Raw genomic sequence first — 56102 nt, forward strand, 5'->3', positions numbered from 1 at the left:
ACAGAGTGCGGGCGATTTTAATTATACGGGGGTTTGGGGGGGGCCGGGGGGGTTGTGGTTTTTTTTTGGGGGGCGCGGGCGTAACGGTAATAATGGTTGTATACCGCGGCGGGGGCGGCCAGGCCCCCCCCCCCGAAGCCGGTTTCAGACCTTAGTCGGCAACGCGATAGAGGTCTTTCGCGTACCAGTTCTGCAGCACGTTTTCGACCGGAAGACCCTTCAGATCAGCGGGGACCATGACCGGCGTCGAATAGAAGTAGATCGGCACAAGCGGCATCTCTTCAGCAAGAATCTGTTCCGCCTTGTCGTAATCGGTCGCCGGGTCCTCCGCCGTCAGCGATGCCTTCATCGCGGCATCGTAGTCAGGGTCCGAGAACCCGCCATAATTCATGCCGCCGGTGCGGAAATAATCGAGATAGGTGGAGGCTTCGTCATAGTCGCCGCACCAGGCGTAGCGGCCGATATCGAAATTGTAGTTCTTGAGATTATCGAGATAGACCTTCCACTCGGTGTTGTTGAGCGTGACGTTGACGCCGATGGCCTTCCAGAACTGCTGGGCGGCAATGGCGATCTTCTTGTGGTCGTCAGAGGTATTGTAGGAAAGGGTCAGCTCCAACGGGTTGCTCTTGTCGTAGCCGGCTTCCTTGAGCAGCTCGACCGCTTTCGCATTGCGCTCTTCCTGCGACCATTGCGAATAGTCGGTCACCGGCGGCGTGAAATCGGCGGTGGCGTAATAGGTCCAGCTATAGGCAGGCTTCTGGCCGCCGCGGGTGATATTGTTGACGATGATGTCGCGATTCATCGCATAGGACAGCGCCTTGCGCACGCGAACATCCTTCAAGGCCTCCGGCCCCTTGTCGGAAACATTGAACAGATAGGCATAGGTGCACGAACGCGGGACGGCATGGGTCTGGTCCGGATATTCTTCCTTCAGGCGCGGGAACTGGCCGGACGGCAGTTCGATATAGTCCAGTTCACCGGCCAGATAGCGCGTCAGAGCCGCGTTCTTGTCGTTGATCGCCTGGAAGTGGATGCTGTCGATGACGGTATTGTCATTGTCCCAGTAGTTTTCGTTGCGTTCCAGCGTCAGGTCCTGGCCGAGCTTGTCTTCAACGAGCTTGTAGGCGCCGTTGCTGACCATATTGCCCGGCAGGGTCCACTCGTCGCCATATTCCTCGACCACCGCCTTGTTGACCGGGAAGGTCGAGGTGTGGGTCAGCATCTTGGTGAAATAGGGGATGGGGCTTTCAAGCGTGACTTCCAGGGTGTGGTCGTCGACGGCCTTGACGCCGAGTTCGGAAGGCTCCACCTCGCCTGCAATGATCTTCGAAGCGTTCTTCACATTCATCAGCTCTTCGTACCAGGCATAGGTCGAACCGGTCGCCGGATCGGCAAGGCGCTGCCAGGCGTATACGAAGTCTTCTGCTGTCACCGGATCGCCGTTCGACCATTTTGCCTCGGGGCGAAGATGAAAGGTGTAGACGGTCTGATCCTCGGAAACCTCGTAATCGGTCGCAACGCCCGGCACCAGATTGCCGGCATTGTCCTGATTGTAGAGACCTTCAAAGAGCTGACGGGCCACATGCGAGCCTTCGACCGCGCTGTTGAGCTGCGGATCCTTGGTCTTGATCGCGTCGAGCAGCCAATAATTGAGGTTCTGGTTATCAGCCAGTTTTTCGTCCGGCTGCGGGTTTGCCGCCAGGGCAGGCGCGGCCATGACAAGCGCGAGGCAGGCGGAAAGCAGAAGTTTCTTTTTCATGCGGGTTGTCTCCCTGTTTGTGAACAGTGCGACGCACTGAGGGGGTCAGAGATCGTATCACGTTCAGACATAGCTGACCGTTTGTGGAGACAATAGGCCGCCTGTACCGCTCCACGCAAGCGAAAGTGCGTTGCACAAGCTATTATGATTTCTCAGCAATTGTCAGAAATTCGTGAAAATGTGAGTATGCTGTCACGCTGACAGCGCTCGCATAAGTGCACACCTCCCGATCAACCGTTCTTGCAAAAAATCAGACAGGAGCGCCGTCTATGGGCACAACTATTAAGAGATGCGGCCAATCCTCGATAATCCAGCCGTGACGCTCCAGATCGTTTTCAAGCGGGTCAAGGCCGGTGCGCACCTTCAGGCTCCGACCTCGTTCGCACCATATCCTATTCGCGCTTTGCGATTTCGGCGTCGGCGAGCCCCGACATCTGCTCCCCCATCACTTTCAGGAACACGAGCGCCCGCTCGCGGTAGAGCGCATGTTTTTCAGGCGTCCTGTCCCAGGATTGCTGGAGGGTGGTGCCGGGGGTGGCGATCTTCATTCCATCACTGGCAAACAGAGCCAAAGCGACCTGGTCGATGATATTTGACGTCATTCCTGAATCTCCTCTTTTTGTTGGATCGGTCAGCTAGCAACCGACATTGGCAATTCCGGGACCCCGCCAGTCGCGTCATCCATGATCCGATGGCTTTCTCCCGGACTAGGTTCCGGTTTCAAGGTGGCGGGGAGCATGGCCTGCGCGCAAGTATTCGGCGGGCGTCACCGGCTTGCGGCCAAGGAGTTTTTCCAGGTCGCCGCTCTCACCGTCCCATTCTCCGGCATTGACGCCCTGCACCCATTTCAACATGAAACCGGCAGCCGGCTCTGGCAGCCCCAATGACATTAACTGGGCGATGTAATCTCGGTCCGAAAGGACTTTGAACGGCACGGGCTTGCCGCTGATCTCGGAGAGAATCTGCGCAATGTCGGCGAACGACACGGCCGGACCGCCGTAGAGCGCGTAGTCCTTGAATTCATGCCCGTCTTCGCTCAGCACGACGGCATGCGCTTCTGCCAGATCCTCACGGCTGGCGTAAGCCGCTTTGCCCGTTCCGGCCGGCACAAGGACGCCATTCTCCAGCAGGTGTCCGCCCGCATAGTTCTCAATATTCTCGAGAAATGGCGGATGACGCACCAGCGTGTAGGTCAGGCCGGACGCCTTCAGGCGCTCTTCGACGAAGCGATCCTCTTCGGTGACCTGCGGCATGTGGAAGTCGGAACCCGCCTTGTGGATGATCGGCATGAAGACGATATGCCCGACGCCGGCCTGCTTGGCCGCTTTGATGACGTTATTGTGCTGGGTATTGCGATCGGTAAAGGCTGTGGCGGACACGAGCATGACCTTGCCAATGCCCGCGAAGGCGCCCACCAGCCCCTCGTGATCGAAATAGTCGCCCTGGCGAATCTCGATCCCCTTGGCGGTAAGATCCGCCGCCTTGGCCGGATCACGGGCAAGGCCGACCAGATCGCTGGCGGGCACGCGTTTCAGAAGATGTTGCAGGGTCATGCGGCCGATATTGCCGGTCGCGCCGGTGACAAGGATTCTGGTCATGGATTTTCCTTTCGGTTATGCGGTTGGCGCTGGGCGGAGCGTCGACATCGTCGTCCAACCCAGTTAAGACGAGGCAGACTTTCGTTCCAGTACCCACTATTTTGTAAGTATCGAATTTGGGAGATCACAATGAGCGAGACGCATTTCCAGTGTGGCCTGGAGGCGGTGCTGGCCATCCTTGGCGGAAAGTGGAAGCCGCTGATCGTCTATCATCTCGCTTTCGGCCCTAAGCGCACCGGGCAACTGCGCCGGCTGGTCACCAATGTGAGCGAAAAGATGCTGATCCAGCATCTGAAGGAACTGACGGATGACGGCGTCGTTCGCCGCATCGATTTCCAAAAAATGCCGCCGCACGTCGAGTATGAATTGACCGACTTTGGCCGAAGCCTGGCCCAGCTTCTCGCGCCGCTATGCGAATGGGGCACGCACCACAACGCGGAAATCGCAAGGATCGTAGAAAACCGCGATCAAGGAGCGAAGGTGGCATAGCTGCCTCGCCGACAAGGGACCGCTGTTCAAAAGTGGTCGTATCAGCTTGTCAGAACGGCCACCCCATCATGACACTCCTCCTCGGGGCCTGCGTCAATTGACAGTCTGACGCCGCCGATGGGGTGTCAAACGCACATTCGCCCGGATCAGGAAGTGCCGCCGCATCCGCGCAACTGGCCTGTTTTCTTCCGGTCCTACAAATAATTCATCGGCACGGCGGTGGTGTATTTCAGCTCTTCCATGCCGATAAACGAAGAGATGTCGGTGAAATCGAGCCGGGCGATCAGCTGTTTGTAGACCGCGTCGTAGACCTCGACATCCGGCACCACCAGCCTGAGCAGGTAGTCCATGTCTCCGGTCAGGCGATAGGCCTCGACGATTTCGGGTATGTCGCTGATCGCGCGCCGAAAGCTCTCCAGCCAGTCCATCGAGTGGCGCGAGGTGCGCACGGCGACGAACACCGTCATGCCGACATTGGCCTTCCGGCGGTCGACGATCGCCACCTTGCGCGCGATCAGGCCGGTTTCCTCGAGATTCTTGATCCGGCGCCAGCATGCCGATGCCGATAGCCCGACGGTGTCGGCGATATCGGTGACGGGCATATCGGCATTTTGTTGAAGAAGGTCGACGATCTTGCGGTCGCGGTGATCAAGCATGGGACGCCAATCGCGTAGAATTATCTCTGAATGAAAAATAATCGCACAAGATGAGGTTAATGCAAGAAATTATTGCAGTTCCCGGCCGTTTTCCTGCGATCTTCGATCTCATTTTGCACCGCAACTAAGCTATCTTGCCTCAAAAGCATGAGGAGCAAGACCTTGAGAAAGACAATAGGCCTGATCGGCGGCATGAGCTGGGAGTCGACCGCAGTTTACTATAAGGAGATCAATGAACTTGTGCGAAAGCGATTTGGCGGCCTGGTCTCGGCCGGCATTCTTTTGCACTCGGTGGATTTTTCGGAAATCGTGGCCTGGCAGAAGGCTGGTCAGTGGGACAAGGCGAGCGCCTATCTCGGCCAGGTCGGTCGCAATCTTCAAAGCGGCGGCGCGGATTGCGTGCTGATCTGCACAAATACGATGCACATGATTGCAAATGAGGTTTCTGCGCATTTTGATATTCCGCTCATCCACATCGTTGATGTGACCGGGCGCGCCCTGAACGCGGCCGGCATGAAGCGCCCGCTGCTGCTCGCCACCCGCTACACGATGGAAGAGGGGTTTTACCGCGACCGGCTTGAGGCCGCGTTCGGCATTTCGGCCATGGTGCCGGACGCAGCGGACCGGCAGGCCGTGCACGATATCATTTTCGACGAGCTTTGCTGCGGCATCGTGCGGGATGCATCGCGAGAGGTCTATCGCGGTGCGATCGAAAAGGCCAAGGCTGCCGGCTGTGACAGCGTTATTCTGGGCTGTACCGAGATCGGACTGCTGATCGGGCCTGCCGATACCGATCTTCCGGTGTTCGACTCGACGAAGCTTCACGCGGCCGCGGCGGTTGATTTTGCCTGCGCGGAGGACCAGGACCGATTGCGGGAACCGGCCTGACGGCTGAACGCCAATGGCATGTAACTTGCTTCATCAATCTGTCAGGCAGGGCGCTGAACACGGCCTGCGATTTGGCAAAAGTTTCTAAAGAACGGAGGCGTCGCGCAAACCGCTTTCTCATTTCAGGGGGCAAAGACTGCTAGCTGCTATCGACATCGCATCACAGCAAGGCAGGTGTCACTTGACCAACGATCTTTCACGAAAAAACAAAAGAAAGACCACAGAGGAGAACGACATGAATGGACTTCGAAAATCGGTACTGGCGCTTTCCGCCGGCATAGCGGCATCGGCGCTTGCGACGGGATTTTCGTTTGCTGCAGACGGTGATCCGATCAAGGTCGGCTATCAACTGCCGCTGACGGGCTCTACCGCGCAATACGGCAAGGATTTCCAGACGGCTGCCGAAATCGCACTGGAAAAATTCAATGCGTCCGGCGCACTGCCGGTCCCGGTGGAAATCATCTATGAAGACTCGCGTTCGGATGCCAAGGAAGGCGTCACGATCGCGCGCAAATTCGCCGACAATGACGAAATCGTCGCGGTGCTGGGGGATTTCACCTCGGGCGTCTCGATGGCATCGGCCCAGGTTTACCAGCGCGAAGGCGTGCCGCAGCTTTCCCAGACGGCGTCGCATCCCGACTATACGAAGATCTCGCCCTACCAGTTCCGCAACATCACCACCCAGGCCCAGGAAGGTCCCTTCAACGCCGACTGGATGAATGAGGAAGGCTACAAGAAGATCGCCGTCATTTCCGAGCAGACGGACTGGGGCCAGACCGTGGTCGACAATTTCGCCGAAGAGGTCAAGGCGAATGGCGGCGAGATTGTCTTCTCGGAATATTTTAATCGCGGCCTGCCGGATTTCCGCTCGATCATCACCAAGATCGAGCGCGCCGAGCCGGATGCGATCTATACCGGCTTCTTCTACGAAGACGGCGCCAACTTCCTGAAGCAGGCCACGCAGCTCGGCCTCGACATTCCGATCTTTTCCACCTCGGCGGCCTATAGCCCGCAGCTTATCGAGCTTGCCGGCACGGATGCCGACGGCCTGCACCTGACGGCGACCTTCATGCCGAACGACGATCGCCCGGAAGTGCAGGAGTTCGTGGCCGCCTGGGAAGAAGAGCGCGGCGACCTGCCGGGCCAGTTCCCCGCCCAGGCCTATGACGCCGTCAACATCATGCTCGACGCGATCGTCAGGGCCTATCCCGACGTCACCCGCGACAGCGTGCGCGATGCGCTTGCCGGAACCGCCGATTTTCCGGGCGTGACGGGCGTGACGACCTTCGGCCCGGATCGCGAGCCGCAGAAGGAACTCACCAAGGCCGTTGTCGAAGGCGGTGAATTCACCCCGGTCTCCAACTGATATCGATGGCGCCCGGCGGTCGCTTGATCCGCCGGGCGCTCCCGCTTTTCCGGAAACGCGCTATACCTGCGTTCTCCGGTCAGCGCCTCTGTGTCCGGACCGGCCCCTCATGCGGAGTTACGCATCTTGCTTGATCCATATTATCTGCAACAACTGCTCATCGGCCTCTCGCTCGGCGTCACCTACGCCTTGATGGCGATCGGGTTCACGCTGATCTTCGGCGTTCTCAACGTCGTCAACTTTGCCCATGGCGAGGTCTATACGATTGGCGCCTTCGCCGGGCTGCTGGCGATCACGGCGTTCGCGCCGCCGCTGCTGATCGTGCTGTTCATCGCGCTTGCGATCGGCGCGCTCGCCGGTTTCGGTCTTGAGCGGATCGCGTTTCGTCCGTTCCGGCGGTTTTCCGATGAGGCGTCGCTGAAATCCCGCGCCATGCGGGAAGCGACGCTGATGTCGTCGCTTGCGGTGTCGATCGTCGTGCGCGAAGCGCTCGAGCTGATCTTCGGATCGCAGATGCAGGCCGTGCCGTTCGACTACATGATCAACAAGCCGATCCAGCTCGGACCGGTGACGATTTCCAATGGCGATATCATCATTCTGGTTGTCGCGATCATCATGCTTGGCGGGCTGCAATATGTCCTGAAGCGCACAAGGATCGGCCTTGCCATTCGCGCCGTGTCCAACAACGCGCTCGGCGCGAAATATGTCGGCATCAACACCGATATGACGATCGTCTCGACCTTCGTGGTCGGCTCGATGATGGGAGCGGCCGCCGGCCTTCTGGTTGGCCTCTATTATGGCGCGATCTTCCCGGCCATGGGGTTCGTGCCGGGTATCAAGGCCTTTGTCGCGATGATCATGGGCGGTCTGACATCGATCCCCGGGGCGGTGATCTGCGCCCTGCTGCTCGGTCTTTCGGAGGGACTTGCCACGACATTCATCTCGTCCAACTGGTCGGACATGGTGGCCTACGGCTTCCTGATCGTCACCCTCATCTTCTTCCCGCGCGGCCTGTTCGGCGCAAGGAGGGAGCGTGTTTAAGCTGCCGTCCTCACGCCTGTTCTCCGTCGGTCTGCCGCTCTTGTTGCTGTTCGTCATCGTGCCGGCGGCTCTCTACGGCTTCGATCGCGGCTATTTCTATCAGATCGCAAGCCTTGTGCTGATCTTCGTTCTGCTGTCGGCGTCGCTCAACATGGTCTCCGGCACCTCCGGCCTGCTGCATCTCGGCCATGCCGCCTTCTACGGCGTCGGCGCCTATACCGCCGCCCTGCTCGGGGCAGATTACGGCGTCGGTTTCACCCTTGGGCTTCCGCTCGCCGGCGTCGTGGCAGCGCTGATCGCCTTTTTGGTGGCGCTGCCGACCATGCGGCTGGTGTCGATCTATTTCGCCGTGGCAACGCTTGCGATCGGGCAGATGCTCTATCTCATCATGCTGAACTGGGTCGGCTTCACCAAGGGGCCGAACGGCGTGATGCTGTTTGATGGCATGAGCGTGTTCGGCTTCTCCATCACCTCCGACACCGGCATCTATTTCGTCGTCGCCGCCGTCGTGACGGTGTCGATCTTCCTCATCCACCGCATCAGCCACTCCTATTACGGCAATGGGCTCAGGGCGCTGCGCGAGGATGACCAGTGCACCGATGCGATGGGCGTGAACACCGTCCGGCTGAAGATCGAGGTCTTTACGCTTTCGGCCTTCTTCGCGGGCCTTGCGGGCGCGCTGTGGGCCTATACGACGGGCTACATCTCGCCGAAGGATTTCGATTTCTCGGTCTCGATCCAGATCCTGGCGATGGTGGTCGTCGGCGGGCTCGGCTCGCTGCCGGGCGCGATCATCGGCGCGGCGCTGCTGATCCTGCTGCCGGAAGTGCTGCGCGATGTCGGCGACTTCCGCAACATCGCGGTCGGCCTTGTCATGTTCCTTGCCATCCTGTTCCTGCCCAAGGGGCTGTTCGGCGAAGTGCCCGCGCTCTCCCTGATCCGCCGCCAGTTTGGCGACCGCTGGGCTGCGGCGCCGGGCGACAAGAAGGTGGGCTGGCGATGAACGTGCTCGATATTCAAAACCTCTCGCGCCATTTCGGCGGGCTGAAGGCGGTGGACGACATTACCACTCATGTCGGCGAAGGCGAACTCGTCGGTCTGATCGGGCCGAACGGCGCGGGCAAGACCACGCTGTTCAACCTGATCTCCGGTTTTACGCCGATCTCGGGCGGAAAGGTCCGGTTCAAGGGCGAGGACATTACCGGCCAGAAGCCCTTCGCCATTGCCAAGCGCGGCATGTCGCGCACCTTCCAGAATTTGCGCATCTTCCCCAACATGACCGTGTTCGACAACGTCTCCGTCGGCGCTCTGGGCGCCACTGGCATGAACTTCTTCCAGTCGATTGCCGGCGGCAGGAAACGCGCCGAGACCATTTCGGAGGCAAGCTGGAAGGCGCTGGAGATGACCGGCCTGACCGAGGTTGCCGACGATCTTGCCGCCAACCTTTCCTATGGTCGCCGCAAATATCTGGAAATCGCCCGAGCGCTGGCGATGGATCCGCAATTCCTGATCCTCGACGAGCCGGCGGCGGGCCTGAACGACACGGAAACGGCGGAGCTCGCGACCTTCGTCAAGCAGCTCAACGCCGACGGCCTGCCGATCATGCTTGTCGAGCATGATATGAACCTAGTGATGAGCATCTGCGAGCGGGTGGTAGTCATCGCGTCGGGCCGCAAGATCGCCGATGATGTGCCTTCCGTTGTTCGCAATGATCCCGTTGTTCTGGAAGCTTACCTTGGAGGCGACGAATGAGCGCGGTACTCGAAGTCGAAAACCTCACCGTTTCCATGGGCGTGCAGCAGATCCTCCATGGCGTTTCGCTGAGCGTTGAGGAGAAGGGCATTTATGGCGTGCTGGGCTCCAATGGCGTTGGCAAGACCACGCTGATGCGCGCCATTTCCGGCATCTACAAGCCGGATGGCGGCACGATCCGCTTCAAGGGCGAGGTGGTCAGCGGACTGCCGAGCCACGCGATCGTCAGGGCGGGGATTTCCCAGGCCCCGGAGGGCCGCCAGATTTTCTCCAACATGACGGTGCGCGAAAACCTTTTGATCGGCGGGGGCCGGCACGGCCTTTCCGAACTCGACCATGTCGCCAGCCTGTTTCCGATCCTGAAGGAGCGCCTCAACCAGGAGGCCGGATCGCTTTCCGGCGGCGAGCAGCAGATGCTCTGCATTGGCCGGGCCCTGATGGGAAAACCTGAAATCCTGCTTCTGGACGAGCCCTCGCTCGGCCTTGCGCCGAAAATCGTTAAAGCGATCTTCGACCTCATCGAGAAAATCCGGAGCGAAGGCCTGTCGATCCTGATCGTTGAGCAGAACGCCAAGTCGGTTCTGCGGATCGCGGATCAGGCCGCCGTGATGGAAGGCGGCAAGATCGTCCTGCAGGGCGACGCAAAGGAACTCGCCGCAGATCCGCGTGTGGCGGAAGCCTATCTCGGGGGGCACGCGCATGTCTGAGCAGCGCCGTATCCCGATCATCGAGCAGCGCCGGATCGAGGCCAATATTCTGGCAAGTGTCTACGAGGAGTTGAAGACGCGCCGGGGCGAGGCCGAGGCGCGTTCCGTGATTGGCGATGCGGTGACGCGGGCGGCGATCCGGCAGGGCGAAAGCTTCGCTGATGAACTCGACCACCCTGCGGATTTCACCGATTTTTCCGCGATCCTTCCCAACTGGACGGCTGGCGGCGCGCTGGAAATGACGGTGCTGGAGGAGGGGCCGGAAACGCTCTCCTTCAATGTCACCCGCTGCCGGTATGCTGAAATGTATCGGGCAATGGGGCTCGGCGATATCGGCGATCTCCTGTCATGCAATCGCGACGGCGCGTTTTGCGAGGGCTTCAATCCGAAAATGAAGCTCAGCCGCACCCAGACGATCATGTCCGGCGCAAGCCACTGCGATTTTCGCTACTCCATGGAAGACAAGGCGGCGCAATGACGCCGGCCAACAGGGAAGCTGAACAGAGATGCCTACATCCTTGAAGATATCCGACGCGCCACAGGACGGGCGCGCGGGGCTTGCAGCACTTGAAGCGCGCGTGAAAGACGATCTTGCCGTGCTCAAGCTCCCGCCGGAGGACTGGACGGCCAGGAAGACTGCCGAAGGTGGCGCGCCGCTTTATGACGTCATCATCGTCGGCGCCGGCATGTTCGGGCTTTCGGCCGCCGGAAGCCTGATGTTCAAGGGTATTCGCAATATCAAACTGCTGGATCGCGCTCCCGCGGGCAAGGAAGGGCCGTGGGTAACCTATGCGCGGATGCTGACCTTGCGATCGAAGAAGGATCTGCCCGGCTCGCCCTTCGGCATCCCCTCGCTCACCTTCCGCTCGTGGTATGTCGCTGCCTTCGGCAAGGACGCCTGGGAGGCGCTCTATAAAATCCCGAATGCTGTTTGGCAGGATTATCTGATCTGGCTCAGAAACGTGCTGGAACTGCCGGTCGACAATAACTGCGATGTCGTTGGCCTTACACCCTATCCGGATCATGTGGCGCTCACGGCAGCGGATGGCCGGGTATTCAGGGCCAAGCGCGTTGTGATCGCCACCGGCCGTCCGGGGGCTGGCGGCTTCACCCGCCCTCCGGGCGTGGCGGCCGATCTCTGGCCGGATCTGGCGGCGCACACCTGCGAGACGATCGATTTCGGCCGCCTCCAGGGCAAGTCCGTCGCCGTAATTGGCGCCGGCTCATCGGCCTGGGACAATGCAGCAACGGCGCTGGAGACCGGGGCAGGGCGGGTCGACATGTTCTGCCGCCGAAAGGCGCTGCCGCAGCTGAACAAGGGGCGCGCCAACGCCAATCCTGGTTTCTTTGCCGGCTGGCGCGGTCTCTCCGACGCGAAACGCTGGGAAATGGCGGTCTATCTTGAACGCATCCAGACCCCGCCGCCACATGAAACCGTGCTGAGAACCATTGCCCACGACAATTTCGAGGTGCATTTCGGCAAGCCGTTCAAAGCGATAACGCGCGCCGGCGAGCGGGTCGAGATCGCCTTTTCGGACGGCGAGATCAGGCAATTCGACTTCCTGATCCTTGGCACCGGTTTTTCCGTCGATCTTGCCCGGGAGCCGATGTTCTCCGCGCTGAAGGATCGCATCCTCACCTGGGGTGATTGCTATCAGCCGCCGCAGGGCATGGCCAATGCCGGTCTCGCCCGGATGCCTTATCTCGGCGAGGGTTTCGAGCTCAGGGAGCGCGGCGTTGAAAAAAGTGCGCTTGAACGCATCCACATTTTCAACACCGGCTCATACTTAAGCTTCGGCACGCTCTCGCTCGATGTGCCAAGCGTCAATCCGGCCGGCGAGCATCTGGCCTCGCATATCGCCAGCCATCTCTTCGTCGACGACTTCGACGTTCTTTTCGAGCGCCTGAAAGACTGGGAAGAAGAACACGAACTGGCCCCGACGCCCTTCTATGCGCCGGACTATGTCAACCGCGCATAGAAGCCGAGCGCGCGCCCCTCGGCGCTCGCGTCAGGCTCGATTGAGCGGCCCGCCCGGTCCTCGACACTGCTGATCATATGGGTTCCAATCACTGATCCTTGTTATAGGTCGCTGCGCTTGCGGGACGCACCGATTTGCGTTCGATCAGGCGTACGGGGATGAAGTGGTGGGAGGAGGGGGCGTTTGCCGGGCCGGTGATGGCTTTCAGCGTGGCCTTTGTCAACGAGGACAGCGACTGGCTGATGGTGGTGAGCTGGTGCGAGGACCAGTCGGAGATCGGCGCGTCGTCGAAGCCGACCACCGAGACATCTTCTGGAACGGACAGGCCAAGCTCGTGGCGGGCCGTGTTCATCACGCCGAGCGCGATTTCGTCGGTTACCCCGAAAATTCCGTCGATGCCCGGCTTTGCGAGAAGCCCGCGGGCGGCCTCGACGCCGGTCTCGTAAGTGTTGCGCCCCCGGCTCCACTGGGTGACCGGCACGAGATGTTTCTCCATCACGGCGATGAAGGCTTCCGCGCGCGCCAGTTTGGCCGAGGTGCGGGAGCCCGACAGCACAACGGCCGCGCTCCTGCAGCCGGCCGCGATCAGTCTCTGTGCCGCCAGCGCGCCGCCGGCGGCCGAATCCGCCTCGATCTGGTCGACAAGACCGATCTTCTCCGGCAGTGGCCGGTTGATGAGAACGAGGCGCGTGCCATTGGCCGACGTCAGCCGCATCAGCCTATCCGGCACGGCTCCGGAAAGAAGGACGACCGTGCGGACCCTGTATTCAAGCAGCTTTGCAACGGCATTTTCCATGTCGTTCTGCTGCCCCGCCAGATTGAGCAGCATGCATTGCAGACCGTTTTCGTAAAGCGCCGCCGTCAGCGCGTCGACCTGGGCGGAAATATAGGGATTGGAGAGGTTCGCGCCGACAAGGCCGACGAGATCCGAGCGTTCCTTGTGCAACGTGCGGGCAAGGAGATTGACCCGGTAGCCGAGCTCCTCGGCAGCCTTCATCACCCGGGCGCGGGTCTTGGGCGCGACGCTCGCGCCCTCCGTAAACGTGCGCGAAACGGCGGAGCGGGAGACGCCGGCGAGGCGGGCGACATCGCCCGCAGAGATGAATTTCTCGGCCATGCGCCACCTATATCGCGTGTTTTGCGCCAAGCAGGTTACGCCGCCTGACCTCTTCGGCAAGGGCGAGCATCGGCGGCAGCGGGTAGCCGTCGCTCAGACCGCGCAAGGTTCGAAGATGCGCAAGCGCGCTCTCGAAGCTTGCGAACCGGTCACGGGCGAATGTGGAAAGCCACAGCGCGATCAGCGCAACCGAGCGTGAGCGGCCGCCCCGGCAATGAGCCAGGATATGCCCCTTGCGATGGCTTGGATAATGCGGTTTCGAAGGAACATAGCCGCGCATCAGGCCTTCGATCGTGTACACGCCTGCCGCCAGAAGATGCGGATCGTTGCCGTCGCCGTCGATCACCCCGATCTGGTAGCGGCGGATATGGGTGCCGTCCGCAAGCAACAGCGGACCGGGAAACATGTTGATCGAGACGTTGAGGGTTTCCGTGATCCCTGCCTTGAGAAGGCAGTCGGGGTCTTCGGCGGCCGCAAGATTGCCGAGAAAGAGCGTCTTTTGGTGCGGACCGACGCCTTCGATGACGGAGAAGAGAAGCGGAAGCCCGTCCTCGCGCTCTTCTCCCTCGGGCACGCGTTCTGGAACGCCAAGGCGCTTTTCTGTCATGATCTAGATCTCCGTCTCGCGCGCCAGTCTTAGTCTTTCACCGAGACCACAGGCAAGTTCAGGGGCGGTTGTCATGTCGACAAAGGCGGGCAGAACCTGCCGCGCGCCGCAACGGTCGGCAAGGTCTATGACATCGTCCTTGCGCGGATGGACGTTCCAGGGGAGCCAGACTGCCGCGTCGCGCTCAATGAGAGCACGCGCCGGCGTGCCGTTTGGAACATGGCTCGAAAATATCAGGCGAAAATCCTCCCTTTGCAGAAGTGCGGCCGCAAGACCGGCCTCCGCGTTGGATTCCGTTGCGACGATCACCTGGTCAGGCTCCGCGCTTTCGCCGTCCACGACGGGGAACGTCCTGCCTGTCGCGGCCTCGACTTCCCTGCCGATGGCCGCGCTGACATGGACGTCATGTCCGCGCGAGGCCATTGCGAGTACCATATCGGTGCCCCGTCCGGCGCCAGGACAGCAGAGCACCGCGCCCCCTTCGGCGTAGTCGGAAATGGCCGCGATCTGGTCGTCGAGATTTTCCGCGCGGTCGCCATAGGAGGCGTCGACCAGAAGCGTTGAAGCTGGCGGGGGATGGTCGAACGCCATGCCGCGCGATTCAAGGCTGATGTCACCAGTGTAAACGAAACCGCCCGCTGCCGTATCCATATGGAACCAGACGCCGCCGGGCGCATGGCCGCAGCGTCCGGTGGTCAGCCTGAGCCCGCAGACCTCGAAAGAGCCTTGTTCCGGAATGACCCGCGCAAGCTCCGCAGGCAGACGGCCCTGCAGGAAATCGAATGTCCGGCCGGTTGCGAAGACGCGAGGATTGCCGACCGCATCGAGGCGTTCGATGGATCCTGCATGATCCTGATGCGCATGGCTGAGGAAGATCGCATCAACGGCGCCGATGGTCTCGATGTCGGGATGCTCGTCCTTATCGAGGCCATCGCCGAAATCGAACAGGACGCGTTTGCCGCCGGCCTCGATGAGAAAGATGGCCGCGCTCTTGCGGTTCAACCCGCTGATCACTGTCAGTCGTGCCACGGCAGCACTCCCTGCGGAAGCCTTCTTGCGAAGGTGAGGCTGAAGAGCATCAGCGCGAGGATGACGATGACCATCAGGCAACCGACAGCGGCGGCGAGCGTCGACGACCCGGCTTCCTCGAGGAAGATGATCATCGGGCCGATGGTTTGCGCGCGCGACGAGACCAGCAGCACGGAGGTCTGGATCTCGTTTATGGCGGTCATGAACACCAGGATGGCAGAGGCCGCGGCGGCAGGCGCCAGCACCGGCAGGATGATATCCTTCAGCCTGCGGAAGATGCCCGCGCCAACCACCTGCGCGGCTTCATCCAGCGACCGTTCGATCTGCGCGAACCCGCCGAGGATCGGCTGCAGCGCCAGCGCGAGGAAGTTCGAGAGATAGGCCGCGAGAATGACCCAGATCGTTCCATAGAGACTTGTGCCCAGGACGGGCATGGGTTTCAGGAAGAACAGGATCATCGCCACCCCGATGATGATGCCGGGAAGCGCATAGGCGAGCTGGGAGGAAAGGTAGAGCAGGCGCGGGGTGACGCCCTTCCGCCAGCTCAGGAAATAGCCGAGCGCGACCGAGGCCGGTATCAGGATGGCGACCGCAAGCCCGGTCAGCCAGAGACTTGTGAAGAAGGCCTCGCGAATGCCCTCGTGATGGAGGATCGCGTTGGAGAAATTCTCGAAGGTCAGCGTTTCCAGCGTGAGCGGCTGACCATAACCGCGCACCAGTGCCGAAGCAGCCAGCGCCGAAAGCGGCAGCACCAGCGCAATGAGAAGATAGCCCCACGCCAGAACGGTGACGGGAAGGCGGAAGCGGGAAAGCGGAAATTTGAACGGTCTCGACGCGCCATCGACGCGCTGGTCGCCCATGCGGCTCAGAAAGCCGGCAATGGCCATGCCGAGGATTGTCAGAACCGCGAGCAGCAGCGCCAGAAGCGCCATGTCGTTCAATGCCGACGGGCCATAGGAATTGAGCTGCCGGTAGATCAGCGTGATCAGCGTGGGTACGCGGGCCGGAATGCCAAGCATGGCCTGAATGCCGAAATTGCCGATCGACGACACGAAGGCCAGGGCCGCGCCTGCGAAAATGCCGCTACGGATCAAGGGCAGGATGACGCCAAGTGTCGCTTTCAAGGGCGTCGCGCCCACAGCGCGGGCCGCTTCCACCAGATCGGCGGGCACGCGGCGCAGATTGGCCCGGACGGCCAGAAACACCAGAGGTGCGTTGTAGAGGCCGAGCAGAAGAACGATCCCGCCCGCCGAATAGAGCGGATGACGCATGCCAGGCTGAAGGGTAATTCCCAGAAGGTTCATGACCGGGCTTGCCGGCGAGAAGGCTTGGATCCAGGCGAGCGCGATCACCTGCGGCGGGATCATCAGCGGCAGAACGAAGCCGAACACCCATGCGGTTCGCCCGCGCATGTCGCTCGCGCCGACGAGAAGCGCCGCGATCGTTCCGGCAAGTGTGGCAAGCGCGGTGGCGGAAAGCGAAATCCAGATCGTGTTGACAGTCGCTTCGAACACGCGACGGCCGCCAAGAACGTCGGCGATACGGCCAAATTCGAATCCGGCGCTGGTCACAAACGCGGCGTAGACGAGCCGTCCGAGCGGTAGGATCGACAGAACGCCGACAAACACCGCCAGCGCCAGCATCAGTGCCCGCTCGTTCTTCAAAAGCCCGGAAAGGGTGGAGAGCGTCCATGAAGGACGCCCTCCGGCGGCTGTGGTCGATAGCGACATTGCGATTACAGACCGAAGATCTCGGCGAACTGCTCGCGCACCGCGTCGTTGTTCGTCACGGCCTCGTCGACGTCGTAGCCGATCAGCTTCATCGAGGAGAGGTCGGGATAGCCCTCAGGTGCTGCGACGCCCGGCAGAAGCGGGATGTTGCCCTGGGCGGAGACCAGTTCCTGGCCTTCCTTCGAAAGCAGGAAATCGACGAATTTCTTGGCGGCTTCCTCATGATCGGTCGTGCTCATGATGGCAACCGGCTCGCCGATGAAGGACACGCCTTCCTTGGGCGCGATATAGTCGACGGGCGAACCATCGGCCTTGGCGCGCAGCGTGTTGGCGTCGACGATGATGGCGTATTTGGCCATGCCGGAGGCAACAGTCTTGGTTGCCGGGCCGTTGCCGCCTTCGGGCACGATGTCGAGGCCGTTCAGGCCCTCATAGAAGTCCCAGCCGATTTCCGGCGTGTTGATCAGGGCATGCAAGTGGTTGAGGGCGGCACCCGAATAAAGCGGGCTCGGAACCGCGATCATACCGCGATTGTCTTCGACCAGAAGGTCGTTCCAGCTTTCGACCGGTTCGGCGATCTCGGTATTGTAGGCAATGCCCGTGGTGATCGCCTTGGTGCCGAAGAAGGTCATGTCCTTGTCGTAGGCAGCCTTGTCGTAGCCGTCGACGGGCGCTTCCGGATAGGCCATCAGGTGGCCTTCGGCCTTCAGCGTGCCGAGATTGATCGGGTCGGCGACGAGAAGGACGTCGGGCTGGATGTTGCCGGCTTCGATTTCGGCGCGCATCACGTTCATCAGCGCCGAGGTGCCGTTGCGGGTCCAGTTGACCTTGATGTCCGGATTGGCGGCCTCAAACGCGTCGACGGTTTCCTGGGCCTGTTCCGGTGGCTGGCTGGTGTAAAGCGTGATGGTTTCCTCGGCATGGGCGGCCGTGAAGGCAAGCGTGCTGACGGTGGCAAGGGCAAGCATGGAGAGTTTCATCGGGGATTTCCTCGATTGTTGGTGCTCAGTGGGAGGCTTCTTCTGCTTTCGGGTCCGGCAGGACCCAGCCGTCTGCAAGCGTGACGGCCACGCGCTGCCCGGCTTCGATGTGTGCCGGGGCAGGGACGTTCATGAAAAAGGTTTTCTCATCCGGGCCGAGTGAAAGCTCGACCCGCAAAATGTCGCCGCGATAGGTGATGCGGCGGATGGTAGCGGCAAGGCCGCCGGTCTCGACGAGCTTCAGGTCGCCCGGATGAAAGGCTATGCGTGCCTCGTTGCGGGGCAGCGCCGACGGGTGGCTGCGCACCCGCACCTGCTCGCCGAAGAAACGGGCGAAACCATAGCCGCTGCGATCGGGCTGGAAATCCGTAATCGGCGCGATCTGGCCCTCGCCGATAAAGGTCGCGACCATGTCATTTGCCGGCTGGCTGTAGAGTTGGGAGGGGCTGGCGAACTGGCTGATCCTGCCCATGTCCATCACAGCCACGCGGTCGGCGAGCGCGAGCGCTTCCGACTGATCATGCGTGATGTAGAACATCGTCGCGCCCGAGGCGTTGTGGAAGCGGGCAAATTCTTGCTCCATCTCGCCGCGCAGATGAACATCGAGATTGGCGAGCGGCTCATCGAGAAGGACGAGGCCGGCATCCATCGCCAGGCAGCGGGCGAGCGCCGTGCGCTGCCGCTGGCCGCCCGAAAGTTCGGCGGGCCGTCGATCCGCAAATGCGGTCAACCCAACTGTCTCGAGAACGCGGGCCGTGCGCGCCTCACGTTCGCCGCGCCCGAGCCCCTTCACCTTGAGACCATAGGCGACATTGCCGGAGACCGTCATATGCGGCCACAACGCATAGCTTTGAAACACGACGCCGATGCCGCGCTCTTCCGGCGCGACATGCCGGCCATGGCCTGAAAGAAGCGCGTCTCCAACCCGGATTGCGCCGCGGTCGATCTGCTCGAAGCCGGCAAGGGCGCGCAGCAGCGTGGTCTTGCCGCAGCCGGAGGGGCCGAGGACGGCGACGAACTCCCCCGAACGGATCGAAAGCGATATGCCGCGCAACACGCCGGTCTTGCCGAAAGACTTGTCGACGTTCTCGATTTCGATCGCGCTCATAGGATCTGTCCCGCGCTGTCGGTCGCAGTCGGGAAAACCCTTCTGAGGCCGGTGGAATGACGTTTTGCAATGCTTTGCAATCTTCGCCGCCATCAATGCACCGGCCGTGTGACAGTTCTGTTTCAGTGGGTTTTCGTTTTTGTGAAAATTGGCGTTTGAGAGAGCGGCGGGCGTCAAATCAAACCGCGCCATAACTGCCTCCAAATCGATGGAGACAGCGAATCATAACTCATTCAAAATAAAAACCACTTTATGGGTATGTGGCCTAAAGCGCGCTGCCACTGCTGTCGCGGATCGCCAGTTCCGGCTCTATCATCGTAACGCGCGGTGGAGGCAGTTTGCCGGATGCCGCGATCAGCTTCAGAAGCCGTTCGATCGCAAGCCGTGTCAGGATATCGATTTCATAGCTCACGCTCGACAGCGGCGCGCTCAGGAATTCGCTCATTTCCAGATTGTCGAAGCCGATCAGCGCGACATCGTCGGGGATGCGGAGCCCGTGCTTCTGGCACCAGCGGACCGCGCCGACAGCGATATAGTCATTGGCCACGAAAACGGCGGTGGGTCGGTTTGCTGCGGCCATCAGCGTATCCATCGCCCAGTAGCCGGCGGCCGGACCATAGCCGGCGGGCGAAACCTGCAATTCGGCATCGACAGCGATTCCGGCGCTTGCAAGCGCCTGGACGTAACCATCGAACTTTTCATGGTTGCCTTCGGAGGCATTGCTGTCGAGCGTGCCGATGCGCCGGTGCCCGAGGTCGATAAAATGCCGCACGGCCTTGTAGACCCCGACCTTTTCGTCGACGCCGACCATATCGACGCCGATATCCTCGCCGCAGGTCAGCAGCACCACCGGAAAATTGGCCCGGCGCAGCTTGATCAGATGCTCGAAATCGCGATCGCCGCGCGCGGGGTAGATCAGCATGCCGTCGACCTGGCGCGAACGGAACATTTCGATGGCCGCGACTTCCTCGCGCCGCGTATTGTTGGAGGTCGCAAACAGCGTGCCGTAGCCGAGTTTCGCCAGTTCCTTCTCGATCATCCGCGACGTCTCGGTGAGGATCGGATTGGTGATGTCGGCAAGCACGAGGCCGATGGTCTTGGTTTCGCGGCTGGTCAGCGATTTGGCCGCATGGTTCGGAAGATAGTTGAGTTCGCGCGCGGCGGTGCGGATGAGCTCACGCGTCGCCTCGGGAATGCGCGGGCTGTCGCGCAGAGCAAGAGAAACAGTGTTTTTCGAATAGCCGGTCCGGGCCGCGATATCGGCGAGCCGGGTCCCTGAATTGCCCATGCCTGACAGTCATCCTTCCTGCGGTTGGCTGCCGGCCCGAAGGCCGGCAGGCGACTATTCGTCTCAGCGGCCTTCGCGGTGAAGGCGCTCGATCGCCTCGAACTGCAGGCAGCCGGGCTTCATTTCCATCAGTTCGATGCGGTTGCCGTCCGGGTCCTCAAGCCAGGCCTGACGGTTGCCGTCGAGCCCTTCCTTGATCGGCGACAGCAGCGTTATACCCGCTTCCTCGATGCGGGCAACCGTGCCGTCCAGGTCCTCGATCGTGAAGCACATGTGGTTGACGCCATTGGCGTTCCAGCCCGGAGCCCGGTCGTTTTCGGCGCCGGGGAAAATCTCCAGATACTGGTCGTCGGTGATCCTCAGATAGACCAGCCACGGCGTGCCGTCGTCATTGTGCAGACGCAGCATCTCCGGAAAGCCCAGGCGTTTTTCGTAATAGTCCAGTGACTTTTCGAGATCCGTCACCTTGATGGCGACATGTCCGATGTGAACGATACCCTTCATGAAACTCCTCCCGCGCACGTTTTTGAAGATAGGGACGATCCCGGGCAAGGTGCGGTGCCCGGGATCGCCTCCGGCTTGTAGTACCGGTAATACGAACAGGTTTAGCCAAGCCGCATGACTTGTCAATGCCGTCTTCAGTCCCAGTCTGGCGCCCAATCGAAATCGATATAGCGCCGGCCACGATCGACCGTCGCGATCGTCGCCATATCCGCATCGCTCAGCGTCACCGATTGCGCTGCGAAATTGCTCTTCAGTCGTTCCGGCTTTCCCGATGCCGGGATAACCGCATGACCCTTGGCCATGGACCAGGCGAGCGCGAGCTGTTCGACGGTGCAGTTTTTCTCCGCGGCCAGCGGCTCCAGTACGGGGTCGCCCGCGAGCTTACCCCTGGCAATCGGCAGGTAGCAGGTGACGGAAATGCCGTTTTCGCGGCAATAATCGGCCAGAATCCGGTTCTGGAGGTAAGGATGGCACTCGAACTGGTTGTTGACGATCCTGAGGTCTCCAAGCATCGTCTGGGCGTCGGCAAGGAGCCGCCGGGTAAAATTCGAGACCCCGATCATCCGCGTCAGACCGGCCGCTTGCGCCTCCGCGATCTGCTCGACATAGGTCGAAAGCGCAACCCTGTTCTTCGGCGAGGGCCAGTGCAGCAGGGTGAGGTCGACCTGATCGAGGCCGAGCCGGTCAAGGCTCTGCCGGAGCGACGGCGCCAGCATGCCGGGACCGAAATTCTCCGTGGAAATCTTGGTCGTGATGAACACGTCTTCCCGTTTCAGCCCGGATCGGCGAAGCGCCTTCCCGCATTCGCGCTCCGTGTCATAGGTCTGTGCGGTGTCGATGTGGCGGTAGCCGATTTCCAGCGCCGTCAGGATCGCATCGATACCGGCGGGTCCCGTCCGGTCGAAGGTGCCGAGCCCCATCAATGGAATACCATATTGATTTTTCGTCATATTTTTCCTCCGTCTTGTTCCCGCAACCGTTCCTCCGCCGCCGGCCGGCAATGCAGGCGACAACCGGCGCTTTTGGCGCGAAAAGCGTACTCGCCGATTTTCCCTGTTGACCGGAATACGAACATAGCCGTATGTTACCGGTAATACAACATTGATGGGAGCGATGTTGCAGGAAGCCGCAAAGCCCGACGCAAGGGGCAGGCGGAAAGGGAGGAACATGCGTATTCGGTGGAGCCGATGGTCGCCCCAGCTTGCGCTGGCGCCGGCGGTCATCATCACATTCGTCGCCTTTTTCGGGTCGATGCTCTGGACCATTTATCTGAGCTTCACCCGCAGCCGGCGGTTTCCGGATTATGCCATCGACTGGGGTGACTGGTCGCGCCAGTATGAGCGTCTGTTCAAGGACGACGCCTGGCTCATCTCGCTGCAAAACCTGTTGATTCTCGGTGTCGGCAGCACGCTGGCGATCGGCTTCGGTTTCATTCTCGCCTGCCTGATCAATGCCGAAAAGCGCGGGGAGGGCGTTTTCCGCACGGTCTTTCTCTATCCGCTCGCCGTGTCGCTGATCGTCACCGGCGTCGCCTGGCGCTGGCTGTTCGATCCGAGCCTCGGCCTGCAAAACTTCTTCCATTCGATCGGCATGGAATGGGTCCGGTTCGACTGGCTGTCCTCCGGCGATACCGCGATCTACGGCATCATTCTCGCCTCGATCTGGCAGGGCTCCGGCTTCTACATGGCGCTGATGCTGGCCGGCCTGAAGGGCATCAATTCGGAAATCTGGAGCGCGGCCAAGCTCGATGGCGTCGGCACGTTCCGCTTCTATATCGAGATCATCGTGCCGATGATGCGCTTCACCTTTCTCACCTGCGCCATCCTGCTCTCGCTCGGCGTGGTCAAGGCCTATGACATCGTGGTCGCCATGACCAATGGCGGGCCGGGGCAATCGACCTATGTGCCGGCCTATTTCACCGTCAACGCATACTGGCAGAAATCCAATCTCGGCTATGCCTCCGCCGCCGCCGTCATCATGCTGCTGATCACGCTTGCCGTGTTCCTGCCGCTGGTGATGCTGACGGCCTGGCAGCAGCGCCGCAAGGGGAGGCCCGCATGACGCTTCCGACAGACGCCGGACCGACGGCGCCGTTTCCCGCGGCAAGGCCGCGCGCCGTCACCGACCGGCCGGTCTATTTTCCGCGGCCGAAGAAGCGGATCAGCCCGCGTTCGATTGCCATTCTGGTTTTCCTGGTGATGTGCGCGGCGTTCTTCTGCCTGCCGCTCTACGTCATCGTCGTCACCTCGCTGAAGACCATGGACCAGATCCGGCTCGGCGACATTTTCGCCCTGCCGACGACCTGGACGCTTCAGCCCTGGCTGACGGCGTGGAACGACGCCTGCTCGGGGATAAACTGCAATGGGCTGAAGGTCGGCTTCGTCAATTCGCTGATGATCCTGTTTCCCTCGCTGATCCTGTCGCTCGCCGTCTCCTCGGTAACCGGCTACGCGCTGGCCTTGTGGAATGTGCGCTGGGCTGGGCCGTTCATGTTCCTCCTGTTCATGTGCGCCTTCGTGCCCTTCCAGATCATCATGATCCCGCTGATCGTGCTCTCCGGCCTCGTCAAGGTCTATGGCACGATCTGGGGCATCGCCATCGTCCACGCGATCCTGTCGCTCCCTTTGCTGACGCTGATCTTCCGCAATTACTACAAGGACATACCGGACGAGATCATGCGCGCGGCGATGATGGATTGCGGCTCGTTCTGGCGGGTGTTCGTCGAGATCATCATTCCGATGTCCGGCAATATCCTGATCGTGGTGCTGATCATGCAGATCACCCACATCTGGAACGACTTCCTCGTCGGGCTGACATTCGGCGGCCTCGGCACCCAACCGATGACCGTCATCCTCGCCAATGTGGTGATCACCACCACCGGCGAGGTCCGTTACAACGAGAACATGGCGGCAGCGCTTCTGACCGCGATCCCGCCGCTCGTCATCTATTTCTTTCTCGGCAAGTTTTTCGTGCAGGGCATCACTGCCGGCGCAATCAAGGGATGATCCATGCCTGAAATCCGGTTCGAACACATCGTCAAGGATTACGGCGCGCTGACCGTGCTGGACGATCTCAATCTCTCGGTCGAAGACGGCGCCTTCCTGGTGCTGCTCGGCCCCTCCGGCTGCGGCAAGACCACGCTTTTGAACCTGCTCGCCGGCCTGATCGAGGTTTCCGACGGCCGCATCACCATTGGCGGCCGCGATGTCACCGACCTCGACCCCAAGGATCGCGGCCTTGCCATGGTATTCCAGTCCTACGCGCTCTACCCAACCAAGACGGTGCGCGGAAACCTGAAATTCGGCCTGGCGGCGGCGAAGCTTCCGAAGGAGGAGGTCGCGCGGCGGATCGAATGGGCAGCGAAACTGCTGCAGATCGAGCCGCTGCTGGAGCGCAAGCCGGCCCAGCTTTCCGGCGGCCAGCGCCAGCGCGTCGCCATAGGCCGCGCGCTCGTCAAGAATGTCGGCGTGTTCCTGTTCGACGAGCCGCTGTCAAACCTCGACGCCAAGCTGCGCACCGAAATGCGCCTCGAAATCAAGAAGCTCCATGACGAGCTGAAATCAACCATCGTCTACGTCACCCACGACCAGATCGAGGCGATGACGATGGCAACTGAGATTGCAGTGATGAATGGCGGCGTGATCCAGCAATTCGGCACTCCGGACGAGATTTACGAGCGCCCGGCCAATCTATTCGTGGCCGGCTTCATCGGGGCGCCGTCGATGAACATGCTGGAGGCGACACTGACGGTTGAGAACGGCCGCGTTGGCGCGCGGCTTGCCGATGCGGACGGCTTCTTCGATCTCGGTGACCACGCTTTCGCGGAGCCGCCTGCCGATGGCCGAAAGGTAGTGCTCGGCCTCAGGCCGGAGCATTTCGGGCCGCCCGGGACGGCATCGGCGGACCAGGCCTTCACCTTCTCGCTGCCGCTGCAATATGGCGAGCGCACGGGATCGGACTCGACCGCCTATTTCAGCATCGGCGGCCGGCTGCTTGCGGTGCGCTGCGATCCGTCCGAACTGGCTGTCGTGCGGACCGGCGAGATTTCAGAAATCGGCTTCCTCAAGGGGAAAGTCCATGTCTTCGACGCCCATACCGGGCGGCGATTGTAAGCCACATCTTTGGGAGGAATGAGATGTACAGGAAATCGCTTTTGGGGATCGCCGGCGCCCTCATGATGGGGACTGCCCTCAGCGCCTCGGCCGAGGAGCTCATCGTCTATCACGGCTGGTCGACGCCGGGCGAAGTCGGCGCGCTGAACGTGTTGCGCGATGCGCTGGCCGAACAGGGCATCAGCTGGAAGGACCTGGCGATCCCGCACAATTCGGGCGTCAATGTCAGCCTCGTCAACATGGTGACCGGCGGCAACCCGCCGAACGCCTTCGTCGAATCCAACCCCGGCGTCTATCGCGATCTCGCCGATCGCGACCTGTCGCTGGACCTGACCGATCTTTACAATTCCACCGATATTGCCGCCAATCTCGCGCCGATCGTGCGCGAGCTTTCGACGGTCGATGGCAAGTTCGTCAAGGTGCCAGTGGCGCTTCATCTCGACGGCATGGTCTACTGGAACATGGACGTTGCCCAGAAGGCGGGCGTCGATCCGGCATCCTGGACCTCGGTCGATGAGATGCTCGGCGATTTCGACAAGGTCCGCGCGGCGGGCTTCGCGCCGGCGGCGGTCGGCAGCCAGGCCTTCCAGGTCGGCTACCTGACGCATGCGATGATCGCGGCGATCGCCGGTCCCGACATCTATAACCGCATCTATGGCCCCGAGCCGGATATCACCGCCATCGACACGCCGGAATTCGCCCAGGCAGTCGAGGTGGTCCGCGCCTTTTCGAAAGAAGCCGGACCGGAAGCCCAGAACCGCCCCTGGAACGAAACCACGAACCAGGTGATCGCCGGCAAGGCGCTGATGCACATCATGGGCGACTGGATGAAGGGCGAATGGAAGGCGGCCGGCAAGGAGCCGGGCGTCGATTTCGGCTGCATCGTCATCCCCGGCGCCAAGGCGGTTCCTGTGACGTCCGATGCCTTCGGCCTGCTTGGCGGGCAGTCGGCGGAAATCACCGAGGCCGAATACACCTTCGCCAAGACGGCGCTTTCGCCGGAAGTCTCCGGTGAATTCGCCCAGAAGAAAGGTTCGTCGCCGGCCCGCCTCGATGCGCCGGCAGACCTGCTCGATGCCTGTAACGAGGTGGTCCTCGACCAGCTCAAGGTGCCGGACGGGACGGTTCAGAACCCGTTCAATACGGCCGACAGCGACTGGCACCACGCCATATGGGATGTGATGTTCGCCTTCTGGAGCGATCAGGACATGACGGTGGATGACGTTCGCGCCGACCTCGCCGACGAATACGACGCAATCTTCGGCTGAGGCCGGAAGTCTTTTTGCCAGATCAGGACCGGTGCGGTGGCCGCACCGGTCCAACACAAGAGAGACATTCATGGACAATCGCCTTCTCGACGAAGACAAGGTCATGCAGCTTTGCTTCGTCACCGACAATCTTGAAAAATCGACCGCCTGGTTCGCCGATCTCACCGGCAAGGAACCGGCGCATATCGGCAAGTCGGCCAAGGCCGATATTGCCCAGGCGACCTATAGGGGAAAACCCGCCGAGATCACCTTCCGCCTCGCCCTGTTCCGCTTCGACAATATCGACTTCGAATTCCTGGAACCGGGGCCGGAGCCGAGCACGTGGCGCGAGCATCTCGACAGGTTCGGCCCCTCCTTCCACCACTTCGCCTTCCGCACCATCGACATGGAAGGTCGCCGCGTTTATCTCGCCGAAAAGGGTCTGCCGATGATCCAGCACGGCGAATTCGAGGGCAATGACGGGCGCTATGAATATTTCGACGCCATGAGCCAGCTCGGCGCGATCGTTGAATTGCTGGAATGGGACAGAGACAAGACAAGCGGCCTTTCATAAATGCGCTTCCGCTTGATGGGAGATGCCGCGAAAGGGGCAGAGAGGGGTGACACCTCCCCGAGAGCACGGCGTTCGTCGCTTTCGTCGTTACCCCCTCTGTCGCTTTCGCGGCATCTCTTCCTGAAGCGTTAGGCCGCAAGGGATGTGGGTGAAACGGGAACGCGCGGCAGGCTTTTTCAGGAAAGCGCCCGGCTCCAAAAGCAGGAAAAAACATCATGATCAGACTAGGCGGCCATGGACTTCCCGTCGGCCCGGATGACCCGGAAGAATTTGCCCGCGCGCATGTCGATTTCGGCTACCGCGCGGCCTATTGCCCACCCTGCGAGATCGGCGATACCGACCGCCAGCGGGCGATCGAGACCGCCTTTGCCGCCCATGACGTAATGATCGCGGAGATCGGAATCTGGCGCAATCTTCTCACCCCGGACGAGACGATCCGGGGTCAAAACATCGATTATGCCTGCGAGAAGCTGGCGCTTGCCGATGCCGTCGGCGCGCGCTGTGCTGTCAGCTATATCGGCTCCTTCGAGGCCGGAACGGAATACGCCCCGCACCCGAAGAACCTCTCGCGCGAGGCCTTCGAGGCGACAGTCGAGACCGCCCGGACGATCATCGATACCGTGAAGCCGAAGCGCGCCCGGTTCGCGCTGGAAATGATGCAATATGCGCTGCCCGACAGCGTCGATTGCTATCTCGAGCTGATCCGCGCCATCGGCCGCGATGCCTTCGCCGCCCATCTCGATCCGGTCAACCTGATCATGACGCCGCGGGTCTATTTCGATAGCGGCCGGCTGATCCGCGAATGTTTCGAGAAGCTCGGACCCCATATCGCGAGCTGCCACGCCAAGGACATCATCCTTCATGACCGGGCCGCGCTCCACTTCGACGAGATCATCATCGGCGAGGGCATGCTCGATTACGCCACCTATCTGACCGAACTGGAAAAGCTTGATCGCGATGTGCCGCTGATGCTCGAACATCTCGAAGGAAACGACTATGCGATTGCCCGAGACGCGCTGAAAAGCGTGGCGGAACCGCTCGGAATTTCCTTCGCCTGAGAGCCGGGTTGTGATGGACGTCGGAAAGCGACGCACCACTCCGCGGACGTTCAGGAGCGCCCTCATCGATAAAATCTCTGGCAATGACCTCTATCAGGGGCCGAATGTTGAAAAGGCGAGCCCAGGGTGGGTAGAGACCGTCAGGCGCAATCGATCGATCAAACTGGAGATCGACACCTCCAGATCGCGTTCGGCATCACGCCGCCGAAATTGCCGGAACTGGCGCCGCTATTTCTCCTGCGCATCGCGCCAGGCGATATACTCGTCGTAAACCGCGTCACTCAAGGGATAGTAGCGTCGCAGGTCGGCCCCCTGGGAGAGGCGCAATCTGGAGAACTCCTCCCATTCGGCATGTCCCCCTCCGGCTTCGATCAGCTTTTCGGCAAGCGCGATCGGCACAACGACGGCGCCATCATCATCGGCAATAATGATGTCGCCGGGCATGACGAATGTGCCGCCGCAGGCGACCGGCACGTTGACCGCATAGGGCACGATGTCGGTCTGGGCGTGATAGTTGGGCGTCACACCGTTGACCCATATGCCGAGGTCGAGTTTCTTCGCCGGCCCTGAATCGCGGATGCAGCCGTCGATCACAACGCCTTGACCGCCACGGCCCTTGAAGTAGGTCAGCATCATCTCGCCGAAAATGCCGCTCGACATATTGCCGCGCGCGTCGACGACGATCATGTCGCCGGCCTGGGCCGGATACATCACCTCGCGATGGAGCTGAAGTTCGGGATTGTCGTATTCGCCGCCGGCAAACAGGTCCTCGCGCTTGGGCATGAACTGCAGGGTCAGAGCCGGCCCGGCAACCCGCTTGCCCGCGACCAGCGCCTTTGGCCCCGCGATGTGACAATTGCGCAGACCCATGAGGTTGAGCTCGCTGCTGGCGGTGGCTGTGCCGATCGCGGCCAGCGCATCGCAAAGCTCTCGGCTCGGGCGCTTGATATCGTCGTATTTCATGGGCTGATCCTGTTTGCGGGTTGGGAGGGCATGCGTTGGTGCGGTTCTATTTCAGGCGGTCGCCGGTTTCGGCGCTGAACAGTTTGATCTGGTCGGGATCCGGCACGATGTGAAGCATCGTTCCGCTGCGCTCCGAGATGCGTTCGCGGAAGACGGCGACCACCTGATGACCCGCGAATTTGAGGGAAACCTGGGTTTCCGAACCGGTCGGCTCGACGGTCACGATCTCGCCGGCAAGCCCATTCCGGTCCAGGCGGAAATGCTCCGGGCGTATGCCGAGCGTGACCGGGCGGTTGGCGGCGCTTTCCGGCACGTTGGGACCGAGCGCGATCATGGTGCCGTCATCGGCGATGAAATCACCGCCTTTCACCGTGCCGGACAGCATGTTCATGCTCGGCGAACCGATGAACCGGGCGACGAAGCTATTGGCCGGTTCATCGTAAAGTTCAAGCGGCGTGCCGATCTGCTCGATGTTGCCGCCATTCATCACCACGATCCGGTCGGCCATTGTCATGGCCTCGATCTGATCATGGGTCACGTAGATAATGGTCGTCGTCAGGCGCTGGTGCAGCGCCTTGATCTCGGTGCGCATAGCCACGCGCAACTGCGCGTCCAGGTTGGAAAGCGGCTCGTCGAACAGGAACACCTGCGGGTCGCGGACGATGGCGCGGCCCATGGCGACGCGTTGACGCTGGCCGCCGGAAAGCGCGCGCGGATAACGATCGAGCAGGTTTTCCAACCCGAGAATCTGGGCGGCGGCGCGCACACGCTTGTCGATCTCGGCCGGGCTGGTGCGGGCAAGCTTGAGCGAAAATCCCATATTCCTGGCGACGGTCATATGCGGATAAAGCGCATAGGACTGGAACACCATGGCAATGTCGCGCTCCTTGGGATGGAGATTGTTCACCACCTTGCCGCCGATCCGGATCTGACCGCTGGAGATTTCCTCCAACCCAGCGATCATGCGCAGCAGCGTCGACTTTCCGCATCCGGAGGGGCCGACGAGAATGACGAACTCGCCGTCCGCGATATCGATGTCGATGCCGTGCAGCACCTCCAGAGCGCCGTATGATTTGCGGACATCGTCGATTTTCACCGTGCCCATGAGCGTCGTCTCCCTTGAACGTCTGGTTGTCGCGTCATCGCGTCAATCGTCCCACGCGGGGGCCTTGTCGGGATCGATCATCCGTTCGCCCCGGTCGAGCGCGCGGATGGCGGCCGTCTCATCCGCTTCGAGCGTGACAGAAAGGGCGGCGTAGTTGTCCCGCAACCGTCCGGCATTGGCCGAGGCGGGGATGACGATATGGCCCTCGCCCATCAGGAAGGCGAGCGAGATTGCCGCGGCCGTGACATTATGGCGGGCGGCGATCTCCCGCAGCACGGCGTCGTCGCTCACCCGGCCCTTGGCGAGCGGCATATAGGCTGTCAGCGGCAGGCCGCGCGATCGCGCGTAACCGCAGAACTTCGGGCTTTGCAGGAAGGGGTGCAGTTCGACCTGGTCGGTTGCAAGAGCGCCGCTGCCGATCACCGTTTCGGCACGCTTCAGGTCGGCGATGGGAAAGTTGGACACGCCGATCCTTACCGCCCAGCCGCGCGCCCTGGTTTCGGCCAGCGCCTCCATATAGTCAGCGAAGGGTACGGCGTCTCTGGCTGACGGCCAGTGGATCAGCAGCAGGTCGATGCGGTCGAGCGCCAGGGTTTCGAGGCTTTTCTCGACGCTTGGCAGAAAGTCTCCCCTGGCGAGATTGGTGTCGGCGACCTTCGTTGTGATGAAAAACGCATCGCGCGGCAGGCCTGAGCGTTCAACCGCCTTGCCGACATTTTCCTCCGTGCCGTAGCTTTGCGCGGTGTCGATATGGCGATAGCCGATCTCGATCGCGTCGAGCAGGGCGCGCAGTCCATCGTCGCCCGTGCGCCCGAACGTGCCGAGGCCAAGCTGGGGTATGCCGCCTACGGTTTTGTCGTGCATGGGTTTCCTCCTCAGCCCTTGGTGGCGCCAGCCATGATGCCGCCGACGAACAATCGTTGCATGGACAGGAACAGCACCGCGATCGGCACGGTCATGATCATCGAGGCGGCCATGACGGCGCCCCAGTCGGTGTTGAATTCCGTGGTGAATTCGGCAAGCCCGATCGGCAGCGTTTTCACCGAGGAATCGGTGGCGAAACACAGGGCGAAGATGAACTCGTTCCAGGTGGTGACGAAGGCATAGACCATGACCGCGACAAGACCGGGGATCGAAAGCGGCAGGGTGATGCGGAACAGCACGCCGAGACGTGAGGCACCGTCGATGATCGCCGCCTCCTCAAGCTCGACCGGGATCGCCTTGAAATAGCTGGTCAGCATCCACACCGACAATGGCAGGGTGATGATCATGTAGACCAGGATCAGCCCCAGATAGGTATTCACCAGCCCGAGATAGCGCAGCGTGACGAACAGCGGCACGATGATCGCGGCCGTCGGAAGCAATTGTCCGACCAGCACGAAGGACTGGTAGTATGGCTTGCCCTTGAAGTTGAACCGGGCAAAGCCGTAGGAGGCAAAAACCGCGAGGATCAGCGCCAAAAGGGTGGAGCCGACCGAGATGACGACGCTGTTCAGAAAGTAGCGCGGGATATTGCTGTCGAACAGAACGGTCTTGTAGTTGCCAAGCGTCGGGGTGTGCGGGATCCATGTCGGGGGAACCGTATAGAGTTCGCGCAGCACCTTGATCGATGAAACCCCCATCCACAGAAACGGAAACAGGCAGACGCTGACGACGAGCAGGGACGAAATCAGAATGATGAAGCGGGCGAGCGGCGATGTTCTCATCGGGCCACCTCGTCATTGGAGGACAGGAACCGGATGTAGACGGCGACGATCGCCATGGCGACCACGAAGAAGATCAGCGACAGAGCGGCTGCCTGGTTGAACTGGAAGGACTCGAAGGCCAGGCGGAAAATCTGGATCGGCGTGATCAGGGTGAGGTTCGCCGGTCCGCCGCGCGTGATCGCATAGATCGTGGTGATGTGGTTCAGCCCCCAGATCACCAGCAGCAGCGTCACCGCGATGATGACCGGGCGCACCTGCGGCAGGGTGATATGGATGACCTCGTCCCAGAATGTCGCGCCATCGACGCGGGCGGCCTCGTAGAGGTCCTTGGGAATGGATTGCAGGCCAGCCAGCACCATGATGGCGACAAAGGGGAACAGCTTCCAGACATTGATGGCGATCATCGCCGGCATGACGGTATTGGGATTGGTGAGCCATCCGATCGGCTGGTCGAGCACGCCGGCGGAGGTCATCATGTAGTTGATGATGCCGAATTCGGTATGGAACATCCATGCCCAGGTGGTGGCGGCGACGATGCCGGGAACGACCCATGGGATGACGGCGATGGCGCGCACCGCGCCGCGGCCGCGAAATTCCTGGTTGAGCAGGATGGCCGTCGCGGTGCCGAGCACGACCTGGAACACGATCGATCCGCCGACCCACCACAGCGTATTGACAAAGGCCTGCGGCGTGGCGCGCGAACGCAGCACGTTGACGAAATTGGAGGAGCCGACATAGTTGCCGCGAATATCGGTCACGCTGAGGATTCCGGTATAGATCACCGGATATGCGATAAGCAGCAAGAGAACGATGAGCGCCGGCAAGGCGAACAGCAAACCTGTCGGGGGCCGTTTCATGGATCATCTCCGAAAAGACGCATTCATTGTTCCCCGGGGCGAGACGCCCCGGAGGTCGGTTCACAAGAAAAGATCGATTACTGATCGAGAAGCGCCTGGATGTCCTGGGCCGCAAGGCCCATCGATTCCTGCGCGGTCTGCTGCCCAAGCAGAATCCGCTGGATGCCGTCGAAATAGGCCTGGGTGATCTGCACCCAGTTCTTGTGGATCGGCAGCGGCCGGGCGTAAGGCAGCATATCCTTGTAGACCTGGAGAAGCGGCGTGTTGAAGCGCTCCATGTCCATGGCGGATTTGCGGGCCGGGAAGGTATCCGTGTAGTTGCCCATGTTCTCGGTTTCGGTCAGGAACCGGATCAGCGTCTTGGCGTCTTCGGGATTGCCGGCGTCTTTCGGAATGACAAAGCTCCAGCCGGCGAGAATGCCTGACGTATCCTTGCCTTCGGGATGCGGCGTCATCATCACGCCGATATCGATATCCGGATTTTCCTGTTGGATCGAAGCGAGGTCGAACTGGCCGGACTGATACATCGACACCGTGTCCGCGATGAACAGGCGACGATTGGCGGTGCCGTCGTTTTCCAACGTCGAGGAGGGCGAGGAGCCGTCCTTGTAGAAATTGGTCCAGTATTCGACGGCCTCGACCGCCGCCGGCTCGTTGACGGTCGCCTTGGTCAGGTCGTCGGAGACGATCGTGCCGCCATTCATCCAGATGAAGGGCAGCGAGCGATAGAGCGTATTGCCCACCTCGCCGCCGCCGGTAATGGCGAAGCCGAACTTGCCGTCGCCGGTCAGCGTCCTGGCGGTTTGCGTCAGCTCGTCCCAGGTTTTCGGCGGGCTGTCGGGATCGAGGCCGGCGGCGGTGAAATTGCCGCGGTTGTAGATCACGGCCATGGTCTCGATGCGGTAGGGAATCGCGTAAAGTTCGCCGTCATAGGTCACGTAGTCGAGCGCCGCCTTGACGAAGTCGCCCTCGTCCTCGATGACGTCGCCGAGCGGCTGCACCAGATCGGCTTCGGCGTAACCGTTCACCCACGGGCTCTGCACGTCGATGATATCGGGCGCGGCGCCGGACATCAGCGTCGTCAGGAGACGCTGTGGCAAGCCGTTGGTCGTGGTGATTTCAAGATTGAGCGTGATATCGGGATGCGCCGCCTCGAACGCGGTCTTGAGCTTCTGGGCCCGTGCCTCGTTGAAGTTGGGCGTCCACCAGGTGACTTCACCGGCAGCAGCCATTCCCGATGCAAGCGTCAGCGCCGACACCGAAGTGGCGATCAGCGCCGTCAGTTTAAACGCGGTCTTGGTCATGTTTCCTCCCTTGCCACGGCCTCCGCCGCAGCTCCTCGCGGCGTTGGCCGCTCATCTCCCTCGCGGTCGCGCGCCACGCATGGCCTTTCGCAGCCGCTGTCCTCCTGCCGTCTTTCGACGACGATTTGCCTGAAGGAGCTTGCCGCTCTCGACCCATTTGCCTGAAGGCGAATGGTCCTCCGTCGTGCGGCCTGTCGCGAACAACCGGGGCGCAGCCCCGTCTCCTCCCAGGTTCAGATCGGTATATCAATTCATATTTGAACTGAACCAGTTCGCAATTTAACTATGCCGCTGAACTGACGATGAGTCAAGTCGGCCGTCGCGACCCGCGTTCGTCGCGCTAAATAATTGAAAATAATGATTTATTTGTTTCCGCCGAGCGTCACGCTGGAGGGTCGGAGCGGAATCGTCAGTAGGCGTGCGCGCCCTCGCGGCCGCCATCGATGGATGATGTCGGACTTCCGGCCAGGATCGTCATGACGTCCCGGCCGGTTCCATTTGCGACGGTCGCCTAATCCTTGGAGGAAAGGGTTTGTGCGCCGGTGGCGATGCCCTTGATATTCATCGACCCGTCGAAGAGCGGCACGTCATAGGGCTCGTAGGGGAAATTGGCGCAAGCCTCCTCGATGAGTTCGACGCCGAGGCCGGGGGCGGTCGGCGCCAGCAGGTCGCCATTGTCGAATTGCAGGGTTTCCCGGACCAGCGTCTTGCGCCATGGCACGTCGATGGAAACCGTTTCGAAGATCGCGAAATTGGGAATCGCGACGGAGGTGTGCAGGGTCATCGCATTCATCACCGGGCCGACCGGATTGTGCGGCGCCAGTGGGATGAGATGCGCATGCGCCAGATGGGCGATGCGCTTGGTCTCCGAAAGCCCGCCGAAATGGGATACGTCGGTCTGCAGCACGTCGACAGCGTGTTTCTGCAACGCCTCGAGAACCTTTCCCGGTTCGAACCAGCGCTCGCCGGCGGCGATCTCGACCGGGGAGTTGGCGCGCACCTCGGCCAGCGCATCGATATTTTCCGGCGGCGTCGGCTCCTCGATCCATCTGAGGTCGAAGCGCGCGAGCTCCCGGCACATGGCGATCGCGGTCGGCACGTTGAGCCGGCCGTGAACGTCGAGCATCAGGTCGATATCCGGGCCGACGGCATCCCGCACCGCGGCGACGATCTCGATGGTTTCGCGACGCTGTTTGCGGCTCATTTCAAGATCGGCGACGTCGAAAGGATCCCATTTGAGCGCGCGATAGCCCATCTTTACCGCCTCGCGGGCGCGCTCGGCATAGTCCTCCGGCTTCGTCGCGCCGAAAAACCAGTGATTGGCGTAGCACGGTACGCGATCCCGGTACTTTCCGCCCAAGAGCTCGAACACCGGCACGCCGAGCGCCTTGCCCTTGATGTCCAGAAGCGCGGCATCGATCGCGCCCAGCGCCGTGCGGAACACCGCGCCGGTGCGCCAGTAACTGTCGCGGTGCAACTGTTCGATGATCGCGTCGCTTTGAAACGGATCGCGGCCGACGAGCGCGCGTTCCAGTTCCCTGAGCGCGGAAACGATGGTTTCGGTTTTCCATTCCAGCGTCGCCTCGCCAACGCCGTCTATGCCGTCATCGGTGTAGAGCTTGGCGAAGACGAAATTGGTGCGCGACACATTGGCGACGAAGACCTTCAGCCCGGTGATTTTCATGTCCTGATGCCTTGCTTGAAATGCTTGCCGCGGCAGCTACCGGCGTGCCGGCCGGCAAGGCTCTACGCCGTCTGGCTTCGCAACGTCTTTCAGTTTACGTTGGCGCGGCTTCGGATGGTCGGAGTTCCTGCCATAATCGCGCGGCGAGCCCGGCTGCTGCATGGTGATCTGCGGCGCGATAACTGGTTGTTTGGTCGTCCTCCGCCCATGGTCCTGTCCGTGCCGGCGATCCCATGCTTGCCGGCCTCCCAGCCAGCTCAATTCATATATGAACTTTTGCAGTTCAATATGTAATGCTATAGGCTGTTTCTATCAAAAGTCAATCGAGCTGAGGGCACATGGAAGAACTGGCTGAACCCGCCGAACAGAAGAATACCGTTCCCGTGATCGACCGGATGATGGAGGTTCTGGGACAGCTTGAACGCCGCCCGGACGGGAGCAACATTCGCGAGCTCACGCAAGATCTCGGCCAGCCGCGCACCACGGTCTATCGCATCCTTAATACGCTGCAGCATCACAATATGGTGCGTCGCGATGAGGACGGCTTCTACTATCTTGGCGATCGGTTGTTGCGGCTTGCCTCGCATGTCACCGGCGGCGGCGGGCAGGTGGATATCGCAGCTCTTGGCCAGCCGGTGCTCGACAAGCTGGCCGACGAGATCGGCGAGAGCTGCAAGCTCTCCGTGCTGGATGATCAGGGCCTTCTGGTCATCGCCGTTTCCCAGGGTCGGCGGGAATATGCGCTGGCGGTGACGCCGGGCCAGCGTATGCCGGTTCACGTCGGCGCCGCCGGCAAGCTTCTGCTTGCGCATCTGAACGAGGATGAATTGCAGAAGCGGTTCGCCAAACCGCTCGTCGCGCTCACGCCGAAGTCGATCACCGATCCGCGCCGTCTGCGGCGCGAGCTCTCGCGGATCCGCAAGCAGGGCTGGGCGCAGGACGCCGGCGAGCATATGTTGAGCATCCAGGCTGTGTCTGCACCGGTATTCGATCGGTCCGGCAAGATGATTGCCGCCATAAGCGTGCCGTTCCTGAAAGGCACGGAGCAGCAGCGGATCGACGAGATCCGCGAGGCGGTGATGACGGCGGCCGAAGGACTGAGCGTTGCCCTGAAAGGCCAGGCCGCCCAATGAAGATCACCGACGTCAAATGCGCTGTGATCGGCCAGCATCCGGTCGTGCGTATCGTCACCGACGAGGGTATTTCGGGCTATGCGCAGGCGGAGTTCTGGAAGCCCTATCTGAAGCGCCATATTCTCGACTTCCGCGATATTCTGATCGGCGAAGACCCCACCTTGGTCGAGCGCACCATGCTGAAAATCCGCCAGCGCGGCGGCTTCAAGCCCGCCGGCGCTGCCGTCAGCACCATCGAGATGGCGCTTTGGGATATCGCCGGTAAGGCTGCCGGTCTGCCGGTTCATCGTCTGCTGGGCGGTAAGGTGCGCGACCGGGTGCGGGTCTATAATGGCGGCGTGCGGTTTCCGATGACCGGCCACGAACCGCAGGACTACGCCGAGGATACGCGCAGAATGCTGGCTTCGCCTGAAGGTTTTACCATTATCAAACAGCCGATTGCGTTCCACTCGGAGATGAAACGGAAAGTGCCCGGTTTTTACTACGGCGAGCCGCGTGCGAGCGAACTCCATGGCGCGCTCGATCGCGGGCCGATAACCGAGCGCGGCCTGGCGCACGCCATCGATTGCGTGGCGGCGATGAAGGAGGTGACCGGCGACCGGGTCGGGTTGGCGCTTGATTGCGGACCGGGCTGGATGCTTGCGGATGCGCAACGTTTCGCCCGGCGGGTCGAGGGTTTCAACCTGATGTGGCTGGAAGATCTGCTCACGGGAGACTACACGCCCTATGTCAATGCCGGGGTCTACCGCGAACTCACGCGATCCTCGCCGACGCCGATCCATACCGGCGAGCAGATTTATCTGCGGCAGAATTTCAAGGAATTGATCGAAACCCAGGCCGTCCATGTCATCGGTCCCGATCCGGCGGATGTCGGCGGGCTTGCGGAACTGAAATGGATTGCCGAATTTGCCGATCTCCACGGCATCACCATCGCCCCTCACGGAACCGCGAACGGGCTTCTGGGACTTGCCGCCCTGGTACAGGTCTGCGCCACGCTGCCATCCAATTTCATCGCCTTCGAATATCCGGTCGCAACGCCGGACTGGTGGGCGGATATCGTCGAAGGGCTGCCCGATCCGATCGTGAAGGACGGCACGATCACGGTTTCCGACCGCCCCGGCATGGGCGTGGACCTGATTCCCGAACGCGCGCTGAAACACATGGGCGGGGACGACCAAGCCTTCTTCAACTGAGGCAATGTCCCCGCGCTCCTGCTGATGCGGATTTTCGGATGAGCGATGCTATATCCTCAGGTCGCGGCGAACCGGCCCGCGGCCCAAGCCGGCCGCTAGACAGGCCAGCTCAGGACAGATCGACAACCAGCTTATAGCCGGAAATGCCGGCCCGCTGGGCGTCGACGGCCGGCTGGAAGGCCTCGAGGCCTCGGCCGACCACCCTGGGGGCGGGGGCCGCGACATATTTTCCCTCAGCCAGCGCGGCGGGCAGGAAATCCTCATAGATCATCGGTCCGACCGCGTCCTCGCGCAGGCTGGTGCCGGCGATGGCGGCGGCTTCGATCGTTTCGGGCGGCGCGGACTGAAGCGGAAGGGTCACGGTCACAAACCGGCGGCCTTCGCTGCGGCGCAGAACGGCATAGGTGTCCGCAAGCTTGCCGGTGGCATGGAGCGCGCCGACAAGCTTCTTGCCCTTCAGCGCGGCGACGAGGTTTTCAACCACGTTGTCATCGCCGTGATCGAACACCTCCGCGGCGCCGAGCTTTCGCACCAGATCATGGTTGCGGGGCGAAGCCGTGGCAATTACCGCGTAGCCCGACGCGGTCGCAAGCTGCACCGCATTGCAGCCGACGCTCGACGATGCGCCCCACACAAGCAGCGTCTCGCCGCTAGGTGTCGGGTTGAGAGAAGGGGGACGCAGCCCGAGGTTCTGCGGCTGATAGAGCCCGCAGGCAGCCGTGCCGATGCCGAGCGGCAGGACTGCGGCGGTCGTCGCCGCCATGGTGTCCGGAATGGGCGCGGCCATGTGGGCGAGCACCACGGTGTGCTCCTGGAAAGCGCCTTGCGACGGCAGGTTGACGGTTGTGCCGACGGCCTGACCGAGCACGCGATCGCCGATGGAAAAGCGCTCGCCCCCTTTGTCCACGGCAACCACTGTGCCGGCGACATCGCTTCCGGCGATCACCGGATAGTCGAGCCGGGGCAGCACCGCCGCGTCCTGGAGAAGATAGTCGAGCGGGTTGATCGCGACCGCCTCGTTTCTCACGAGTATCTCGCCCGGCGCGAGCGCTGGCACCTCTGCCGGCTCAATGCAAAGCGGTTCGCCCGGTTGACGCTGCCAAGCTGCCAGATTGTCCATGATTATCTGCCTTTCCTAAGCCTGTATCCAGTTCGGCTCGTTCGCCGAAGTGTCGCCTGAAGATACGGAGCGATCGGTTGTTCACAAGATGGATCAATGGCAATGTGGTGTTGCAGCAGGAGCAATAATGTGAACGGCAGGGAATATCAGGAACTGACGGTTTTCATGGCGATTGCGCGCGAACTGAGCTTTCGCGGCGCGGCCCGCCGCCTTGGCATGACGCCCTCTGCGGTGAGCCGGGCGACGGCGCAGCTTGAGGCCCGGCTTGGCGTACGCCTTCTCAACCGCACAACCCGAAGCGTCGCGCTGACGACGGCGGGAGAGGCGCTGTCTGCCCGCCTGCCGGCGCTCGTCACCGCGATGGACGCCGCCGTGGAGGACGTGGTGGCGCTCAGCGAAACGCCGAGCGGCGTGGTGCGGCTCAACCTGCCGCGGGTGGCGGCGGAACTGCTGCTCGCGCCCCTGCTCGCTCCGTTTGCCGAGGCTTTTCCCGCCATCAAGCTGGATCTCTCGATCGATGACGGGCTGAGCGATATCGTCGCCAAGGGGAATGACGCCGGAATCCGGAACGGCGGGCGCCTCGCGCTGGATATGGCAGCCGTCCGCCTCACCCCTGACCTTTCCGCCTCAGTGGTCGGTTCGCCCGACTATTTCAGCACCCGTGCGCGTCCCGAGCATCCGCGCGACCTGTTGCAGCATGCATGCCTGAACTATCGCTGGCAGCAGACGCAAGACGTCTATCGATGGCGTTTCGAGGAGGATGGGCGCGCCATCGATGTCGCGGTCGAGGCCGGACTGACGGTCGACGACACCGGCATTTTGCGCGAAGCGGTGCTGAACGGCATGGGCCTCGCCTGCCTGCCCGACAGGCTTGTCGCTCCACTGGTGGAGGCGGGCCGCCTCGTGCGGGTGCTTACGGAATTCTGCCCCGCCCAACCCGGCTTTTTTCTCTACTACCCTTTGAACGGGCATCCATCGGCCGCGCTGAAGGCCTTTATCGGCTTCGTCAGGGCCGCCGGCGTGCACCAATGACGCGGGCCGTGGCCGAACCCGGTTCCAGCTGTCTGTAGCAACGGGTGGCTATCGCTATCCCTTCTCGACATAGCGGGCGCGCTCTTCGGGCAGTCCTCCGGAAAGGCCGCCCGCAGATGGACGAGGAAGGCGGAGACACGGGCGCTGAAAAGCCCGCGATGGGATAGAGCGCGACCGCCCAAATTCTCGCCAATAGCCGAAGGGGGCGGATCGATCATTGCCAACGTCTCTTTAGGCGTGCGGCAAACCTTTGTCCGATCAGCAGGTGAGCCTTTGTCTCTGGATGCAGTTGATCCGGCAGGGGCAACATGGAATGATCGTGCTCCCCGTAAAGCGCGAGGCCATCCAGATAGTGGATATTCCGGTCGCTCGTGCGACGCTGTTCCACAATGGCTTTCAGATGCTCCCGAATGACGGACAAGGTCAGTTTTCCGGCATTTACTTCGTCGGGTCGACCTGTTGCCTCAAATCTGATCTCCCCCTTTGCCAGCGCTTTCAGATCGAAAGTGCCAGGACCAGGCGTGTTTTCGTGTATGGGGCAGAATATCGGAGAGATGACAAGAAGCGGCGTCTCCGGATGACCGTCGCGTATCGTGTCCAGAAAGCCATGAACCGCAGGCACGAAAGCTCTCAGACGCATCAGATCCGCATTGACGAGATTGATGCCGATCTTGACGCTGACAAGATCGGCGGATGTATCTCTCATTGTGCGCGCGACGAAGGGGTCGAGCAGGGCATTGCCGCCGAAGCCCAGATTGACGAGATCGAAATTTTCCATGCGCGAAGCAACCACCGGCCAGATCCCGGTCGGAGAAGCCGCGTTCGAACCCTGGCTGATCGAGCTGCCATGGTGGAGCCAGACCGGCTGACCGGCGTCGGTATCCGGCTTGATGGAAGCATCCGATCGCATGGTCGCGAGTTCTACGATCTCATTATGGGGAAGCCAGATCTCGACCAGCTTTTCGCCCTCGGGCAGGTTCGCAAAGCGCAATGTTTCCGCAATTCCCGGCACGCGACGCGTTGTGCCGGTGGACAGGTCTGTGCGCAAAAGCGTGGCGCTCTCCGCCGTTTGCTGTGATTGCAATTGCCCGTCGATGCAAAGGTCAAACACGCCTTTCGGACGGGAGGGCACCCCGACAAGCTCCCTTCGGGTCGGAAGAACATCGAGCTCGATCGCGGTCGCGCTGCTGCGAAACTTCAGGCGGACACCGGAGGTTTCGGCTTCGACGAATCCAAGTTGAGGGACTGGATATTGGGCGCGCGCCCATGCCGGCAGGCGGTGCGGGAGCAGGCCGCACTCCGTCTCCTCCAGGTCCAGGAAGCCCTTGAGCAGAGATCCGGTTATGGGTGTGGTGACTGCGAGATTGTTCATTTGTTTTGCCGGGTATTGCTAGAAATTCGATTGTTCAGTCTTTGCTCCAGCTTCGAATGAGAGCGTCGAGAGCATCTATGCCGCGCTCCCAAGAAAGCTCAGTCGGAGGTGGTCTGTGTGCAAAGCTTCCTGCCGTTTCGAGCAGGGAGAAGCCCAGCACGAACGAACCGAAAAGGCGGATGGCGTGGACACTCTCATCCTCCGGCAGGCCGTAGCCGCGAAGCATTGCGAGGCTCACCCTGGCCAAGCGCGTGCCGCCGTTTCCGGGAGCGCTTTTGGGATCCAGCGGATAGCGGGTAGCGTGAAACAAGCCCGGATGCTGGCATGCAAATTCACGATGCGCATTTGCCAGTGCGTGCAATGCATCTTTCCCGGATCGTCCCGCGACGGCATCTTCCGCCCGCTCCGCCAGCTGTTCCAGCGCCAGCAATGCCACGCCCTTTTTCAAATCTTCGGAATTGGCAACGTGACCGTAAAGGCTCGGCAAGCGAACCTGAAAATGCTGGGCCACGGCTGTGAGTGTCAGCTTTTCAAAGCCTGACTCGTCGGCCAGGCTACCGGCAACGTCTATGATCTTCGCGCGCGTCAAACCTGCTTTCGCCACTGCGGCTTCAGCCTCCTAGCTAGATAAGCAACTATCCTAATAACATTAGGATTTGTCGAAGCAAGGGAATTTTTTGGAGCGGCAGAAGAATGTGCCCAGACCAATCAGTTAAAGTTCCAGTCAACGGAAAGCGGCTCGAAAAGGACGGCCATTGATGTCGCGGTCGATGCCGGATTGATGGTCGATGACACCGGCATTTTGCGCGAGGCGGTGCTTTGCGGCATGGGTCTCGCCTGCCTGCCCGACAGGCTCGTCGCGTCGCTGGTGGAGGCGGGCCGCCTCGTGCGGATGCTTACGGAATTCTGCCCCGCCCAATCCGGTTTCTTTCTGTACTACCCCCTGGACGGGCATCCATCGGCCGCGCTGAAGGCCCTCATCGGCTTCGTCAGGGCCGCTGGCGTGCAACAATGACGCGGGCCGTGGCCGAACACGGTTCCAACTTTCTGTAACAACGGGTGGCTATCGCTAGACGTTTTCGACATAGCGCGCGAGCTCCTCTGGCGCGCCTTCCGGAAAAGCCGCTCGCAGATGGTCGAGAAAGGCGGAGACGCGGGCGCTCAGAAGCCGGCGGCTGGGATAGAGCGCCCAGAGTGCGATCTCCGATCCCTCCACGTCGCCCCAAGGGGCAAGCCGCCCGGCGGCAAGATCGTGGCTGACAAGGGAAATCGGCAGGCGCGCAACGCCGGCCCCCATGCGCACAGCATCCCGGACCATGGGAAGCGAAGACAGGCTGAGGACGGGCCGGACCGTGATCGCAGATGGTCCCGCCGCCGCCGTCACGCGCCAGGTTTCGCGTCCTTCCACCCGGCCGCGCACCACCGCCGGAGCGGGGGTGTCATCGGTTGACGGCTTCACCTCCGGGCTGGCGACGACCACGAGCCGATCACGCAGGAAGGCCCGCCCGACGAGGCTCTCGTCGGTATCGGGATTGACCCGGATCACCAGATCATAGGCTTCCTCCACCATGTCGACCGGCCGGTCTTCGGTCGTGATTTCGAGCTGCACCTCAGGGTGTTTCAGCGCGAAATCCGCGGCAAGCTTTCCCATGGCGGTTTGCGAGAACAAAAGCGGCGCGCTGATCCTGAGGCGTCCGCGCGGCGTCTGGCCGCGCGATGCGATGGCGGAGGCGGTCTCTTCGAGATCGGTGAGGAGGGCGGAGGTGCGTTCGAACAGCGCGCGTCCCTCTTCGGTGAGCTTCAGCGTACGACCGCCACGCTCGAACAGGCGCAGATCCAGACTGGCCTCCAGTTCCGAGACCCGTCGCGACAGCGTCGCCTTCGGACGGCCGGCCGCCCGTGCGGCCCGGCCAAACCCTTCATGGCGGGCGACAAGATTGAAATCGGCAAGGGCGAGAAGATCCATCTGTTCCACCTGTGAGACAGCGCGTCCAAAATTGACGTCTATCAGAATGAATTCGGATCACCGATCTTGCAAGTGTCTTCAACACCAAACCGGAGTTTCTCTCATGACCATTCTTGTAACCGGCGCGACCGGCACCGTCGGACGCAATGTCGTCGATCAACTCGTGAAGCGGGGCGCCAACGTGCGCGCTCTGGTGCGCGACCCCTCAAAGGCTGACTTTCCGGCGGGCGTGGATATCGTCAAGGGCGATCTGCTCGATGTTGGCTCGCTGCGCGCGGCGTTTTCCGGCGTCTCCTCGCTGTTCCTGCTCAACGCCGTGGTGGCCGACGAATTCACCCAGGCGCTGATCGCTCTCAATCTTGCCCGCGAAGCCGGGATCGAGCGCATCGTCTATCTCTCGGTGATCCACAGCGACCGCTATGTGAACGTGCCGCACTTTGCCGGCAAGTTCGGCGTCGAACGGATGATCGAGACGATGGGCATGCACGGCACCATCCTGCGACCGGCCTATTTCATCGACAATGAAGTGATGATCAAGGACGTGGTAACCGGCTACGGCATCTACCCGATGCCGATCGGCACAAGGGGGCTCGCGATGGTCGATGCCCGCGATATCGGCGAAGTCGCCGCAATCGAGCTTGTCCGCCGCGAAAGCGCACCCGACCCGCTGCCGATCAACCGTATCAACCTGGTCGGGCCGCAAACGCTGACCGGACCCGACGTCGCTCGGATATGGACCGAGGTGCTCGGCCGCGAAATAGCCTATCCGGGCGAGGATTTCGCCGGTTTCGAGCAGAACATGCAGCAGGCCATGCCAAGCTGGACGGCCCTCGACATGCGCGTCATGGCCGAGCGCTTCGTCACCGACGGCATGGTGCCGGAAGCAGGCGACGTCGAGCGGCTGACGGAGATGCTCGGCCGTCCGCTTCACACCTATCACGACTTCGCCGTGCAGATCGCTGGCTGACCCCTCACACTCAGGAGATTTATCATGATCTATTCGACCGCCACAGTTCCGGTGAACCCGGAGGGCGAAACCGAGCTTACCCGTGAACAGGCCTGGAAGGGCCTCGAACTGAAGGCCCGCGACGCGCGCCTGTTCCTGCCGGAGGGCCTTTGCACCCGCTGCGACGTCAGCGAGGAAAGCGCAACGCACTTCGTGCGCGATGCCACGATCGCGGGAGCGGACCTGCGCGAGATCATCGTGCTCGAACCGCAGACGAAGGTCACCTTCTTCCAGGTGACCGGCCCCCGCGAAGGCGCGATCATCAACGAGCTATTCGAGGATGAGGCGGGCGCGCTGTGGCTCAGGTTCTATTGCTATCTCGGCCTGCGCGGCATGGCGCCGAACGGCCCCGAGGAACAGGCCGAGCAGGCGCAGTTCGACAGCGACAAGGGCTACAAGGCCGCGCTGCAGTCGACGCTCAAACGCACCCGCGAATTCCTCGCTGAAGGCCGGCTCTGACCCTGGCAACAACCATCAACCGCGGGACCGCCGCAAGCAAGGCGTCCCGCTTCCCAAAGGAAAGCGTCATGGAAAACGCAACATCGACCCAAAGAACCGTATCGCATCCGAAACTGCTCGTCCTCGGCGCCACCGGAGGCACCGGCCGGCTGATCGTCGCCCAGGCCATTTCGCGTGGTTACGAGGTCACCGTGCTCGCCCGCAACGCCGAGAAGGCGAAGGGACTGAAGGGCGCGAAGATCGTCATCGGCAACGCGCTCGATCCGGCGACGCTGCGCTCAGCGCTCGAAGGGCAGGATGCCGTCGTCAGCGCGCTCGGCACGCCGGCGAGCCCGTTTCGTAAAGTCACGCTGCTCTCCGCCGCAAGCAAGGTGCTGGTCGCGGCGATGAAGGATGAGGGCGTCCGAAAGCTCGTCGCCATCACCGGAATGGGCGCCGGCAAGAGCCGGGGGCATGGCGGTTTTGTCTTCGATCGCCTGATCATGCCGCTCATGTTGCGGAAGGTCTATGCCGACAAGAACCGTCAGGAAGACGTCATCCGCACGAGCGGCCTGGACTGGATGATCGTGCGCCCCTCGGTCCTGAACGACAAGCCGCCGCGCGGCAATGTCCGCGCCTTGCTCGATCTTGAAGGCTTCAACGGCGGAACGATCGCCCGCGCCGACGTCGCCGGCTTCGTCCTCGATCAGGTGGAAAGCGAGACGTTCAAAGGGCAGGCGCCGCTCGTGACATGGTGATATCGCAAATGTTCGCTGATCTCGCGTGCCGATCCGGTCGTCCGGTGGGCCAAACGGCATTCGCCTTCGTGCGAATGCCGGTCTCAATCGACATCAGCTGAGGGCGCACATCTAGGACATCAATGCCGTGATGAACTGCGGACCGGGGGAGGGGAATTTGTCGATCTGCTCGCGCGCCAGGCCTTCATCGGTGATGATGGTGTCGATGGCGTCAATCGCGGCGGTCTTGTGCAGGGCGCGTTCCATGAAGCGGCTGGAATCGGCCATCAGGATGACCTTGTTGGCGGCGGCGATCATGGCGCGCTTCAATTGGACCAGCTCGAGCAGGGTCTCCGAAACGCACTGCTCGTCGATCGCGGCGGCGGACATGAAGAACAGGTCGCAGCGTATGTCAGAGAGGAAGCTCAGGCCCGGCTCGCCGAGAAGACTGAAGGAGCCGAACCGGCATGCGCCGCCGGGGACGATCAGCTTGATGTTCGGCTTGTAGGTCAGCACCTGGGCGACATGGAGGTCGTTGGTGATGATCGTCAGCGAAATGTCGAGGCCGGCGATTTCTTCGGCGAGCAGGTGACAGATCACAGCGCCGGTGTCGATCAGCAGGGCCTGGTCGGGCTCGATAAAGCGCAAGGCCTCGCGCACGATCCCCTGTTTTTCCTCCAGCGCCGTGCGGCGGGCCAGATCCGTCGAAGGCTCGTATGTCGCGCGCGAACGGATGCTGACGGCGCCGCCATGGGTGCGCTTCACCAGCCCTTCGGAGGCCAGAAGGTCGAGGTCGCGCCGGATCGTCGACACGGAGATGCCGAACATGCGCGCCAGGTCCTGGCTGGTGCCGGCCTGATTGCTCTTGAACCAGTCCACCAGTTGCTGGCGACGCTCGGCGGGCAGTAGTTCTTCGCTGTTGGTCTCTTCGTTCAATGTCCGGCCTTCGGGTCGTCGATAGTGGAGATGCGTGCAACGCCGCCATCAAAGGGCGTTGGGCAACCAAAGCACAATCTGCGGGAATATCGCAAGCAGGGCGGTACCGATACACAACAGCAGGAAGAACGGCAAGGCGGCGCGCACCGTCTTGCCGATGGTTTCGCCGGTGAGCGCCTGAAGGATGAAGAGGTTGAGGCCGACCGGCGGCGTGAGCGCGCTCATCTCGATCATGATGACGAGATAGACGCCGAACCAGAGCGGGTCGAAACCGGCATGCACGATCAGGGGCACGGCTATCGGGACCGTCATGACGGTCATCGACGTGCCGTCGAGGAACATGCCGAGGACGATATAGAGAACCGCAAGGATCAGCAGAACGCCATAGGGAGACAGGTTCATCGCGGCGATGCTTTCGGTGATCATCGACGGTAGGTGCATATAGGCGATGGCAGATGACAGGAAGGCAGAGGCCGCAATCAGCATCAGGATCATCGAGGAGACCCGGATCGTGCTCTTCAGGCTGTCAATCATCAGCTGCCATGCGAACTGTCCGGTGACGAGCGTGATCACGATCGCGCCGAAAACGCCTACGGCGGCCGCCTCGGAAGGCGTTGCGACGCCGGTGTAGATCGCGCCCAGCACGATCGTCATCAAAACCAGGATGGGCACGAGATCAAGAAGGCCTCTCCAGATCACGCCCCACGAGACAGGCTCGCCATGAGGCGGCGCAACCGAGGGACGGATGAGCGAGACCAGCCCGATATAGCCGGAATAGAGCGCCGCCATCATCAGCCCCGGCAAAAGCCCGGCGGCGAAAAGCTTTGCGATCGAAACCTGGGCCAAAACGCCATAAACGATCATCGCGATGGAGGGCGGAATGAGCAGACCGAAGCTTCCGGCGCCGGCGAGAGACCCGGATGCGAGCGAGACGTCATAGCCGCGCGCCTTCAATTCGGGAATGGTGATCTTGCCGACCGTGGCGGTTGTCGCCGTCGACGAGCCCGAGATCGCGGCGAAGATCGTGCAGCCGATGACATTGGTGTGGAGCAGGCCCCCTGGAACGCGAGAGACGAGCGGCGAAAGCCCGCGGAACAGGCGATTGGAAATATCCGTGCGGAAGATGATGTCGCCCATCCAGATGAAAATCGGGATCGCGGCGAGTTCCCACGACACGGCGGAAGACGAGATGACCTTGGTGGCGATCGAGCCGATCCGCACCCAGTTGAAATCGAGCGCAAAATACATCGCGCCGGCGCCGACCAGCATCAGGCCGGCAAAGATCCACGTTCCGGCGCCGAGGAAGATTACGAGCAGCAACAGCAGCGTCAGGGCAGACATTGAAACGGACATGGCTTGCGTTCCTCAGCTAGAGCGTCAGCGCGCGCTCATCGGCGTGGCCGACGGCGAGAAGCCTGAGGATCCGCACGAAAACCTGAAATGCGATCAGCGACAGGCCGATCAGGAAAAAGCTCTCGGGAATCCACATCGGGATGGGGAGATAGGTTTCGGAGACGATGCCCCGGCTCCAGTTCTTGAAAACGGACTTCCACTGGTACCAGGCCAGGAAAACCATCAGCGCCTCGACGGCGACGAGCGTGAAGAATTCGCACATCCAGGACAGTTTCGGCCCGGCACGGTCAGTCAGCACCTTGACGCGGATCATGAAGCCCTCTTCCAGCGCCCAGGCGGCCGACAGGAAGGCGACGGCGGCGGCGCCGTTGCCGACCAGCGAGTCGGCCATGAATGTCGACTTCGAAAAAAAGCGCAGGCAGATTTCCAGAAGCGTGAAGGCGGTCATCAAGACCAGGATGCAGGCGGCAATGAAGGCCGCCGCCCGATTGAGGATCGTCGAGGCATGGGCGATCAGCCGCAACCATCGCGGATCATCGGTCGCCTCGGAGAGGTGATGTGAACGCGGTTCTTCGAGCGCCATGATCGTCTCCGCTACAGCGTTCAATCACAGTCTTCGTGCTGCCTGTCCGCTGTTTGAAATGAGTCATGCGGCCCGCCACAATGAGGGTGGCGAGCCGCAGGAGGAGAGATATCAGCCGGCCTTCAGGGCATCAAACTGCGCCAGTACGTCGGCGCCGCGCGACCCGGTTTTGGCCACCCAGTCCTCGCGCACGGCAGCACCAGCGGCATTGAGCGTTGCGAAGACATCATCCGGCACATCGGCCGCGGTGGTGACGGTCATGCCGTGGTCGCGCAGGATCTTGTAGGACGCCTCGATACTGTCGGTCATGATCTTCCAGTTATAGGCGTCGCAGCTATCGGTAATGCCGAGCATCGCGTCCTGAACATCCTCTGGCAGGGCGTCGAACGCATCCTTGTTCACATGGCACATGAACAGGCCCATGGCGTAGTTCATTTCGGTGAAATCGCTGAGATAATCCCACAGTGAAAGCTGCACGCCGCCATCGGCGGAGGTGAGCACGGCGTCGATCGCGCCGGTCGAAAGCTGGGGGATGAGATCGGACCAGGCGATCTGCAGCGGCGCCGCGCCGGCCTTCATCAGTGTCTGCGTGCCGTTGACGTCATAGGTGCGGATGCGCAGGCCGTTGAGCGCGTCGGTAGAGGTAATCGCCCGGTCGGCGAAGATGCCGGACGGCGGGTTCGGCATGGCCCAGAGCAGCACCATGTTGTTGTCGGCAAAGATCTTCTCATATTCCGGGCGCGCCGCCTGCCAGAGGAGATAGGCTTCCTTCGGGGTCTTCGCGATGAAGGGCAGGGAGGACAGGTTGAACAGCGGATCGATGCCGCCAAGCTGGGTCATCAGGGTTACCGCGGTCTGCACCGCGCCATCCTGCACGGCGTCGAACTGGTCAGCCGACTTGTAACCCAGCGCGCCGCCGCCCTGATAGGTGATCGCGATCTGGTCGCCGACCTTCTTCTGCAGTTCGGTCAGGAAATATTTCGACGCCTTGCCCGAGAGCGCGTCGGCATTGTACTCGTCCGCCATATCCCAGCGAATGGTAGAGGCGGCAAAAGCACGATTGCCAAGGGCGCCGATAGCGCCGGCCAGGGCTGCATTGCGCATCAGCATACGTCTAGTGATGGTCATTCGGTTCCCCTTTCGTAAGGCTTCGCGCCCGCCCGCTGTTCGGCCGGGCACCGAGACGTTTTCGTTCTTCGGATTTGACAAAGTAAGCAGCCTTGCCAAAAACTGTCAATTAAAAACGCACAAAAGATCATCTTTTTTGCGGAATAACGCGTGTTGGTGCGCGGTTTGATGCGTTTTCGATCAATATTTTGACCTCACCGTTGATTGACGGTTGCCATCTTACCATAAATCGACCATAAAACGTCATATAAACGCATAAAGCGGCGAACGACCTTATGATAACGTTTCAAGAGAATTCGATACATGCACACTTCACCACAGGACGCTCCGGTCATCATGATATCCGGCGCCAATCGCGGCATCGGCGCGGCGATCGTCCGGGATCTGCTTCAGCATGGCTACCGGCTTTCGCTCGGCGCGCGCGATGTTTCCAAGCTCGAGGCCGTATTCGGCGCGCCCGGCGAGAGGCTGTTCTATCATCGCTTTGATGCCTTCGAGCCGGAGACGGCGAAGGCGTGGGTCGATGCCACGGCTGCGGAATTCGGCCGCATTGACGGCCTCGTCAACAATGCCGGCAGCGGCGAGCAGGTGCTGCTTACCGATGACAATGAAGAGGCGCTGGACCGGCTCTGGGCGGTGAATGTCAAGGCGCCGCTCCGGCTGACGCGGCTGTGTCTGCCGCATCTGGAAGAAACCGGTCGCGGCCGGATCGTCAACATCGTCTCGATGTCGGGAAAACGCGTGCGCAACGGCTTCGTCGGCTACAACATGACCAAGTTCGCGGTGATGGGCCTGACCCACACAACCCGCCACGTCGCCTGGGAAAAGGGCGTGCGCGCCACCGCCATCTGCCCGAGCTTCGTGCGCACGGAAATGAGCTCATATACCAGCAAGGTCAAGCCGGAGGACATGATCCAGCCGGAAACCATGGCCGAACTGGTGCGCACCGCAATCGAGCTTCCCAACAATGCGGCGATGGCGGAAATGCTGGTCAATTGTCGCCTTGAAGACATGCTCTGAGGTAAGCGTCATGCCGGTTCCGAATTTGCAACGTCCGGGCTTTTCCGCTCCCCTGCCTGGAAGCGCCGATGTCGTCGTCATCGGCGGCGGTATTGCCGGGATCACGACCGCGCTTTTCCTTGCCGAGGCCGGGGTGAATGTCGTCCTGTGCGAAAAGGGCACGGTGGCTGCCGAACAGAGCTCGCGCAACTGGGGTTGGGTGCGGCAGATGGGGCGCGATCCCAAGGAATTGCCGCTGACGATCGAAAGCCTCAATCTGTGGCGCGACATCGATCGCCGCTTCGGCATTGAGACCGGCTTCCGCGAAACCGGCATCACCTATGTGTGCCGCACCAAGGCGGAGATCGCCGAATTCACTGCCTGGGAGAAATATGGCCGCGAGGCCGGCATGCCCTCGACGCTTCTCGATTCCGCCGGGCTGCAAAAACTGCTGCCGGGCATAGCCGCACAGTACACGCTCGGGCTTCATACCGCCAATGACGGGCGGGCCGAACCGGAACGGGCCGTGCCGCAGATGGCATCCGCCGCCATGCGCCTCGGCGCGACGATCATCGAGAACTGCGCCGTGCGCGGGATCGAGACGGCCGGCGGGCGCATCGGCGGGGTGGTGACGGAGAAGGGCACGATCGCGACATCGAGCGTCGTCGTCGCTGCCGGTGCTTGGTCGCGCCTCTTTCTCGGCAATCTCGGGCTTGATTTCCCGCAGCTGAAGCTGCTCGGAACGGCGGCGCGGATCGAAAGCGATGGCCGCGTTCCGGAAATGCCGGTCGGCGGCGGCGATTTCTCCTTCCGCAACCGTCTCGACGGCGGCTACACCATCGCCCAGCGCAATGCCAATGTCGCGCCGGTCACGCCCGACAGTTTCCGCCTGTTCTTTGATTTCCTGCCGACGCTGATGACAAGCTGGCGGGAGCTGAAGCTGCGCGTCAATGGTCAGACGGTGAGCGAATTGAAGATGCCGCGGCGCTGGTCGCTCGACCAGGTTACACCGTTCGAAACGATCCGGACGCTCGATCCGGTCCCGCATGCGCCGTTCAACCGCAATGCGGTGCGCAACCTGACGCGCGCCTTTCCGGCCTTCGCCGATGCTCGCCTGACCCACAGCTGGGCCGGCATGATTGATGCGACACCGGACGCAATCCCGGTCATCGGCCCGATTGAGGCCGTGCCGGGGCTCTATCTGTCATCGGGCTTTTCCGGCCACGGCTTCGGCAGCGGACCGGGCGCCGGCCGGCTGATGGCCGAGATTGTCCGCAATGAAAAAACCTGCGTTGATCCGGCGCCTTTCCGGTATGAACGCTTTTCGAAGACTGCCAAGGCCGCCTGAAGAGCGGCGCAACGGCAATAACCAAAGGGAACATGACATGGCCTGGAGAATCGGCGTCGATTCCGGCGGAACATTCACCGACGTCTGCCTCTTCAATGATGAGACCGGAGCAATCGAGATCTGGAAGGTCTCCTCCACCCCGGACGATCCCTCGCGGGCGATCGCGCAAGGCGTGGTCGAGGGGCTAGAAAAGGTCGGCGCGTCTGCCGCCGATCTCGCCTTCCTCGGCCACGGCACGACCGTGGCGACCAACGCGCTGATCGAACTGCGCGGCGTCAAGACCGGCCTCGTCGTCTCTGACGGTTTTCGCGACCTGCTGGAGATCGGCCGCCAGAAGCGTCCGAACCTCTACGACATGTTCGCCGAAAAGCCGGAACAGCTCGTCACCCGCGACCTGCGCCGGGAAGTACCGGAGCGGCTGAAGGCGCACGGCAGCGTCGCCGTGCCGCTGGATGAAGACGCGCTGCGCGAGGCCTTCCGCGCGCTCGCCGCCGAGGATATCAAGGCGCTGGCGATCTGCTTCCTCTATGGCTTCCTCAATACCGCGCATGAGGAACGGGCGCTTGAGATCGCTGCGGAAGAACTGCCGGATGTCTTCGTCTCCGCCTCCCACGCCGTCGCGCCCGAATTCCGCGAATATGAACGGCTGTCGACCACGGTGGTCAACGCCTATCTCGGCCCGGTGATGCAGCGCTATATCCGCCGGCTGAAGGATAGGCTGTCCGAAATCGGCCTCAAGGTCGCCCCGCAGCTTACCCAGTCGAATGGCGGCGTGATCGGGTTCGATCAGGCGAGCAACCTGCCGGTGCGCACCGTTCTGTCCGGTCCCTCGACCGGCGTTGTCGGCGCGCAGGCGATCGGCAAGATGGCCGGTTTCGACAACATCATCACCTTCGACGTCGGCGGCACCTCCTCCGATGTGGCGCTCTTGCAGAATGGCGCCTGCCAGCTCACCGGCGAGGCCGATGTCCACGGCTACCCGATCAAGGCTCCGATGCTCGATATCCACACGGTCGGCGCCGGCGGCGGCTCGATCGCCCATGTCGATACCGGCGGCCTCCTGAAGGTCGGCCCGCGTTCGGCCGGCGCCCATCCGGGGCCGGTCTGCTACGGGCTCGGCAATGAGGAGCCGACGGTCACCGACGCCAATATCGTGCTGCAGACCCTGAACCCGGTCGAAATCCTCGGCGGCCGCATGAAGGTGCGGCACGATCTGGCGCTCGCCTCGATCCAGCGGCTCGCCGACAGACTCGGCGTTGGCGTGATGGAAACCGCGCAGGGGATCATTTCCGTCGTTACCGCCAATATGGCGAAGGCGATCCGGGTAATCTCTGTCCAGCGCGGCCATGACCCGCGCGACTATGCGCTGATGGCCTTCGGCGGCGCGGGTCCGCTGCATGCGGCCCGTCTTGCGCGTGAACTGGACATGGCGAAGGTGATCGTGCCGCTGACGCCCGGAACGCTCTGCGCGCTTGGCCTTCTCCTCACCGACCTGCGCTCCGATTTCTCCCTGTCGCGGCTGATGGAACTTTCGGACGCCGCCCGACCCGCGCTGGAAGAAGGTTTCGCCACGCTTGCCGAACAGGCCGATGTCTGGTTCGCAGCGGAAAACATCGCCGGGGACCGCCGCGTCATCACCCGCACCGTCGACATGCGTTACGCCGGGCAGAATTACGAGCTCTCGGTCACGGTGCCGGCCGGACCGATCACGGCGGAAACCTTCACAGCACTCGAAAAGGGCTTCGAGGCGGCGCACCGCCAGCGTTTCGGTTTCATCGCCGAGGGCGAGCCGATCCAGCTCGTCACCCTCCGCGTCGAGGCCGCTGGCATCGTCGACAAGGCCGAGTTCCAGAAACAGGACGATCACGGTCCCGATGCCTCGGGCGCCAAGATCGGCGAACGCGAGGTCTGGATGTCGGAGGCCGGTGGGTTCGTCACCTGCCCGGTCTATGAACGCAGCCTGCTGAAGGCCGGCAATGTCATCACCGGCCCGGCGATTGTCGAGCAGATGGACACAACCACCGTGCTGCTGCCGGAAATGACCGGCACGGTTGACCCGTACCTCAATCTCATCCTGGAGGTTTGAACGATGCCCACGATTGATCCCATCACGGTAGAAGTCATCGGCTCGGCGCTGCAGTCCATCGTCGAGGAGATGGGCGAGGCGCTGGTGCGCGCCTCCTATTCCACCAACATCAAGGAACGCCGCGACTGCTCGACCGCGCTGTTCGACCGCCATGGCAACACGCTCTGCCAGGCCGAGCATATTCCGATGCATCTCGGCTCCTTCCTCGGCGTGATCGGCGCGATCTATGGCCGGTTCAAGCTGGACGACATCAAGCCCGGCGATGTGTTCATGGCCAACGACGCCTATGCCGGCGGGGCGACCCATCTGCCGGATATCGTGCTCGCCGAACCGATCTTCGTCGAGGGCACGCTGGTCGCCTGGGCGGTCAACACCGCCCACCATTCGGATTTCGCCGATCGCGGCCACGAACATATCTACCAGGAGGGGCTGCGCATTCCGCCGGTTCGGCTTTATCGCGAAGGCGTGCTGAACCAGGACCTGCAGGAGATGTTCCTGCTCAACTGCCAGGTTCCGCGCGAGCGGCTCTCCGACCTCAGGGCCCAGATGTCGGCCAACCGGCTTGCCGTTCAGCGCATGCAGGATCTCTGCGGCAAATACGGCACGGACAAGGTTCTGGCCGCCGGCGAGGCGCTGCAGGATTATGCCGAGCGCAAGATGCGCGCCGGCATCGCCGCCATTCCGGACGGCACCTACAGCTTCTCCGACCAGTTCGATTCAAACCAGCGCGGCGACCGGATCAAGCTTTCGGTCGAGATCACTATCGCCGGCGAGGAAATGACGCTCGCCTTCGACGGGCCGCCGCAGCTCAGGGCCGGGCTGAACCTGATCTACACCTCGCTGCTGGCTGCAAGCTATTTCGCGGTGAAATCGGTCGTCGATCCGTCGATCCTGCCCAATGCCGGTCTTGCCCGCCCGTTGACGGTGACCGCGCCGAAAGGTTCGATCCTCAATTGCGAGCACCCGGCGGCCGTCGATGGCCGCATCGCCGCCGCGCAACGGGTCTGCGACCTCGTCTATGGCGCGCTTGCCAAGGCGCTCCCCGGCAGGGTCATGGCGGCCGGCAATGGCTGCTGCACCGGCGCGATCTTCAACGGCACCCATGAAGACGGCTCGATCTGGGTCTATCTCGAAACCATCGGCGGCGGCGGCGGCGCGCGGCCGTCCTCCGACGGGCTCTCGGGCATCCATGTCAGCCTCACCAACACCTCGAACCTGCCGGTGGAATCGCTGGAACTCGAATATCCGCTGACGCTGCTGCGCTACGAACTGGTGGACGATTCCGCCGGTGCCGGCACCTTTCGCGGCGGCATGGGCGTGCGCCGGGTCTACCGCGCGGAAAAAGCCTGCCGGTTCACCGTCGAGGGGTCCCGCGTGGCCTCCGAGCCCTGGGGCCTTGATGGCGGCACCTCCGCCCGGGGCACCGTGCTCGACTTCGGCGACGGCCGCAATGATTTCTCGGGCATGGTCGACCTGAAGCCCGGCCAGATCGTCTCGATCACCACGCCCGGCGGCGGTGGTTACGGCGATCCGGCGGCCCGCGACCCGGCGGCCGTCCGGCGCGACCTCGCCGAAGGGCGCATCAGCTGGGCCACGGCGGAGCGCTTCTACAAGCAGTAGCCGCCCGTCCGGCCTTTCATCCAATTTCCATCCTCGTCGCAGGCGACAGCGCCTGCGGACACTCTTCCTTTGTCCTTCTCAAACCCCAACAGAACAGGAAAACACCATGGTCAAGATCACCAAAGTCAAATCCGGCTCCATCTTCGAAACCAAGGAAAGCTATTCGCGCATCGTCTGCGTAGACGACTGGATCTTCGTTTCCAACACCGCCGGCCGCAACTACAAGACCCGTGAAATGTCGACCGATCCGGTGGAGCAGGCCCGCCAGTGCTTTGACAATATCGAGGGCGCGCTGAAGGCTGTCGATTCCTGCCTTGCCGATGTCGTCCAGTCGAAAATCTTCATCCCTTACGTCGAGGATGCCAAGGCGGTGATGGAATATGTCGGCGAGCGCTTCCGCGGCATCGATCCGCAGCGCACCGTCACCTGCTCGCCGCTTGGCGCGCCGGACTTCAAGGTCGAGATCGAAGTCACCGCCTATCGCGGCGCTTCCAAGGCCGAGGTCGAGGAAATCACCATCTCGCTCGGCTGATTGCCGGACAAGCTGGCCGGCGTCGATACGCCGGCCACATTTTCTCATCCATCTGGCGAAGGGTGGGGAAACGAATGTCACACCCCAATGATGTCGCCTTTGATGGCACTTGAACCCATATCGGGTTCGTGCCGTTCATTTACGGGCTTCAGGCCGGAGCGAGATAAATCGTCCCGGCCTGATCGATCGTGTCCCGTCGGGTCGTGTAGCCGGATTTCGTGGCCGTCGGTGATTTCCGGTGGGGTCGGGTTGCTTACGACCAACCTGAGGACACCACCGATGACCGTCGACATGATGAACCTGCGCTCACGC

The 56102-nt window shown here is 61.8% G+C and carries 56 protein-coding genes (1 of these 56 only partly in view); 27 read left to right on the forward strand and 29 right to left on the reverse strand.

The genetic code is table 11. From position 1 onward, the window contains the following. Window positions 1-151: 151 nt before the first annotated feature. From V6765_RS01040 to V6765_RS01050, 3 genes are all read right to left on the reverse strand, one after another. Window positions 152-1759 (reverse strand): peptide ABC transporter substrate-binding protein, encoded by a 1608-nt coding sequence (locus tag V6765_RS01040; protein ID WP_448425727.1) that lies wholly within the window; start codon window positions 1757-1759, stop codon window positions 152-154. Between the two features lie 392 nt (window positions 1760-2151). Next, the gene (locus V6765_RS01045; RefSeq protein WP_448425729.1) at window positions 2152-2361 is read right to left on the reverse strand and encodes a hypothetical protein; all 210 of its coding nucleotides are present in this window, start codon (window positions 2359-2361) and stop codon (window positions 2152-2154) included. 105 nt (window positions 2362-2466) lie between these two features. Next, window positions 2467-3357, reverse strand: coding sequence for an SDR family oxidoreductase (locus tag V6765_RS01050; RefSeq protein ID WP_448425731.1), 891 nt, complete (start codon window positions 3355-3357; stop codon window positions 2467-2469). Between the two features lie 129 nt (window positions 3358-3486). On the opposite strand from V6765_RS01050, the gene V6765_RS01055 reads away from it, so the two are divergent. After that, window positions 3487-3846, forward strand: coding sequence for a winged helix-turn-helix transcriptional regulator (locus V6765_RS01055; protein ID WP_448425733.1), 360 nt, complete (start codon window positions 3487-3489; stop codon window positions 3844-3846). Between the two features lie 194 nt (window positions 3847-4040). Here V6765_RS01055 and V6765_RS01060 read toward each other — a convergent pair whose 3' ends face one another. Then, window positions 4041-4502, reverse strand: coding sequence for an Lrp/AsnC family transcriptional regulator (locus V6765_RS01060; RefSeq protein ID WP_448425735.1), 462 nt, complete (start codon window positions 4500-4502; stop codon window positions 4041-4043). A 147-nt stretch (window positions 4503-4649) separates the two neighbouring features. On the opposite strand from V6765_RS01060, the gene V6765_RS01065 reads away from it, so the two are divergent. The 8 genes from V6765_RS01065 (at window position 4650) to V6765_RS01100 (ending at window position 12235) form a co-directional block, all read left to right on the forward strand. Beyond that, entirely contained in the window at window positions 4650-5390 is a 741-nt protein-coding gene (locus tag V6765_RS01065) for an aspartate/glutamate racemase family protein (RefSeq protein ID WP_448426603.1), read from the forward strand. A 235-nt stretch (window positions 5391-5625) separates the two neighbouring features. Then, window positions 5626-6756, forward strand: a complete 1131-nt coding sequence (locus V6765_RS01070) for an ABC transporter substrate-binding protein (RefSeq protein ID WP_448425737.1) — start codon at window positions 5626-5628, stop codon at window positions 6754-6756. Window positions 6757-6882: 126 nt separating this feature from the next. After that, window positions 6883-7797, forward strand: coding sequence for a branched-chain amino acid ABC transporter permease (locus V6765_RS01075; RefSeq protein WP_230722806.1), 915 nt, complete (start codon window positions 6883-6885; stop codon window positions 7795-7797). Then, a complete protein-coding gene (locus V6765_RS01080) occupies window positions 7790-8800 on the forward strand; it encodes a branched-chain amino acid ABC transporter permease (RefSeq protein ID WP_448425738.1) in 1011 nt (336 codons plus the stop codon). The genes V6765_RS01075 and V6765_RS01080 overlap by 8 nt, the downstream gene beginning before the upstream one ends. Further along, window positions 8797-9549 carry an ABC transporter ATP-binding protein gene (locus V6765_RS01085; RefSeq protein ID WP_448425740.1) on the forward strand — a complete coding sequence of 251 codons (753 nt, stop codon included), beginning with the start codon at window positions 8797-8799 and terminating at the stop codon, window positions 9547-9549. The genes V6765_RS01080 and V6765_RS01085 overlap by 4 nt, the downstream gene beginning before the upstream one ends. Then, window positions 9546-10256: an ABC transporter ATP-binding protein gene (locus V6765_RS01090; protein WP_448425742.1), complete on the forward strand. Its 711-nt coding sequence runs from the start codon at window positions 9546-9548 to the stop codon at window positions 10254-10256. Before V6765_RS01085 ends, V6765_RS01090 begins: the two co-directional genes overlap by 4 nt. After that, window positions 10249-10734, forward strand: coding sequence for an L-2-amino-thiazoline-4-carboxylic acid hydrolase (locus tag V6765_RS01095; RefSeq protein ID WP_448425743.1), 486 nt, complete (start codon window positions 10249-10251; stop codon window positions 10732-10734). Before V6765_RS01090 ends, V6765_RS01095 begins: the two co-directional genes overlap by 8 nt. A gap of 28 nt (window positions 10735-10762) precedes the next feature. Continuing rightward, on the forward strand, window positions 10763-12235 hold the full coding sequence (locus V6765_RS01100) for an NAD(P)-binding domain-containing protein (protein ID WP_448425744.1): 1473 nt from the start codon (window positions 10763-10765) through the stop codon (window positions 12233-12235). An 88-nt stretch (window positions 12236-12323) separates the two neighbouring features. Here V6765_RS01100 and V6765_RS01105 read toward each other — a convergent pair whose 3' ends face one another. From V6765_RS01105 to V6765_RS01145, 9 genes are all read right to left on the reverse strand, one after another. Further along, complete coding sequence (locus V6765_RS01105; RefSeq protein WP_448425745.1) at window positions 12324-13352, reverse strand: LacI family DNA-binding transcriptional regulator; 1029 nt, start codon at window positions 13350-13352, stop codon at window positions 12324-12326. 7 nt (window positions 13353-13359) lie between these two features. After that, window positions 13360-13959, reverse strand: coding sequence for a protein phosphatase (locus V6765_RS01110; RefSeq protein ID WP_448425746.1), 600 nt, complete (start codon window positions 13957-13959; stop codon window positions 13360-13362). Window positions 13960-13962: 3 nt separating this feature from the next. Further along, entirely contained in the window at window positions 13963-14988 is a 1026-nt protein-coding gene (locus tag V6765_RS01115; RefSeq protein ID WP_448425747.1) for an MBL fold metallo-hydrolase, read from the reverse strand. Further along, on the reverse strand, window positions 14976-16718 hold the full coding sequence (locus tag V6765_RS01120) for an ABC transporter permease (RefSeq protein ID WP_448425748.1): 1743 nt from the start codon (window positions 16716-16718) through the stop codon (window positions 14976-14978). Before V6765_RS01120 ends, V6765_RS01115 begins: the two co-directional genes overlap by 13 nt. Window positions 16719-16723: 5 nt before the next feature. After that, window positions 16724-17698 carry an ABC transporter substrate-binding protein gene (locus tag V6765_RS01125; RefSeq protein WP_448425750.1) on the reverse strand — a complete coding sequence of 325 codons (975 nt, stop codon included), beginning with the start codon at window positions 17696-17698 and terminating at the stop codon, window positions 16724-16726. A 25-nt stretch (window positions 17699-17723) separates the two neighbouring features. Beyond that, complete coding sequence (locus V6765_RS01130) at window positions 17724-18806, reverse strand: ABC transporter ATP-binding protein (RefSeq protein ID WP_448425752.1); 1083 nt, start codon at window positions 18804-18806, stop codon at window positions 17724-17726. 265 nt (window positions 18807-19071) lie between these two features. Continuing rightward, entirely contained in the window at window positions 19072-20094 is a 1023-nt protein-coding gene (locus V6765_RS01135) for a LacI family DNA-binding transcriptional regulator (protein ID WP_448425753.1), read from the reverse strand. 63 nt (window positions 20095-20157) lie between these two features. Then, window positions 20158-20598, reverse strand: a complete 441-nt coding sequence (locus V6765_RS01140; RefSeq protein ID WP_230722793.1) for a VOC family protein — start codon at window positions 20596-20598, stop codon at window positions 20158-20160. Between the two features lie 134 nt (window positions 20599-20732). Then, on the reverse strand, window positions 20733-21548 hold the full coding sequence (locus V6765_RS01145) for an aldo/keto reductase (protein ID WP_448425754.1): 816 nt from the start codon (window positions 21546-21548) through the stop codon (window positions 20733-20735). Window positions 21549-21765: 217 nt separating this feature from the next. Between V6765_RS01145 and V6765_RS01150 the strand changes: the two genes are divergently transcribed. From V6765_RS01150 to V6765_RS01175, 6 genes are all read left to right on the forward strand, one after another. After that, window positions 21766-22659 (forward strand): carbohydrate ABC transporter permease, encoded by an 894-nt coding sequence (locus tag V6765_RS01150; protein ID WP_448425756.1) that lies wholly within the window; start codon window positions 21766-21768, stop codon window positions 22657-22659. Then, entirely contained in the window at window positions 22656-23603 is a 948-nt protein-coding gene (locus V6765_RS01155; protein WP_448425758.1) for a carbohydrate ABC transporter permease, read from the forward strand. The genes V6765_RS01150 and V6765_RS01155 overlap by 4 nt, the downstream gene beginning before the upstream one ends. A gap of 3 nt (window positions 23604-23606) precedes the next feature. After that, window positions 23607-24710, forward strand: a complete 1104-nt coding sequence (locus V6765_RS01160) for an ABC transporter ATP-binding protein (protein ID WP_448425760.1) — start codon at window positions 23607-23609, stop codon at window positions 24708-24710. A 23-nt stretch (window positions 24711-24733) separates the two neighbouring features. After that, window positions 24734-25978 (forward strand): ABC transporter substrate-binding protein, encoded by a 1245-nt coding sequence (locus V6765_RS01165; RefSeq protein ID WP_448425761.1) that lies wholly within the window; start codon window positions 24734-24736, stop codon window positions 25976-25978. Window positions 25979-26048: 70 nt separating this feature from the next. After that, complete coding sequence (locus tag V6765_RS01170) at window positions 26049-26531, forward strand: VOC family protein (protein WP_448425763.1); 483 nt, start codon at window positions 26049-26051, stop codon at window positions 26529-26531. 215 nt (window positions 26532-26746) lie between these two features. After that, the gene (locus V6765_RS01175) at window positions 26747-27589 is read left to right on the forward strand and encodes a sugar phosphate isomerase/epimerase family protein (protein WP_448425765.1); all 843 of its coding nucleotides are present in this window, start codon (window positions 26747-26749) and stop codon (window positions 27587-27589) included. A 228-nt stretch (window positions 27590-27817) separates the two neighbouring features. On the opposite strand, the gene V6765_RS01180 is transcribed toward V6765_RS01175, so the two are convergent. The 7 genes from V6765_RS01180 to V6765_RS01210 all read right to left on the reverse strand — a co-directional run bounded on the left by V6765_RS01180 (window position 27818) and on the right by V6765_RS01210 (window position 35208). Continuing rightward, window positions 27818-28552, reverse strand: a complete 735-nt coding sequence (locus V6765_RS01180) for a ribonuclease activity regulator RraA (protein WP_448425766.1) — start codon at window positions 28550-28552, stop codon at window positions 27818-27820. A 46-nt stretch (window positions 28553-28598) separates the two neighbouring features. Next, entirely contained in the window at window positions 28599-29657 is a 1059-nt protein-coding gene (locus tag V6765_RS01185; protein ID WP_448425768.1) for an ABC transporter ATP-binding protein, read from the reverse strand. 42 nt (window positions 29658-29699) lie between these two features. Continuing rightward, entirely contained in the window at window positions 29700-30521 is an 822-nt protein-coding gene (locus V6765_RS01190) for an aldo/keto reductase (RefSeq protein ID WP_448425770.1), read from the reverse strand. Between the two features lie 11 nt (window positions 30522-30532). Then, window positions 30533-31363, reverse strand: a complete 831-nt coding sequence (locus V6765_RS01195; RefSeq protein WP_448425772.1) for a carbohydrate ABC transporter permease — start codon at window positions 31361-31363, stop codon at window positions 30533-30535. Further along, a complete protein-coding gene (locus V6765_RS01200; RefSeq protein ID WP_033409755.1) occupies window positions 31360-32220 on the reverse strand; it encodes a carbohydrate ABC transporter permease in 861 nt (286 codons plus the stop codon). Before V6765_RS01200 ends, V6765_RS01195 begins: the two co-directional genes overlap by 4 nt. 77 nt (window positions 32221-32297) lie before the next feature. Next, window positions 32298-33524 (reverse strand): ABC transporter substrate-binding protein, encoded by a 1227-nt coding sequence (locus tag V6765_RS01205; RefSeq protein ID WP_448425774.1) that lies wholly within the window; start codon window positions 33522-33524, stop codon window positions 32298-32300. A 511-nt stretch (window positions 33525-34035) separates the two neighbouring features. Beyond that, entirely contained in the window at window positions 34036-35208 is a 1173-nt protein-coding gene (locus V6765_RS01210) for a mandelate racemase/muconate lactonizing enzyme family protein (RefSeq protein ID WP_448425776.1), read from the reverse strand. Between the two features lie 338 nt (window positions 35209-35546). Between V6765_RS01210 and V6765_RS01215 the strand changes: the two genes are divergently transcribed. After that, a complete protein-coding gene (locus V6765_RS01215; RefSeq protein ID WP_448425778.1) occupies window positions 35547-36341 on the forward strand; it encodes an IclR family transcriptional regulator in 795 nt (264 codons plus the stop codon). Then, on the forward strand, window positions 36338-37534 hold the full coding sequence (locus V6765_RS01220) for a mandelate racemase/muconate lactonizing enzyme family protein (RefSeq protein ID WP_448425779.1): 1197 nt from the start codon (window positions 36338-36340) through the stop codon (window positions 37532-37534). Before V6765_RS01215 ends, V6765_RS01220 begins: the two co-directional genes overlap by 4 nt. 109 nt (window positions 37535-37643) lie before the next feature. On the opposite strand, the gene V6765_RS01225 is transcribed toward V6765_RS01220, so the two are convergent. Next, window positions 37644-38654: a zinc-binding alcohol dehydrogenase family protein gene (locus V6765_RS01225; protein ID WP_448425781.1), complete on the reverse strand. Its 1011-nt coding sequence runs from the start codon at window positions 38652-38654 to the stop codon at window positions 37644-37646. Window positions 38655-38783: 129 nt separating this feature from the next. On the opposite strand from V6765_RS01225, the gene V6765_RS01230 reads away from it, so the two are divergent. Continuing rightward, window positions 38784-39686, forward strand: coding sequence for a LysR family transcriptional regulator (locus tag V6765_RS01230; protein ID WP_448425782.1), 903 nt, complete (start codon window positions 38784-38786; stop codon window positions 39684-39686). 214 nt (window positions 39687-39900) lie between these two features. Here V6765_RS01230 and V6765_RS01235 read toward each other — a convergent pair whose 3' ends face one another. Then, a complete protein-coding gene (locus V6765_RS01235; RefSeq protein WP_448425784.1) occupies window positions 39901-41058 on the reverse strand; it encodes an SGNH/GDSL hydrolase family protein in 1158 nt (385 codons plus the stop codon). Window positions 41059-41092: 34 nt separating this feature from the next. Continuing rightward, window positions 41093-41662, reverse strand: coding sequence for a TetR/AcrR family transcriptional regulator (locus V6765_RS01240; RefSeq protein ID WP_448425786.1), 570 nt, complete (start codon window positions 41660-41662; stop codon window positions 41093-41095). 150 nt (window positions 41663-41812) lie between these two features. On the opposite strand from V6765_RS01240, the gene V6765_RS01245 reads away from it, so the two are divergent. Further along, window positions 41813-42073 carry a LysR substrate-binding domain-containing protein gene (locus tag V6765_RS01245; protein ID WP_448426605.1) on the forward strand — a complete coding sequence of 87 codons (261 nt, stop codon included), beginning with the start codon at window positions 41813-41815 and terminating at the stop codon, window positions 42071-42073. Between the two features lie 54 nt (window positions 42074-42127). On the opposite strand, the gene V6765_RS01250 is transcribed toward V6765_RS01245, so the two are convergent. Next, window positions 42128-43024, reverse strand: a complete 897-nt coding sequence (locus V6765_RS01250; protein ID WP_448425788.1) for a LysR family transcriptional regulator — start codon at window positions 43022-43024, stop codon at window positions 42128-42130. Between the two features lie 103 nt (window positions 43025-43127). Between V6765_RS01250 and V6765_RS01255 the strand changes: the two genes are divergently transcribed. The 3 genes from V6765_RS01255 to V6765_RS01265 all read left to right on the forward strand — a co-directional run bounded on the left by V6765_RS01255 (window position 43128) and on the right by V6765_RS01265 (window position 45226). Further along, a complete protein-coding gene (locus tag V6765_RS01255; RefSeq protein WP_448425790.1) occupies window positions 43128-43991 on the forward strand; it encodes an SDR family oxidoreductase in 864 nt (287 codons plus the stop codon). A 24-nt stretch (window positions 43992-44015) separates the two neighbouring features. Continuing rightward, window positions 44016-44489 (forward strand): SRPBCC family protein, encoded by a 474-nt coding sequence (locus V6765_RS01260; protein WP_448425792.1) that lies wholly within the window; start codon window positions 44016-44018, stop codon window positions 44487-44489. A gap of 68 nt (window positions 44490-44557) precedes the next feature. Further along, window positions 44558-45226: an NAD(P)-dependent oxidoreductase gene (locus V6765_RS01265; RefSeq protein ID WP_448425794.1), complete on the forward strand. Its 669-nt coding sequence runs from the start codon at window positions 44558-44560 to the stop codon at window positions 45224-45226. A gap of 111 nt (window positions 45227-45337) precedes the next feature. Here the strand turns inward: V6765_RS01265 and V6765_RS01270 are convergent, their stop codons facing one another. From V6765_RS01270 to V6765_RS01285, 4 genes are all read right to left on the reverse strand, one after another. After that, window positions 45338-46141, reverse strand: a complete 804-nt coding sequence (locus V6765_RS01270) for a DeoR/GlpR family DNA-binding transcription regulator (RefSeq protein ID WP_448425796.1) — start codon at window positions 46139-46141, stop codon at window positions 45338-45340. 48 nt (window positions 46142-46189) lie between these two features. Next, on the reverse strand, window positions 46190-47494 hold the full coding sequence (locus V6765_RS01275) for a TRAP transporter large permease (protein ID WP_448425798.1): 1305 nt from the start codon (window positions 47492-47494) through the stop codon (window positions 46190-46192). 16 nt (window positions 47495-47510) lie between these two features. Then, complete coding sequence (locus V6765_RS01280) at window positions 47511-48077, reverse strand: TRAP transporter small permease (RefSeq protein WP_448425800.1); 567 nt, start codon at window positions 48075-48077, stop codon at window positions 47511-47513. 111 nt (window positions 48078-48188) lie between these two features. Further along, on the reverse strand, window positions 48189-49205 hold the full coding sequence (locus V6765_RS01285) for a TRAP transporter substrate-binding protein (protein WP_448425801.1): 1017 nt from the start codon (window positions 49203-49205) through the stop codon (window positions 48189-48191). A gap of 303 nt (window positions 49206-49508) precedes the next feature. Between V6765_RS01285 and V6765_RS01290 the strand changes: the two genes are divergently transcribed. From V6765_RS01290 to V6765_RS01310, 5 genes are all read left to right on the forward strand, one after another. Next, window positions 49509-50225: an SDR family NAD(P)-dependent oxidoreductase gene (locus V6765_RS01290; protein WP_448425803.1), complete on the forward strand. Its 717-nt coding sequence runs from the start codon at window positions 49509-49511 to the stop codon at window positions 50223-50225. Between the two features lie 10 nt (window positions 50226-50235). Further along, on the forward strand, window positions 50236-51552 hold the full coding sequence (locus V6765_RS01295) for an NAD(P)/FAD-dependent oxidoreductase (RefSeq protein WP_448425804.1): 1317 nt from the start codon (window positions 50236-50238) through the stop codon (window positions 51550-51552). 37 nt (window positions 51553-51589) lie between these two features. Next, window positions 51590-53638: a hydantoinase/oxoprolinase family protein gene (locus tag V6765_RS01300; protein WP_448425806.1), complete on the forward strand. Its 2049-nt coding sequence runs from the start codon at window positions 51590-51592 to the stop codon at window positions 53636-53638. Between the two features lie 3 nt (window positions 53639-53641). Beyond that, entirely contained in the window at window positions 53642-55258 is a 1617-nt protein-coding gene (locus V6765_RS01305) for a hydantoinase B/oxoprolinase family protein (RefSeq protein WP_448425808.1), read from the forward strand. Between the two features lie 106 nt (window positions 55259-55364). Continuing rightward, window positions 55365-55790 (forward strand): RidA family protein, encoded by a 426-nt coding sequence (locus V6765_RS01310; RefSeq protein WP_018064076.1) that lies wholly within the window; start codon window positions 55365-55367, stop codon window positions 55788-55790. 77 nt (window positions 55791-55867) lie between these two features. Here V6765_RS01310 and V6765_RS01315 read toward each other — a convergent pair whose 3' ends face one another. Beyond that, window positions 55868-56102: the 3' portion of a hypothetical protein gene (locus tag V6765_RS01315; protein WP_448425809.1), read on the reverse strand. 173 nt of this gene lie beyond the right edge of the window; the window shows 235 of its 408 coding nt (coding positions 174-408); its start codon lies off the right edge, out of view — the gene reads right to left on this strand; the stop codon is at window positions 55868-55870.

Source organism: Martelella sp. FOR1707, assembly GCF_053484265.1.

Excerpts from the sequence above, each read along its gene's own strand:
- V6765_RS01040 (WP_448425727.1), bottom strand. The coding sequence starts at position 1,759 with ATGAAAAAGAAACTTCTGCTTTCCGCCTGCCTCGCGCTTGTCATGGCC.
- V6765_RS01045 (WP_448425729.1), bottom strand. The coding sequence starts at position 2,361 with ATGACGTCAAATATCATCGACCAGGTCGCTTTGGCTCTGTTTGCCAGT.
- V6765_RS01050 (WP_448425731.1), bottom strand. The coding sequence starts at position 3,357 with ATGACCAGAATCCTTGTCACCGGCGCGACCGGCAATATCGGCCGCATG.
- V6765_RS01055 (WP_448425733.1), top strand. The coding sequence starts at position 3,487 with ATGAGCGAGACGCATTTCCAGTGTGGCCTGGAGGCGGTGCTGGCCATC.
- V6765_RS01060 (WP_448425735.1), bottom strand. The coding sequence starts at position 4,502 with ATGCTTGATCACCGCGACCGCAAGATCGTCGACCTTCTTCAACAAAAT.
- V6765_RS01065 (WP_448426603.1), top strand. The coding sequence starts at position 4,650 with ATGAGGAGCAAGACCTTGAGAAAGACAATAGGCCTGATCGGCGGCATG.
- V6765_RS01070 (WP_448425737.1), top strand. The coding sequence starts at position 5,626 with ATGAATGGACTTCGAAAATCGGTACTGGCGCTTTCCGCCGGCATAGCG.
- V6765_RS01085 (WP_448425740.1), top strand. The coding sequence starts at position 8,797 with ATGAACGTGCTCGATATTCAAAACCTCTCGCGCCATTTCGGCGGGCTG.
- V6765_RS01090 (WP_448425742.1), top strand. The coding sequence starts at position 9,546 with ATGAGCGCGGTACTCGAAGTCGAAAACCTCACCGTTTCCATGGGCGTG.
- V6765_RS01095 (WP_448425743.1), top strand. The coding sequence starts at position 10,249 with ATGTCTGAGCAGCGCCGTATCCCGATCATCGAGCAGCGCCGGATCGAG.
- V6765_RS01100 (WP_448425744.1), top strand. The coding sequence starts at position 10,763 with ATGCCTACATCCTTGAAGATATCCGACGCGCCACAGGACGGGCGCGCG.
- V6765_RS01105 (WP_448425745.1), bottom strand. The coding sequence starts at position 13,352 with ATGGCCGAGAAATTCATCTCTGCGGGCGATGTCGCCCGCCTCGCCGGC.
- V6765_RS01110 (WP_448425746.1), bottom strand. The coding sequence starts at position 13,959 with ATGACAGAAAAGCGCCTTGGCGTTCCAGAACGCGTGCCCGAGGGAGAA.
- V6765_RS01120 (WP_448425748.1), bottom strand. The coding sequence starts at position 16,718 with ATGTCGCTATCGACCACAGCCGCCGGAGGGCGTCCTTCATGGACGCTC.
- V6765_RS01125 (WP_448425750.1), bottom strand. The coding sequence starts at position 17,698 with ATGAAACTCTCCATGCTTGCCCTTGCCACCGTCAGCACGCTTGCCTTC.
- V6765_RS01130 (WP_448425752.1), bottom strand. The coding sequence starts at position 18,806 with ATGAGCGCGATCGAAATCGAGAACGTCGACAAGTCTTTCGGCAAGACC.
- V6765_RS01135 (WP_448425753.1), bottom strand. The coding sequence starts at position 20,094 with ATGGGCAATTCAGGGACCCGGCTCGCCGATATCGCGGCCCGGACCGGC.
- V6765_RS01140 (WP_230722793.1), bottom strand. The coding sequence starts at position 20,598 with ATGAAGGGTATCGTTCACATCGGACATGTCGCCATCAAGGTGACGGAT.
- V6765_RS01145 (WP_448425754.1), bottom strand. The coding sequence starts at position 21,548 with ATGACGAAAAATCAATATGGTATTCCATTGATGGGGCTCGGCACCTTC.
- V6765_RS01150 (WP_448425756.1), top strand. The coding sequence starts at position 21,766 with ATGCGTATTCGGTGGAGCCGATGGTCGCCCCAGCTTGCGCTGGCGCCG.
- V6765_RS01155 (WP_448425758.1), top strand. The coding sequence starts at position 22,656 with ATGACGCTTCCGACAGACGCCGGACCGACGGCGCCGTTTCCCGCGGCA.
- V6765_RS01160 (WP_448425760.1), top strand. The coding sequence starts at position 23,607 with ATGCCTGAAATCCGGTTCGAACACATCGTCAAGGATTACGGCGCGCTG.
- V6765_RS01165 (WP_448425761.1), top strand. The coding sequence starts at position 24,734 with ATGTACAGGAAATCGCTTTTGGGGATCGCCGGCGCCCTCATGATGGGG.
- V6765_RS01170 (WP_448425763.1), top strand. The coding sequence starts at position 26,049 with ATGGACAATCGCCTTCTCGACGAAGACAAGGTCATGCAGCTTTGCTTC.
- V6765_RS01175 (WP_448425765.1), top strand. The coding sequence starts at position 26,747 with ATGATCAGACTAGGCGGCCATGGACTTCCCGTCGGCCCGGATGACCCG.
- V6765_RS01180 (WP_448425766.1), bottom strand. The coding sequence starts at position 28,552 with ATGAAATACGACGATATCAAGCGCCCGAGCCGAGAGCTTTGCGATGCG.
- V6765_RS01185 (WP_448425768.1), bottom strand. The coding sequence starts at position 29,657 with ATGGGCACGGTGAAAATCGACGATGTCCGCAAATCATACGGCGCTCTG.
- V6765_RS01190 (WP_448425770.1), bottom strand. The coding sequence starts at position 30,521 with ATGCACGACAAAACCGTAGGCGGCATACCCCAGCTTGGCCTCGGCACG.
- V6765_RS01195 (WP_448425772.1), bottom strand. The coding sequence starts at position 31,363 with ATGAGAACATCGCCGCTCGCCCGCTTCATCATTCTGATTTCGTCCCTG.
- V6765_RS01200 (WP_033409755.1), bottom strand. The coding sequence starts at position 32,220 with ATGAAACGGCCCCCGACAGGTTTGCTGTTCGCCTTGCCGGCGCTCATC.
- V6765_RS01205 (WP_448425774.1), bottom strand. The coding sequence starts at position 33,524 with ATGACCAAGACCGCGTTTAAACTGACGGCGCTGATCGCCACTTCGGTG.
- V6765_RS01210 (WP_448425776.1), bottom strand. The coding sequence starts at position 35,208 with ATGAAAATCACCGGGCTGAAGGTCTTCGTCGCCAATGTGTCGCGCACC.
- V6765_RS01215 (WP_448425778.1), top strand. The coding sequence starts at position 35,547 with ATGGAAGAACTGGCTGAACCCGCCGAACAGAAGAATACCGTTCCCGTG.
- V6765_RS01220 (WP_448425779.1), top strand. The coding sequence starts at position 36,338 with ATGAAGATCACCGACGTCAAATGCGCTGTGATCGGCCAGCATCCGGTC.
- V6765_RS01225 (WP_448425781.1), bottom strand. The coding sequence starts at position 38,654 with ATGGACAATCTGGCAGCTTGGCAGCGTCAACCGGGCGAACCGCTTTGC.
- V6765_RS01235 (WP_448425784.1), bottom strand. The coding sequence starts at position 41,058 with ATGAACAATCTCGCAGTCACCACACCCATAACCGGATCTCTGCTCAAG.
- V6765_RS01250 (WP_448425788.1), bottom strand. The coding sequence starts at position 43,024 with ATGGATCTTCTCGCCCTTGCCGATTTCAATCTTGTCGCCCGCCATGAA.
- V6765_RS01255 (WP_448425790.1), top strand. The coding sequence starts at position 43,128 with ATGACCATTCTTGTAACCGGCGCGACCGGCACCGTCGGACGCAATGTC.
- V6765_RS01260 (WP_448425792.1), top strand. The coding sequence starts at position 44,016 with ATGATCTATTCGACCGCCACAGTTCCGGTGAACCCGGAGGGCGAAACC.
- V6765_RS01265 (WP_448425794.1), top strand. The coding sequence starts at position 44,558 with ATGGAAAACGCAACATCGACCCAAAGAACCGTATCGCATCCGAAACTG.
- V6765_RS01275 (WP_448425798.1), bottom strand. The coding sequence starts at position 47,494 with ATGTCCGTTTCAATGTCTGCCCTGACGCTGCTGTTGCTGCTCGTAATC.
- V6765_RS01280 (WP_448425800.1), bottom strand. The coding sequence starts at position 48,077 with ATGGCGCTCGAAGAACCGCGTTCACATCACCTCTCCGAGGCGACCGAT.
- V6765_RS01285 (WP_448425801.1), bottom strand. The coding sequence starts at position 49,205 with ATGACCATCACTAGACGTATGCTGATGCGCAATGCAGCCCTGGCCGGC.
- V6765_RS01290 (WP_448425803.1), top strand. The coding sequence starts at position 49,509 with ATGCACACTTCACCACAGGACGCTCCGGTCATCATGATATCCGGCGCC.
- V6765_RS01295 (WP_448425804.1), top strand. The coding sequence starts at position 50,236 with ATGCCGGTTCCGAATTTGCAACGTCCGGGCTTTTCCGCTCCCCTGCCT.
- V6765_RS01300 (WP_448425806.1), top strand. The coding sequence starts at position 51,590 with ATGGCCTGGAGAATCGGCGTCGATTCCGGCGGAACATTCACCGACGTC.
- V6765_RS01305 (WP_448425808.1), top strand. The coding sequence starts at position 53,642 with ATGCCCACGATTGATCCCATCACGGTAGAAGTCATCGGCTCGGCGCTG.
- V6765_RS01310 (WP_018064076.1), top strand. The coding sequence starts at position 55,365 with ATGGTCAAGATCACCAAAGTCAAATCCGGCTCCATCTTCGAAACCAAG.